60 protein-coding genes (2 of these 60 only partly in view) are annotated in these 56,709 nt (G+C 40.5%); 34 read left to right on the top strand and 26 right to left on the bottom strand.

Annotated elements, in window-relative coordinates; all coding sequences use genetic code 11:
• Together PS1M3_RS15870 and PS1M3_RS15865 are read left to right on the top strand one after the other, a co-directional pair.
• On the top strand, positions 1 to 271 hold the end of the coding sequence (locus PS1M3_RS15870; protein ID WP_006791375.1) for a trimeric intracellular cation channel family protein. 344 nt of this gene lie to the left of the window's left edge; only the last 271 of its 615 coding nucleotides appear in the window; its start codon lies off the left edge, out of view; its stop codon occupies positions 269 to 271.
• A gap of 34 nt (positions 272 to 305) precedes the next feature.
• On the top strand, positions 306 to 1,814 hold the full coding sequence (locus tag PS1M3_RS15865; RefSeq protein ID WP_138740519.1) for a YifB family Mg chelatase-like AAA ATPase: 1,509 nt from the start codon (positions 306 to 308) through the stop codon (positions 1,812 to 1,814).
• A 33-nt stretch (positions 1,815 to 1,847) separates the two neighbouring features.
• Here the strand turns inward: PS1M3_RS15865 and PS1M3_RS15860 are convergent, their stop codons facing one another.
• Positions 1,848 to 2,552 (bottom strand): response regulator transcription factor, encoded by a 705-nt coding sequence (locus tag PS1M3_RS15860; protein WP_006791373.1) that lies wholly within the window; start codon positions 2,550 to 2,552, stop codon positions 1,848 to 1,850.
• 184 nt (positions 2,553 to 2,736) lie between these two features.
• Positions 2,737 to 5,232, bottom strand: coding sequence for a S9 family peptidase (locus PS1M3_RS15855; protein ID WP_138740520.1), 2,496 nt, complete (start codon positions 5,230 to 5,232; stop codon positions 2,737 to 2,739).
• A gap of 84 nt (positions 5,233 to 5,316) precedes the next feature.
• On the opposite strand from PS1M3_RS15855, the gene PS1M3_RS15850 reads away from it, so the two are divergent.
• The 6 genes from PS1M3_RS15850 to PS1M3_RS15825 all read left to right on the top strand — a co-directional run bounded on the left by PS1M3_RS15850 (position 5,317) and on the right by PS1M3_RS15825 (position 11,984).
• The gene (locus PS1M3_RS15850) at positions 5,317 to 6,393 is read left to right on the top strand and encodes a hemolysin family protein (RefSeq protein ID WP_138740521.1); all 1,077 of its coding nucleotides are present in this window, start codon (positions 5,317 to 5,319) and stop codon (positions 6,391 to 6,393) included.
• A 121-nt stretch (positions 6,394 to 6,514) separates the two neighbouring features.
• Entirely contained in the window at positions 6,515 to 7,531 is a 1,017-nt protein-coding gene (locus tag PS1M3_RS15845; protein ID WP_138740522.1) for a metalloprotease, read from the top strand.
• Positions 7,532 to 7,674: 143 nt separating this feature from the next.
• Entirely contained in the window at positions 7,675 to 8,916 is a 1,242-nt protein-coding gene (locus PS1M3_RS15840) for an HlyD family efflux transporter periplasmic adaptor subunit (protein ID WP_203985400.1), read from the top strand.
• A 204-nt stretch (positions 8,917 to 9,120) separates the two neighbouring features.
• Positions 9,121 to 9,381: a class IIb bacteriocin, lactobin A/cerein 7B family gene (locus PS1M3_RS15835; RefSeq protein ID WP_203985398.1), complete on the top strand. Its 261-nt coding sequence runs from the start codon at positions 9,121 to 9,123 to the stop codon at positions 9,379 to 9,381.
• 48 nt (positions 9,382 to 9,429) lie between these two features.
• Positions 9,430 to 9,693: a hypothetical protein gene (locus PS1M3_RS15830; RefSeq protein WP_203985396.1), complete on the top strand. Its 264-nt coding sequence runs from the start codon at positions 9,430 to 9,432 to the stop codon at positions 9,691 to 9,693.
• 152 nt (positions 9,694 to 9,845) lie between these two features.
• Positions 9,846 to 11,984: a peptidase domain-containing ABC transporter gene (locus PS1M3_RS15825; protein ID WP_203985393.1), complete on the top strand. Its 2,139-nt coding sequence runs from the start codon at positions 9,846 to 9,848 to the stop codon at positions 11,982 to 11,984.
• A gap of 48 nt (positions 11,985 to 12,032) precedes the next feature.
• Here the strand turns inward: PS1M3_RS15825 and PS1M3_RS15820 are convergent, their stop codons facing one another.
• Entirely contained in the window at positions 12,033 to 13,343 is a 1,311-nt protein-coding gene (locus PS1M3_RS15820) for a short-chain fatty acid transporter (RefSeq protein WP_138740526.1), read from the bottom strand.
• A gap of 178 nt (positions 13,344 to 13,521) precedes the next feature.
• Here PS1M3_RS15820 and PS1M3_RS15815 point away from each other — a divergent pair, with 178 nt between their 5' ends.
• A complete protein-coding gene (locus tag PS1M3_RS15815) occupies positions 13,522 to 14,589 on the top strand; it encodes a potassium channel family protein (RefSeq protein ID WP_010557641.1) in 1,068 nt (355 codons plus the stop codon).
• Positions 14,589 to 14,792: a PLDc N-terminal domain-containing protein gene (locus tag PS1M3_RS15810; RefSeq protein ID WP_006791365.1), complete on the top strand. Its 204-nt coding sequence runs from the start codon at positions 14,589 to 14,591 to the stop codon at positions 14,790 to 14,792. The genes PS1M3_RS15815 and PS1M3_RS15810 overlap by 1 nt, the downstream gene beginning before the upstream one ends.
• 16 nt (positions 14,793 to 14,808) lie before the next feature.
• Here PS1M3_RS15810 and PS1M3_RS15805 read toward each other — a convergent pair whose 3' ends face one another.
• Entirely contained in the window at positions 14,809 to 15,270 is a 462-nt protein-coding gene (locus tag PS1M3_RS15805; protein ID WP_008129557.1) for an EVE domain-containing protein, read from the bottom strand.
• 77 nt (positions 15,271 to 15,347) lie between these two features.
• Here PS1M3_RS15805 and tesB point away from each other — a divergent pair, with 77 nt between their 5' ends.
• Positions 15,348 to 16,205, top strand: coding sequence for an acyl-CoA thioesterase II (tesB, locus tag PS1M3_RS15800; RefSeq protein ID WP_006791363.1), 858 nt, complete (start codon positions 15,348 to 15,350; stop codon positions 16,203 to 16,205).
• A 19-nt stretch (positions 16,206 to 16,224) separates the two neighbouring features.
• Here tesB and plsB read toward each other — a convergent pair whose 3' ends face one another.
• On the bottom strand, positions 16,225 to 18,663 hold the full coding sequence (gene plsB / locus PS1M3_RS15795; protein WP_138740527.1) for a glycerol-3-phosphate 1-O-acyltransferase PlsB: 2,439 nt from the start codon (positions 18,661 to 18,663) through the stop codon (positions 16,225 to 16,227).
• Positions 18,664 to 19,082: 419 nt separating this feature from the next.
• Here plsB and rpsJ point away from each other — a divergent pair, with 419 nt between their 5' ends.
• From rpsJ to rpsQ, 11 genes are read left to right on the top strand one after another with little or no spacing between them, the layout of a single operon-like run.
• Complete coding sequence (gene rpsJ, locus PS1M3_RS15790) at positions 19,083 to 19,394, top strand: 30S ribosomal protein S10 (protein ID WP_002957900.1); 312 nt, start codon at positions 19,083 to 19,085, stop codon at positions 19,392 to 19,394.
• A gap of 27 nt (positions 19,395 to 19,421) precedes the next feature.
• A complete protein-coding gene (gene rplC / locus PS1M3_RS15785; protein WP_006791361.1) occupies positions 19,422 to 20,057 on the top strand; it encodes a 50S ribosomal protein L3 in 636 nt (211 codons plus the stop codon).
• Between the two features lie 17 nt (positions 20,058 to 20,074).
• Positions 20,075 to 20,680 carry a 50S ribosomal protein L4 gene (rplD, locus tag PS1M3_RS15780; RefSeq protein ID WP_006791360.1) on the top strand — a complete coding sequence of 202 codons (606 nt, stop codon included), beginning with the start codon at positions 20,075 to 20,077 and terminating at the stop codon, positions 20,678 to 20,680.
• Positions 20,677 to 20,979 (top strand): 50S ribosomal protein L23, encoded by a 303-nt coding sequence (gene rplW / locus PS1M3_RS15775; RefSeq protein WP_006791359.1) that lies wholly within the window; start codon positions 20,677 to 20,679, stop codon positions 20,977 to 20,979. Before rplD ends, rplW begins: the two co-directional genes overlap by 4 nt.
• Before the next feature lie 15 nt (positions 20,980 to 20,994).
• Positions 20,995 to 21,819, top strand: coding sequence for a 50S ribosomal protein L2 (rplB, locus tag PS1M3_RS15770; RefSeq protein WP_006791358.1), 825 nt, complete (start codon positions 20,995 to 20,997; stop codon positions 21,817 to 21,819).
• Between the two features lie 15 nt (positions 21,820 to 21,834).
• Entirely contained in the window at positions 21,835 to 22,113 is a 279-nt protein-coding gene (gene rpsS / locus PS1M3_RS15765) for a 30S ribosomal protein S19 (protein WP_004588689.1), read from the top strand.
• Between the two features lie 13 nt (positions 22,114 to 22,126).
• A complete protein-coding gene (rplV, locus tag PS1M3_RS15760) occupies positions 22,127 to 22,459 on the top strand; it encodes a 50S ribosomal protein L22 (protein WP_006791357.1) in 333 nt (110 codons plus the stop codon).
• Between the two features lie 11 nt (positions 22,460 to 22,470).
• Positions 22,471 to 23,172 (top strand): 30S ribosomal protein S3, encoded by a 702-nt coding sequence (rpsC, locus tag PS1M3_RS15755; protein WP_006791356.1) that lies wholly within the window; start codon positions 22,471 to 22,473, stop codon positions 23,170 to 23,172.
• Between the two features lie 12 nt (positions 23,173 to 23,184).
• The gene (gene rplP / locus PS1M3_RS15750; protein WP_002957890.1) at positions 23,185 to 23,598 is read left to right on the top strand and encodes a 50S ribosomal protein L16; all 414 of its coding nucleotides are present in this window, start codon (positions 23,185 to 23,187) and stop codon (positions 23,596 to 23,598) included.
• Entirely contained in the window at positions 23,598 to 23,789 is a 192-nt protein-coding gene (gene rpmC / locus PS1M3_RS15745) for a 50S ribosomal protein L29 (RefSeq protein WP_004588692.1), read from the top strand. Before rplP ends, rpmC begins: the two co-directional genes overlap by 1 nt.
• On the top strand, positions 23,789 to 24,046 hold the full coding sequence (gene rpsQ / locus PS1M3_RS15740) for a 30S ribosomal protein S17 (protein ID WP_006791355.1): 258 nt from the start codon (positions 23,789 to 23,791) through the stop codon (positions 24,044 to 24,046). The genes rpmC and rpsQ overlap by 1 nt, the downstream gene beginning before the upstream one ends.
• A gap of 118 nt (positions 24,047 to 24,164) precedes the next feature.
• Here the strand turns inward: rpsQ and PS1M3_RS15735 are convergent, their stop codons facing one another.
• The 3 genes from PS1M3_RS15735 to PS1M3_RS15725 form a co-directional block, all read right to left on the bottom strand.
• Positions 24,165 to 25,658: an IS66 family transposase gene (locus tag PS1M3_RS15735; protein ID WP_203987272.1), complete on the bottom strand. Its 1,494-nt coding sequence runs from the start codon at positions 25,656 to 25,658 to the stop codon at positions 24,165 to 24,167.
• Between the two features lie 77 nt (positions 25,659 to 25,735).
• Positions 25,736 to 26,086 carry an IS66 family insertion sequence element accessory protein TnpB gene (gene tnpB / locus PS1M3_RS15730; protein ID WP_036956871.1) on the bottom strand — a complete coding sequence of 117 codons (351 nt, stop codon included), beginning with the start codon at positions 26,084 to 26,086 and terminating at the stop codon, positions 25,736 to 25,738.
• Positions 26,083 to 26,385, bottom strand: a complete 303-nt coding sequence (locus PS1M3_RS15725) for an IS66 family insertion sequence element accessory protein TnpB (RefSeq protein WP_138741057.1) — start codon at positions 26,383 to 26,385, stop codon at positions 26,083 to 26,085. Before PS1M3_RS15725 ends, tnpB begins: the two co-directional genes overlap by 4 nt.
• Positions 26,386 to 26,548: 163 nt before the next feature.
• On the opposite strand from PS1M3_RS15725, the gene PS1M3_RS15720 reads away from it, so the two are divergent.
• Entirely contained in the window at positions 26,549 to 27,307 is a 759-nt protein-coding gene (locus PS1M3_RS15720) for a hypothetical protein (RefSeq protein WP_239104466.1), read from the top strand.
• 5 nt (positions 27,308 to 27,312) lie between these two features.
• On the opposite strand, the gene PS1M3_RS15715 is transcribed toward PS1M3_RS15720, so the two are convergent.
• Positions 27,313 to 27,858 carry a helix-turn-helix domain-containing protein gene (locus PS1M3_RS15715; protein ID WP_138740528.1) on the bottom strand — a complete coding sequence of 182 codons (546 nt, stop codon included), beginning with the start codon at positions 27,856 to 27,858 and terminating at the stop codon, positions 27,313 to 27,315.
• A gap of 185 nt (positions 27,859 to 28,043) precedes the next feature.
• Here PS1M3_RS15715 and PS1M3_RS15710 point away from each other — a divergent pair, with 185 nt between their 5' ends.
• Positions 28,044 to 28,508, top strand: coding sequence for a hypothetical protein (locus PS1M3_RS15710; protein ID WP_006791352.1), 465 nt, complete (start codon positions 28,044 to 28,046; stop codon positions 28,506 to 28,508).
• Positions 28,509 to 28,535: 27 nt separating this feature from the next.
• Here the strand turns inward: PS1M3_RS15710 and PS1M3_RS15705 are convergent, their stop codons facing one another.
• Positions 28,536 to 30,152, bottom strand: coding sequence for an endonuclease (locus tag PS1M3_RS15705; protein ID WP_138740529.1), 1,617 nt, complete (start codon positions 30,150 to 30,152; stop codon positions 28,536 to 28,538).
• Positions 30,153 to 30,455: 303 nt separating this feature from the next.
• Here PS1M3_RS15705 and PS1M3_RS15700 point away from each other — a divergent pair, with 303 nt between their 5' ends.
• From PS1M3_RS15700 to PS1M3_RS15685, 4 genes are all read left to right on the top strand, one after another.
• Positions 30,456 to 32,270: an assimilatory sulfite reductase (NADPH) flavoprotein subunit gene (locus PS1M3_RS15700; protein WP_138740530.1), complete on the top strand. Its 1,815-nt coding sequence runs from the start codon at positions 30,456 to 30,458 to the stop codon at positions 32,268 to 32,270.
• A gap of 60 nt (positions 32,271 to 32,330) precedes the next feature.
• Entirely contained in the window at positions 32,331 to 34,028 is a 1,698-nt protein-coding gene (gene cysI / locus PS1M3_RS15695) for an assimilatory sulfite reductase (NADPH) hemoprotein subunit (RefSeq protein WP_024031990.1), read from the top strand.
• A 42-nt stretch (positions 34,029 to 34,070) separates the two neighbouring features.
• Positions 34,071 to 34,811 carry a phosphoadenylyl-sulfate reductase gene (locus PS1M3_RS15690; RefSeq protein WP_006791348.1) on the top strand — a complete coding sequence of 247 codons (741 nt, stop codon included), beginning with the start codon at positions 34,071 to 34,073 and terminating at the stop codon, positions 34,809 to 34,811.
• A 138-nt stretch (positions 34,812 to 34,949) separates the two neighbouring features.
• Positions 34,950 to 35,492, top strand: a complete 543-nt coding sequence (locus PS1M3_RS15685) for a DUF4124 domain-containing protein (protein WP_138740531.1) — start codon at positions 34,950 to 34,952, stop codon at positions 35,490 to 35,492.
• Positions 35,493 to 35,495: 3 nt separating this feature from the next.
• Here PS1M3_RS15685 and PS1M3_RS15680 read toward each other — a convergent pair whose 3' ends face one another.
• The 4 genes from PS1M3_RS15680 to PS1M3_RS15665 all read right to left on the bottom strand — a co-directional run bounded on the left by PS1M3_RS15680 (position 35,496) and on the right by PS1M3_RS15665 (position 39,727).
• Positions 35,496 to 35,741: a hypothetical protein gene (locus PS1M3_RS15680; RefSeq protein WP_138740532.1), complete on the bottom strand. Its 246-nt coding sequence runs from the start codon at positions 35,739 to 35,741 to the stop codon at positions 35,496 to 35,498.
• Positions 35,742 to 35,875: 134 nt separating this feature from the next.
• Positions 35,876 to 38,620: an aconitate hydratase AcnA gene (acnA, locus tag PS1M3_RS15675; protein ID WP_138740533.1), complete on the bottom strand. Its 2,745-nt coding sequence runs from the start codon at positions 38,618 to 38,620 to the stop codon at positions 35,876 to 35,878.
• A gap of 200 nt (positions 38,621 to 38,820) precedes the next feature.
• On the bottom strand, positions 38,821 to 39,249 hold the full coding sequence (locus PS1M3_RS15670) for a hypothetical protein (protein WP_138740534.1): 429 nt from the start codon (positions 39,247 to 39,249) through the stop codon (positions 38,821 to 38,823).
• Positions 39,250 to 39,343: 94 nt separating this feature from the next.
• Positions 39,344 to 39,727 (bottom strand): RNA-binding S4 domain-containing protein, encoded by a 384-nt coding sequence (locus PS1M3_RS15665; RefSeq protein WP_203985391.1) that lies wholly within the window; start codon positions 39,725 to 39,727, stop codon positions 39,344 to 39,346.
• A 227-nt stretch (positions 39,728 to 39,954) separates the two neighbouring features.
• Between PS1M3_RS15665 and PS1M3_RS15660 the strand changes: the two genes are divergently transcribed.
• A complete protein-coding gene (locus tag PS1M3_RS15660; RefSeq protein WP_138740536.1) occupies positions 39,955 to 40,242 on the top strand; it encodes a hypothetical protein in 288 nt (95 codons plus the stop codon).
• 55 nt (positions 40,243 to 40,297) lie between these two features.
• A complete protein-coding gene (locus tag PS1M3_RS15655) occupies positions 40,298 to 40,963 on the top strand; it encodes a hypothetical protein (protein ID WP_138740537.1) in 666 nt (221 codons plus the stop codon).
• A 1-nt stretch (position 40,964) separates the two neighbouring features.
• Here the strand turns inward: PS1M3_RS15655 and PS1M3_RS15650 are convergent, their stop codons facing one another.
• The 5 genes from PS1M3_RS15650 to glnA all read right to left on the bottom strand — a co-directional run bounded on the left by PS1M3_RS15650 (position 40,965) and on the right by glnA (position 46,046).
• Positions 40,965 to 41,423, bottom strand: a complete 459-nt coding sequence (locus PS1M3_RS15650) for a cyclic nucleotide-binding domain-containing protein (protein WP_006791339.1) — start codon at positions 41,421 to 41,423, stop codon at positions 40,965 to 40,967.
• A 26-nt stretch (positions 41,424 to 41,449) separates the two neighbouring features.
• The gene (ntrC, locus tag PS1M3_RS15645) at positions 41,450 to 42,835 is read right to left on the bottom strand and encodes a nitrogen regulation protein NR(I) (protein ID WP_138740538.1); all 1,386 of its coding nucleotides are present in this window, start codon (positions 42,833 to 42,835) and stop codon (positions 41,450 to 41,452) included.
• Between the two features lie 14 nt (positions 42,836 to 42,849).
• The gene (gene glnL / locus PS1M3_RS15640; RefSeq protein ID WP_008127000.1) at positions 42,850 to 43,920 is read right to left on the bottom strand and encodes a nitrogen regulation protein NR(II); all 1,071 of its coding nucleotides are present in this window, start codon (positions 43,918 to 43,920) and stop codon (positions 42,850 to 42,852) included.
• A gap of 83 nt (positions 43,921 to 44,003) precedes the next feature.
• Positions 44,004 to 44,525 (bottom strand): DUF4124 domain-containing protein, encoded by a 522-nt coding sequence (locus PS1M3_RS15635; RefSeq protein WP_279388986.1) that lies wholly within the window; start codon positions 44,523 to 44,525, stop codon positions 44,004 to 44,006.
• A 114-nt stretch (positions 44,526 to 44,639) separates the two neighbouring features.
• On the bottom strand, positions 44,640 to 46,046 hold the full coding sequence (gene glnA / locus PS1M3_RS15630) for a glutamate--ammonia ligase (protein WP_006791335.1): 1,407 nt from the start codon (positions 46,044 to 46,046) through the stop codon (positions 44,640 to 44,642).
• Positions 46,047 to 46,552: 506 nt separating this feature from the next.
• Here glnA and typA point away from each other — a divergent pair.
• Entirely contained in the window at positions 46,553 to 48,373 is a 1,821-nt protein-coding gene (gene typA, locus PS1M3_RS15625; RefSeq protein WP_006791334.1) for a translational GTPase TypA, read from the top strand.
• Positions 48,374 to 48,662: 289 nt separating this feature from the next.
• Here the strand turns inward: typA and PS1M3_RS15620 are convergent, their stop codons facing one another.
• The 4 genes from PS1M3_RS15620 to PS1M3_RS15605 form a co-directional block, all read right to left on the bottom strand.
• A complete protein-coding gene (locus tag PS1M3_RS15620) occupies positions 48,663 to 49,391 on the bottom strand; it encodes a CBM9 family sugar-binding protein (protein WP_033024963.1) in 729 nt (242 codons plus the stop codon).
• A gap of 72 nt (positions 49,392 to 49,463) precedes the next feature.
• Positions 49,464 to 49,889, bottom strand: coding sequence for a BLUF domain-containing protein (locus PS1M3_RS15615; protein WP_008127010.1), 426 nt, complete (start codon positions 49,887 to 49,889; stop codon positions 49,464 to 49,466).
• A gap of 88 nt (positions 49,890 to 49,977) precedes the next feature.
• On the bottom strand, positions 49,978 to 51,066 hold the full coding sequence (locus PS1M3_RS15610) for an MBL fold metallo-hydrolase (RefSeq protein WP_008127012.1): 1,089 nt from the start codon (positions 51,064 to 51,066) through the stop codon (positions 49,978 to 49,980).
• 142 nt (positions 51,067 to 51,208) lie between these two features.
• Complete coding sequence (locus tag PS1M3_RS15605; RefSeq protein ID WP_006791329.1) at positions 51,209 to 51,862, bottom strand: DUF2959 domain-containing protein; 654 nt, start codon at positions 51,860 to 51,862, stop codon at positions 51,209 to 51,211.
• Between the two features lie 85 nt (positions 51,863 to 51,947).
• Between PS1M3_RS15605 and PS1M3_RS15600 the strand changes: the two genes are divergently transcribed.
• The gene (locus PS1M3_RS15600; RefSeq protein ID WP_008127015.1) at positions 51,948 to 52,850 is read left to right on the top strand and encodes a virulence factor BrkB family protein; all 903 of its coding nucleotides are present in this window, start codon (positions 51,948 to 51,950) and stop codon (positions 52,848 to 52,850) included.
• Positions 52,851 to 53,288 carry a D-aminoacyl-tRNA deacylase gene (dtd, locus tag PS1M3_RS15595; RefSeq protein ID WP_008127017.1) on the top strand — a complete coding sequence of 146 codons (438 nt, stop codon included), beginning with the start codon at positions 52,851 to 52,853 and terminating at the stop codon, positions 53,286 to 53,288. It abuts the gene before it with no gap.
• On the opposite strand, the gene PS1M3_RS15590 is transcribed toward dtd, so the two are convergent.
• Complete coding sequence (locus PS1M3_RS15590) at positions 53,272 to 53,997, bottom strand: spermidine synthase (RefSeq protein WP_008127019.1); 726 nt, start codon at positions 53,995 to 53,997, stop codon at positions 53,272 to 53,274. The two genes, dtd and PS1M3_RS15590, sit on opposite strands and share 17 nt — an antisense overlap.
• A 172-nt stretch (positions 53,998 to 54,169) precedes the next feature.
• Between PS1M3_RS15590 and PS1M3_RS15585 the strand changes: the two genes are divergently transcribed.
• Positions 54,170 to 55,063 (top strand): bifunctional GNAT family N-acetyltransferase/hotdog fold thioesterase, encoded by an 894-nt coding sequence (locus PS1M3_RS15585; RefSeq protein ID WP_008127021.1) that lies wholly within the window; start codon positions 54,170 to 54,172, stop codon positions 55,061 to 55,063.
• 69 nt (positions 55,064 to 55,132) lie between these two features.
• On the opposite strand, the gene PS1M3_RS15580 is transcribed toward PS1M3_RS15585, so the two are convergent.
• Together PS1M3_RS15580 and PS1M3_RS15575 are read right to left on the bottom strand one after the other, a co-directional pair.
• The gene (locus PS1M3_RS15580; protein WP_203985389.1) at positions 55,133 to 56,167 is read right to left on the bottom strand and encodes a phospholipase A; all 1,035 of its coding nucleotides are present in this window, start codon (positions 56,165 to 56,167) and stop codon (positions 55,133 to 55,135) included.
• A 203-nt stretch (positions 56,168 to 56,370) separates the two neighbouring features.
• Positions 56,371 to 56,709: the 3' portion of a succinylglutamate desuccinylase/aspartoacylase family protein gene (locus PS1M3_RS15575; RefSeq protein ID WP_203985387.1), read on the bottom strand. Its footprint extends 783 nt past the window's final position; 339 of the gene's 1,122 nt are visible here — the last part of the coding sequence; its start codon lies beyond the right edge, outside the window; it ends in the stop codon at positions 56,371 to 56,373.

Raw genomic sequence — 56,709 nt, 5'->3', positions numbered from 1 at the left:
GCCAGAAATGACAGCAATCATAATGGGAGTCATAACGGCTTGTTTTGGAGGCTTAATACGTGATGTGCTCGCCCGCGAAATCCCTATGCTGTTAAAAGGAGAGCTCTATGCCATTACCTGTATTGCGGGTGGTATTGTTTATACACTTAGTGTGTATTTTTCATTTGTGACTGAGCTGGCGATGGTATTGGCAATGTTGATGACATTATTCTTACGTTTTTCAGCAATAAAATGGAAAATCACATTACACGTTTTTAAATATCCTGACTAAACTTACTTAATCATAGGATTGATTAGGATAAGGAATGTCATTAGCTCGTATATATTCTCGTGCTCAGGTGGGTATTAATGCCCCTGAAGTTATTGTAGAGGTTCACTTAGGAACTGGTTTACCCGCATTCCACATTGTAGGCCTTCCCGAAGCCTCTGTTAAAGAGTCAAAAGACAGAGTGCGCAGCGCGCTTGAAAACTCTCAATTTGGTTTTCCTGATCAACGTATTACTGTTAATTTAGCCCCAGCTGATTTACCCAAAGACGGTGGCCGGTTTGATTTGGCCATTGCCGTAGGCATTTTGGTAGCATCAGGGCAAATAGTGTGCCCTGATATTCATAAATATGAGTTTTACGGTGAGCTTGCACTCAACGGTGAGGTACGCGGAGTAAATGCTATTTTGCCCTCTGTGCTTGCAGCTAAGGAACAAAACCGCTGCTGTTTTTTACCCATAGCTAATGATAGCCTGGCAAGCCTTGTAAATGGCGTAAAGCGTAAAGCGGTAAGCTCTATTCAAGAAGTATGGGGTGATTTACTAAACCAACAGCCGTTGCCGTTAAATATAGAGTATCCAGACTGTACGCAAGCACCTGACTTTTTACTCGATTTGAGCGACGTAAAAGGCCAGCCCGGGGCTAAACGTGTATTAGAAATAGCCGCTGCAGGCGGGCACAACCTGCTATTTTTAGGTCCACCGGGAACCGGTAAATCAATGCTTGCTCAGCGAATGGCCACAATAATGCCGGCTATGTCTGACGATGAGGCACTTTCAACTGCCGCACTTTATTCAATTATTGGTCATTCAATCGATTTAACAAACTGGCGGCAACGCCCTTTTCGTAATCCTCATCATACCTGTTCGGCGGTTGCATTAGTAGGTGGGTCATCAAACCCTAAGCCGGGTGAAATTTCGCTGGCACACAATGGGGTATTATTTTTAGATGAACTACCAGAGTTTGAGCGTAAAGTACTCGACTCCCTTCGTGAGCCAATGGAAACCGGTACGGTAACTATTTCGCGTGCGGCGCGGCAAATGGAGTTTCCTGCACAGTTTCAGCTCATTACAGCGTTAAACCCCAGTCCTACGGGAAGCCATACCGATAAACGAGCAACACCCGATCAGGTTATACGTTATTTATCTCGTGTTTCAGGCCCTTTTGTTGACCGTATTGATTTGCAAATAGAGCTACCACGGTTAACCAGCGTTGAACTGCAAAGCACTAAGCAAGAAGAAACCAGTGCACAAGTACGTGCACGGGTAGAAGCAGCTTATTACATACAGTTAAAACGCCAAGGCAAAGTGAATGCGCGGCTAAATAATAAAGAGATGAGTATTCACTGTGAGCTTGCCCCAGCAGAACTGCAGTTTTTGGCTAAGGCCAGTGAAAAGCTGTCTTTATCACCGCGCTCTTACCATAGAGTTGTTAAGGTAGCGCGTACGATTAGCGATTTAAAAGGGAATGAAAAAATTAGTTTAGACGATTTAAAAGAGGCATTAAATTACAGAGCCTTTGAACGATTAATTGCTCAACTTACTAAGTAGCTAAAATTGAGGCTAAACTGTTTTTACTAGCTGCTATAAAGAGAGCATATAACCTTTACCGCGCACAGTGACAATACGCTTTTGATCTTTTTCATCGTTTAGTTTTTTACGTAATCGACCAATAAGAACATCGACTGTACGATCGTTAGGGCTCCAATCTGGTTGGCCTATTTCTTCAGATATTTTTTCACGTGAAGTGGCTTTACCTGCATTACTTATTAAGCAAATAAGTACTTTGTGCTCTGCTTCAGTTAAACGTGATTCAACACCCGAGGAGGTAATAAGGGTGCGATTATCGGGGTGTAATTTAAAGTCGGCGTATTCAATAAACTCTTCACTTTCGTCGCTATCCATATTAACGGCAACGCGTTTATACAAAGCGCGCATGCGCAGTTCAAGCTCAAGCAAATCAACAGGCTTACAAATATAGTCGTCAGCACCTTGGGCAAGGCCTGCTATTCGATCTGCTTGTGAATCACGACTAGAAAGCACAATAACACCAATATCTGTTAGTGTGTTAAGTTCTTTGGCGAGCTGAAGGCCGTCTATTTTAGGCAGTACAATATCAATAATAGCGAGGGTAAATGCATCACGCAGGTTTACTCGCTGCCTAACGATGCTCAATGCATCAGCGCCAGTTGAGTCTACTTCTATTGTAAATTCGGTCTCTGCAAAGTGATTTTGAATGCGTTTAACGAGTATTTCATCGTCTTCAACCAATAAAACATTAATAGCCATAGTACTTTATTTTAAATGCTTGTAGCTTTGTATGGTAGCACCATTAGGTAAATACTGAGAAGGGGTTACATGCTAGTTTTAAGTAACTTAATATTTCAAAAATATTAAAATAATTATAAAAAAATCAAAAAAGCGCCCCATATTCAAGGGCGCTTTTCATAAAGATATAAAATTCCGGTTTAAATTACTTATTTTCGTACATAGAATCCCACCATTGTGGTTCGTCTTTTAGTTTTTTATCAAAAAATGCCAACATAGTATTCCACCAGTTAAAGCGTTTATCGCGCGCAAAAATTTGATGATCAGCACCTTTGTACTCAATAAGCTCCACGTCTTTATTTAGTAGTTTAAGTGCGGTGTACATTGTTAAGCTCTCGCCTACGGGTACGTTAGTATCACTGTCACCATGAATAAGCAGTAATGGTGTGGTTACTTTGTCTGCATGAAATACCGGACTATGTTGGCTATACAGATTGGCGTTATTCCATGGGAAGCTGTTTTTAGATGCTTCACCAGAGTATAAGTAGCCCCACCACCCTTCGCCCCAATAAGAGGTTAAGTTTGAAATACCCGCGTGGGAAATAGAGGCGCTAAATAAATCGGTTTTTGTTGCCAATAGCATGGTCATAAAGCCACCATAAGAGGCACCTAAATTACCGACCTTAGTGTTATCTACGTAGTCGTATTGTTTCAAAAAAGCCTGTGTTCCTTCGATAATATCGTCGGCGGTGTAATCACCCCATGCATTGACGTGTTGTGCTGAGAACTTTTGTCCAAAACCAGTCGCGCCAGTAGGTTGCACTACATAAACCACATAGCCGTTTTCGGCCCATAAGTTAAATGGGTAACGGCCAGTAAAACCACGGGTAACGGGTGATGTACCACCGTAATAATAAACAAGAGCAGGGTACTTTTTAGTTTTATCTAGGTTACTTGGCACATAAACACGCCCGGTTATTTCAACACCACTTTTATTAGTAAAGTTAAATTCTTCAAGGGTGGGTATTGTTGTATTGGCATAAGCAATTGGTTTTGAATCCCAAATAAGATCGGTTTTGTTTTTACTGATATTAAGGCGTTTGAGCTGTTGCGGTGCTAAAGCACTTGTGCCGGTGATTAACACTTGTGAATTGCGCCCATGTGAAACGCTAAATTTTTCTACAATATCCACATTGGTATTTAACTTTTTAAAGCGCTGCTTACTGAGGTCGAATAGATACAATGGCTGAGTGTCTTTTTCGGTCACTTTAAGTACCGCATCGCCGTTTTCTAATACGCTTAGCTGACTAATCGATGGGTCGAATTGTTTACTGAGCGCAGTGACATTTTTTCCGTTGTTAGTTAACAGGTAAAGCTGTCCGTCGTAGTTATTAGCAAGCATTGACTTTGGCAACGCTCTGCCAGCGCCATTTTTAAAGTCGGGACCTGCAACAACATACACGTCTTTGTTTGCGTATTTTGCTTGGTTAAATGTTTTAAATTTACCAAGTGACAAGAGCTTGTTTGATTTTATATCCAGCTCGACGAGCTCTGTCTCAGGGTGAGTAGACGCTTGCATAGCCATAACCGAACGGCTCATTAATATTTTTCCACGCGTACTATTTAAATCTTCAAAGCTATGAGAAAGCGGGCCTTGGCTAAGTGCTTTTGTTAAGCCACTTTTAGTATCAAGCATATAAAGTTGGCTGGTGGTGCGCGCGTATGACCAACGATCTTGAAGGCCTTTATAATGCTTGGTTAAGTTGTTGCTACTCTCTGGTGATTTTGACCAGCTAAATACTAGGCTGGTGTCGTTAAAAAAGGTGAAGCCACTGGCGCCGGCTAAGTCGTTTGCCAGTGTTTTAATGGCTAAACTTTTTCGATTAAGTTGTTTAAGCTCACCCTTTAATAAATACACTAAGTACTGATTATCTGGGCTCCAAATAATGTTGCTTGGTTGCCCATCTTCAAATCGATATACAGTTGAGTTGTCGGTATTTTTTAACTCGGTAACCAAGTTGGCTTGATTTTGAGTTTTATCGTCGTAAGTGCGCTTAGTGGTTATGTATTGCTCTGCGTTAGGCGCTAAAGATATATTACTCATGGTTGGCGCATCAAACAGTTGCTTTGCTGATAAGCGCTTTGTGTATGATGTATTTAGCGTAATTTTATCAGTGTCACTCTTAGGGGTGAAATCAATAACCACATCATTCCAGTTTGCGACTTGTTGCGCCAAAATAATAACGCTGTGGGTAGAGTTAGTTAATGCAAGCTTATAACTGTTTTTATCCCCTTTTTGGGGTTCGCCATTAATAAATAATTGCCCCTTTTCAATCCCTTTTAATGTTAAGGTGCCTTGTGTAAAACGCTCTGTTTCAATATTAAATTTTAGTGCTTGCAGTCCGCCAAGGGTGAGTGCGCTTACTTTATTGAATGGCTGCCAGCTTTGTTTTTTACCGAAAATAGAAAAACTGTCTGAGTTTGCTTGTAATTGTGGCAAAAGGTTGTTGATAATGGCTGAGCCATGCGGCGTTTGAAAAGGTTTTAATTGCATATCTTCGGCCAAGGGGCCGATAAACTGAATTTTTGATTTGTCCAATGGTTCAGCAATTGCTGCAAAGCTTAAACTGCTAAAGGCTAATAAACCTAAGGCTCGTTTAAATTGCTTGTTGCGGTAAAACCAAGGTGCATTAAATTTCATTATTGTGCCTGTTATTATTGGGTATTTGGTCAAATATAGCATGTATTGTTACCATGCTCACATACCCAATATAAAGGAGAAAAAGTGACTTTACTGATTGTTTATATGGTTGTGGCCATTGTTATTTCGTTTTTGTGCTCTGTGATGGAAGCGGTGCTGCTAAGCATTTCGCCAAGCTATGTTGCATCACTCAGAAAAGAGCAGCCTGTGCTTGCTAAGCAGCTTGAAAAACTAAAAAATAATATAGATCAGCCACTGGCAGCCATTTTGACTTTAAACACCATCGCGCATACAGCGGGTGCAGCGGGTGTAGGAGCGCAAGCGGCCGTGGTTTTTTCTGATGCTGCAGTGGGGATTGCCTCAGCAATTATGACCTTACTGGTATTAATCCTTTCTGAAATTATTCCAAAAACTCTGGGTGCTAATTACTGGCGAGCCTTAACGCCAAGTGTTACCTACTCTTTACGGTTTTTGGTAATTTCGCTAAAGCCCTTTGTATGGTGTGCGCAAAAGTTAACAAACCTAATGGGGCCAAAGCACGACGAGGCTTACTATATTCGCCAAGAAATAGAAGCCATGGCCGATATTGGCACTGAATCGGGCGCTTTGCACGAAGATGAGTCTGAAATTATTCGTAATCTTTTACATTTTAGGCATGCAAAATTGTCTGATTTAATGACGCCGCGCACAGTTATTTTTAAAGTACATAAAGACTTAACAGTAAACCAATATTTAAATGAGCACGGTTCGTCATCGTTTTCCCGCGTATTAATATTTGATAAAGATGCCGACGACATTGTCGGTTTTGTGCATAAAAACGATATTATGTTGGCGTATCATCGTTTAGGCACCGATTATAAAATCAGTAAACTGATCAAACCAATCTATACAGTACCCACATCTCAAAATGTATCGTCATTATTGCAAACGCTACTAACTCAGCGTACGCACATATGTTTAGTCGTGGATGAATACGGAGAAGTGCGCGGCATAGTAACGCTTGAGGATATGATTGAATCACTAATGGGCTTAGAAATAGTCGACGAACGCGATCAGTCAACCAATATGCGTGCAGTGGCAAAGCAACGCTGGCGTAAGCGTTTGGCCAGCAGTGCGCATATTGTAAGTGAAGAAGACGAACATCCTGAAGAAGAAAAGTAGCCTTTCGCTCGCAACGTTAGCTATTGTTAGGTACTTAAATTTAATACAATAGTTAACGTCTGCCCTCGTGTTTTTTTAGCCAAACGGTATACTAGCGCGATTATTTTAAATGGCTTTAATTATGATAAGAATAGACCTCACCTTGGCTGATCAGCCATTTTCATTAATGGTTTCTGGGCAGCAAATAGTACAAGTATTTCATAACCAGCAAGCTATTGCGTTTGATACTCCTCGAGAACATTACTATCAATTTAACTTTAAAGATAAATTAATAGGCATAGATACCAGCACAACTGCCGAGCAAAGTATTTCGTTATTTGTAGATGAGCAATTTGCTACTCAGCTCGCTTTACCAGCCCCAGTTAATGGTGAACCTAAAAGAGGTTTTTTAGGTTTTGCTGCGTTAGGTTTTAAACTATTTAAAAGCGCAAAAGTAGTAAAGGCTGCGTTGGCAGGTGCATCTGTTGCTGGGTATGCCTGGTTATTTAGCATTGAATTTGCGCTTATGCTTATTGCGTGTTTAGTGGTGCATGAGTATGGGCATGTAAGAGCTATGAAGTACTTTGGCATAAAAACCAAAGGTATTTACTTAATCCCATTTGTGGGTGGCTTAGCTGTCAGTGACGATAAAATAACAACCCGCTGGCAAGATGTGGTCATATCGCTCATGGGGCCTGCTTTTGGCTTAATAACCTCTGTGTTGGGTGTTGTTTTATATTACGCCACGGAGATGGACATATTTGCCGGTGTTGCGGTATTAAGCGCACTACTTAACTTATTTAACTTACTGCCTATTTTACCGCTAGATGGTGGGCATGTATTAAAGAGTATCAGCTTTTCTATGCGCTCATGGATTGGACTAAGTGTATGCTTGCTGGGTGTGTTTTTTGGCTTATGGCTTAGTTATACATTTGGCTTAATGTTACTGGTGTTCTTTTTATTTGTTGGCGCATTGGAAATTATATTTGAATGGCGCGGACGACATTACTCGCATTTAATACCACTAGATAAATACGGACAAGGCTTTTCAGCGGTCATGTACGCACTTGTAGTTGCAGGGCATGTAGCAGTGATGATGCATTTTGCAGATTCTGACAACCCAATACTTAGTTTGCCGATGACGATTTTATCTAGTTAACGACAAAAAACAGTATGGTAAGTTTAAAAAATGCGCAGGTTTCGGTTTTTTTGTTCGGTTATTGCTCTTTTTAAAGGTTTTTGTATGTTTGTTGTTTTTTTGTAACTGGAGATGTAGTGTTCTGATATCAGGGTTGTTCAGGGATGTTATTTAGAAAGGAAGCTATCGCTCAGCAAAGTGAGCGTTTAACGGGGGCGATTACCCTCGCCCAACCTTTATCAATAAAATTAACTGTGCTTATTTTGGCTTGTGTGGCTATTGCAGTTATTAGCTTCTTGTTTACTGCTGAATACTCTCGTAAAGAAACCGTGCGCGGGTTTTTAATGCCCAACAAAGGGGTGATCCAGAGCTTTGCTAATCAAGGCGGCATGATTGAGCAGTTATTTGTACAAGAGGGTGATGCTGTTATAAAAGGTCAGCCACTGGCGACTATTATTGTACAACAAAATAACAGCCAAGGGGTTGCATTAAGTACCCAGCTTGTTGAGCAGCTAAGTATGCAAATACAGCTGCTTAATGACGAAATCACACAAAATCATACCTTACAAAAGCAAGAGTCACTAAACTTGCAAGCGCAAAAACGTGCACTGACTAATGAACAAGCTGCATTACAAAGCCAGCTAAAACTTACCGATGAAAAACTAGCACTACTTAACCGCCAGCAGAGCAACCTTAATCAACTTAATAAAAATGGCTTTTTATCAAACATAGAGCGCGAGCAACAACAGCAAGCCCTGCTAGATGCCAAACAAGAAAAACAAAACCTAGCGCGTTTGCTGATGCAGCAAGAAAACCAGTTAAGCCAACTAAGCTTTAATATTGCCAACGTACCACAACAATATACGCTGCGTATAAATAGCCTTAAACGCCAACAAGCGGATATTCAAAATCAACTCACACAAATTAAAAGTAACTATCAATACACCATAACAGCCAGTAACAGCGGTGTTGTTACTGGCATTCAAGTGGTTGAGGGTGAAACACTCACTCAAGCCAAACCGCTACTGCATATTATTCCCGAAGGTTCAGAGCTAGTGGCGGAATTGCTGCTACCAACACGCTCGGCAGGGTTTATTGCGCTTGGTAATGACACTCGCTTACGTTTTGATGCTTTTCCTTATCAACGCTTTGGTTTTATTAATAGCAAAATTAGCCGGATTGATAAGGCGCTTATTACCCCAAATGAAATACGCTTGCCAATCGCTTTGCAAGAGCCAGTATACCGCTTGCGAGCAACACTCAGCCAACAACGAATGCAGGCTTATGGCAAAGCGTTTGAGCTAAAAAGCGGTATGCTGTTTGAGGCAGATATTATGTTAGAACAGCGCACATTAATTGAATGGTTGCTTGAGCCACTGTACAGCCTAAAAGGGCGAGTAAGTTAATTGTAGTGTTTTGCGAAATAAAGAAAAATTTGAAAGTTTTGGTGGTTTGCTAAATGCAAACAACCGAAAAAGACGGCCAGCTTTAGTTAACTTTAGCGAGCAGCTAAAGCCAGCCTATTAACCGCCCACCTAATTATAAAGGCTGGACATATTAACAACCCGATAGCTTAACTAAAAAGCATCGGATTTATGGAGTATAACAAAATGCGTGAATTAAACGTAAAAGAAATTCAAGAAGTGAATGGTGGTTTTGGACCTGCAGGTGCTGGTTTGGGAGCTGTAATTGGTGCTGCTGGTTATTTAGGAAGTGCAGCGACTTCGGGCAATTTTAGTTGGGGTGGTTTCGGTGCTGCTACCGCTGCTGGAGGGTTATCTGGTGCGGTTGGTGGGCCGATTGGTTCAGCTGCAGCAAGGTTCCTTCTACCAAGAATCTCTTTCATGGGTGGCGCTGCTTCAAACCTATAATAAATAATTAGCATAGCTATTCTTATAGCTATGCTAAAAAGGACAGCTATGAAAGTATATAATGTAAGTCTTTTTGCTCTTATCGTATTCTTACCAATAGGAGTAGTTACAGATCACATAGAATTTTTTATTGCCCTGATTATGTCGTTATTACCAGTAAATATAAAATATGGAAATCGTAGCATAACCGATTTACAAAATGATAAAACGGCTTTTTCTGGAGTTAAAATCCTTATTTGGCCGCCTATTATCTTATTTTTCTTGATACTCACACATAACAAATGGGCTGGATATATTGATTTTTATTTGTAAATTATAACTTCAAACAGAACTGTAATTAAATAACGATTAATAAAAGTATAAGCTTTTGAGGATTATTATAACTCATAGGAATTTGAATTTTTATAGTTGTTACTTCAAACCTTACAGCACATGTATAAGTTTCATCAAGGAATACTTGCTTCATGGATAGCTTGAACTTTTCTGTATTAAAATCAGTACCTCTTATCCTCCAATCCGAAATAGCTGAGTGCGGCCTAGCCTCTATTGCTATGGTGGCAAGTTATCACGGTCATAGGCTGGATATGCCGGCTATGCGTAAGCGCTTTTTGGCTAATTTAAAGGGCATGAATTTACAGCAGCTGATTGAGCTGGGTGATGGCTTGGGGCTCGCCAGCCGCGCGTTACAATGTCCGCTTGAGGAGGTGCATAAACTACAAACGCCGTGTATTTTACACTGGGATATGAATCACTTTGTGGTGCTGACCAAAGTATCAGGTAAAGGAGCAGCAGCTAAATTTGCTATAAACGACCCTGCGGTGGGTAAACGCAGTTTAAACGAGCAGGAGTTTAGTAAGCACTTTACCGGCATTTGTTTAGAGCTAACGCCAACCAGTCAGTTTGAAGCCAAACAAGAGCAAGCGCGAATGAAGTTTACTCAGCTTTGGAACACCATGAAGGGCTTAAAGGCAGGGTTGCTAAAACTGATTGCGTTGTCTCTGGTATTGCAATTATTTGCTTTGATGGCTCCTTATTATATGCAGTGGGTGGTGGATGAAGTCTTAATCAGTTTTGATGAATCGTTATTAACGGTGCTTGCTATGGGTTTCGCGCTGATTGCGATTATATCAGTGGTGACTAATGCAGTACGAAGTTGGCTGATTTTACGGCTTTCAAGTTTGCTCAATATGCAAATGGGCGTGAATTTGCTCAGGCACTTATTGCGCTTGCCAATGAACTATTTTGAGTCACGGCATGTGGGCGATATTGTATCGCGCTTTGGCTCCTTGGCGCAAATACGGGAGCGCATAACTACAGGGTTTGTAGAGACTCTGGTCGATGGCGTCATGGCTATTACCGTCCTCATTATGATGCTAATTTACTCGCTAAAACTGACAGCTGTGGTTGTTGGTGCAATAGTGCTGTATACCTTAGTGCGCTTAGCACTGTATCGGCCGCCACACCAAGCCACCGAAGAAATGATTCAAAACTCTGCCAAAGAGCAATCGAACTTTTTAGAAAATATTCGCGGTATGCAAACTATAAAGCTGTTTGGCAATGAATCGCAGCGCCAAGGCATTTGGCAAAACCGTTATGCTGAGGTAATAAACAGTGAAATCCGTTTAGGGCGGTTAAACATTAGCTTTGATTCATTTAATAAGCTGTTATTTGGCCTTGAGAATGTATTGGTGATTTACTTTGCTGCACTAATGGTAATGAGTAATAGCTTGTCAGTGGGTATGGTACTGGCGTTTATTGCCTATAAAAACCAGTTAACCAGCCGCTTTGCTAATTTAATAGAACAAATAATCCAATTTAAAATGATGCGCCTGCACCTTGACCGTATTGCCGATATTGCTCTTACCAAGCAAGAGGCTAATCGTGACGGTGAAATGGCCTATACCGGTGATGACGAAGGTAAAGTGAAAGGTCAGCTTACCCTTGAGAATATTTGCTTTAGTTATAGTGAAGAGCAAGCGCCTATTCTAAATAACGTTAACTTAATCTTGAATGCGGGCGATTCTATTGCGATTACAGGGCCATCTGGTGCAGGTAAAACCACCTTGATGAAAATTATGCTCGGGTTATTACAACCTACCTCAGGTAAAGTGCTGCTTGATGGTAAAGATATTACCCAGCTTGGCCTTAAAAATTACCGCAAACAAATAGCTGCCGTGATGCAAGATGACACGCTATTGGCTGGTTCAATTGCCGATAACATCAGCTTTTTTGACCCACAGCCCAATTACCTAAAAATAGAGCAGTGCGCCCATCATGCGGCAATTCATGATGATGTCACCAAAATGACGATGGGTTACAACTCACTAGTGGGTGATATGGGTTCAAATTTATCCGGTGGGCAAGTACAGCGATTGTTACTGGCGCGAGCGTTATACCAGTCGCCCTGCGTGTTGTTTATGGACGAAGCAACTAGCCATTTAGATAAAGATAACGAGGCGAAAATAAGTGAGCAAATTCAGCACTTACCAATCACACGGATTATGATTGCTCATCGTCAAGAAACTATTAATATGGCTGGCAAAGTCTATCACTTAAATGAAGGTGAATTAGTGGATTTAGACCAGCAAAGTGAGAGTGCTTAAAGCGATGAAGGTGTGCGTATATTGCACGCCTTTTTATTATGTTTACAGTTAGTAAAAGCTCAATACCAGCGATATAAACACCCCAGTAATAATTAGTTGTACCACGCAAAAGCCCATAATATCTCTTGCCTTTAGGCCCGCTATAGCCAATACGGGCAGTGCCCAAAAAGGTTGAATTAAATTGGTCCACGCATCGCCCCATGCCACAGCCATAGCAACACGGGATATATCGGCGCCCAGCTCTTGCGCTGCGGGTATTACAATAGGTGCCTGTACAGCCCATTGTCCGCCACCGGAGGGCACAAACATATTAACGAGTCCTGCACTAATAAAACTATAAAATGGCAAGCTATCGGCATCCGCAATGGCAATAAAGCCTTGTGATATTTGTTGTGCTAATCCTGTATCGACCATGACCGCCATAATACCGGCATAAAAAGGGAACTGAATTACAATTCCCGCACCACTCGGAATTGCTTGTTGTAAGCTATTAAGCACATTGTGAGGAGTTTGATGTAGCGTAATAGCTAAAAATAAAAACAGGGCAATTACACTATTGAGGTTTAAGCCGCCACCAGAGATAAAAAAGTAATAGCTTAAGTAGGCAAGCCCCATTAAGCCAATGCCCATACCTAGCAGTTTGCTTTGTTCTAAATGTTGCGAAGGACGCGTTATTTTACTTGTTGCAGGTGTGCGGGTGTTTAATAGGGTTGGATCGATATAAACGCTGTCGTTGTCATTGGGTAACATGTAGCGATTTACTAATGGGACGATAATAAATAAACCAATCAAAATGGCAATATTAAAACCTGCAAATAAGGTTTGATCTGTACTCACAATACCCATACTTGCCTGTGAAAAGTGTCCTGGTGTTGCAATAGTTAGCGGAATTGAACCTGCAAGGCCGCCATGCCATACAACAAAGCCAGTATAGGCACTAGCTACTAATAATCGATAATCTACACGGGTATGTTTTGCAATAGCTTTGGCAAACAATGCACCAATAACAAGGCCAAATCCCCAGTTTAGCCAGCTAGCTAAAAGTGAGATAAAAGTAACTAATATAATTGCTTTAGGCGCGGTGTTGGCTAAGGTTGCTAGTTTTTCTAATACTTTGCTAATGAGAGGTGTACTTGCCAGCATGTAGCCTGTAATAAGTACAAGCAGCATTTGCATAGCAAAGCTCAATAGGTTCCAAAACCCATTGCCCCACGCGTGCAGTACATTAATACTGCTGGAAGGGGTAAATATACTGGCAGCGGCAAATGTAATAAGTGTAAGCAAAATTACAAATATAAATGGGTCGGGTAGGTAACGCTCAACCAGTTTTGTAAATGGGGTGGCTATTCTATTAAGCATAAAAATACAGTTTAGTGTTTGTTTGTAGATTAATTAATCACGAAATGTGGTTATGTGCAAATCACAATTAGTATTACAGGGGACAGTTTTATACTGTCTATACCTTAAACGTTGATTAAAACTAAGGCATACAGTAACGTACTGTTTATAGATAATTTAATAACAAAGATTTTGTATTATGCCGGTGATATTTAAAAGGTTAGCGTTACTTGTTCGCGCTCATATTGATCAATTGAGCTGGCAAGCAGTGACCTTTGCAATTTTAACTCATATGCTCGTAACCTGGTTGCTACTGTATGCTGCTAATGAACAGGCGTTAACCTCTATAACCACTTTTTTTTACTATTACACAGTGACAACGTCAACAGTAGGATATGGTGATTTTAGCCCGACAACAGAGCTTGGTCGATGGGTGGTTGCTTTAATACAAATTCCGTTTGGTTTAGCTTTATTTGGTGTTTTGCTTGGAAAAGCAGGGCAAACTGTTACTTATTTAATTAGGCACGCTATGACTGGTGATAAAGATTTTGCTCACAGTAATAACCACATCATTATTTTTGGTTGGCACGATACCAGAACTAAAAAAATGATTGATTACATTTTGGCGGATACAAAGCGCACTGAACGTCGTATTTTACTCGCGGTAACAGAGCAGATGGATCATCCGTTTTTAGCAAATGAGCAGGTTGATTTTGCGCGTCTTTCTAGCTTTACTGATTTAGCAGAGTTAGAGCGTGTAGCAATAAGTCACGCCGATAAAGTAATTATTGATGGGCAAGACGACGACCAAACATTTACTACTGCGCTGCGTATTAGCCGCTTAGTAAAAGATGAGTGTCATATTAGTGCTCACTTTTTAGATGAAACCAAGGTCGATATGCTACTGGAGCATTGTCAAAATATAGAATGTAGCAGTGCTAAGTCGGCTGAAATATTAGTTCGTTCAATGCAAGACCCCGGCTCTAGTCGAGTACAAGAAGAACTGCTTTCTACATTACATGGTGATACACAATTTAGCTTAAAAGTACCCAGTGGCTGTAAGGAAATGGAATTTGGCACCTTGTTTCATCATTTTAAAAGGCAGCACGACGCTATTTTGTTGGGTGTTGCACATAACTTGAGTGCTCAAAATATGGACTTAAATCCACCTTTGGATTATAAAGTGAGTGAAGGTGATATTCTCCACTATATTTCTGTTGAGCGTGTATTGAGCGGCGAAGTTGATTGGTCAAGCTTGGAAAAATAATGAATGAAGTTATATTTTTAATTGTTATTTTAAGTGCGTACATTTTACCTGTAGTCATTGTACTAAACAGTAAACGTACGCAAGGCCACGAAAAAAACGGTTGGCTCATCGGTATCATCTTTTTTTCGTGGTTAGGGCTCATTATGTATTTTGCCATTGTGCCCAAGCACGGGCACAAAAAGAAAAAAGCAGTAAAAAAATAAGTACGGCGTTACAACTTTACTCTTTAGCCATATTCATAATTTCATTCCAATCATGCTCTGTTACGGGCATAACCGATAATCTTCCTGCTTTTTTTAGTGCCAACTCTGTAATACTGTCGTTTGCTTTTATAGATTTTAAGCTAACCATTTTATTCAAATGTTGGTGGTAGGTTACGTCAACGACTACCCAACGCGGTGAATCGCTGGTGGCTTTAGGGTCATAATAATCGCTATTTAGGTCAAATTGAGTAGGATCTGGATAGGCTGCGCTTGTTATCTTTGCTATACCCGCTACACCTACGTTTTTGCAGCTTGAGTGATAAATCATCACTAAATCGCCTTCTTTAACATCATCACGCAAAAAGTTTCGGGCTTGGTAATTTCGTACACCTTCCCATAATGTTGTTTGATTAGGTGCGTGTTTTAGGTCGTCAATTGAAAAAGCATCGGGTTCGGTTTTAAACAGCCAGTAAGCCATAGTTGTATTCCTAACAAAGATTTACATAGTTGTAGTCTATAGTATCATTAAGTTATTAGGGAATTGAGGAACATATAATGAGCCAAGTTTTAGATGATTTATTATCGTTATTAACACTTGAAGAAATAGAGCAAGGGTTATATCGAGGGCAAAGCCAAGATTTGGGTTTTAGAGCTGTTTTTGGTGGTCAGGTTATGGGGCAAGCGCTATCAGCAGCGAAGGAAACCCTTCCGGCTGGACGTATTGTTCACTCTTTACATTCTTACTTTTTACGCCCAGGGGATGCTGCTAAACCTATCGTTTACGATGTTGAAACTATTCGCGATGGCAAAAGCTTTAGTACCCGTCGTGTAAGTGCAATTCAATACGGCAAGCCTATTTTTTATATGACTGCATCTTTTCAGGCGGTTGAAGACGGACTTTCGCATCAGGCAACGATGCCAGATGTACCGCAACCGGAAGAGCTACGTTCGTCGCTTGAGTTTTATCAAGAAAATGCTGAGCATATACCCGAGGTGATTCGTAATAAATTTATTCGCGAAATGCCTATCGAAATGCGCCCTGTGACATTTCATAACCCCTTTAAACCAGAAGCGATTGAGCCAGTTAAACATATTTGGTTTAGAGCAAATGGTGATATGCCCGATGATCAGCGTATTCATAATTACCTATTGGCTTATGCGTCTGACTTTGAGTTTTTACCAACGGCATTACAGCCGCATGGCGTGTCGTTTATGCAGCCAAATATGCAGGTTGCAACAATTGACCATGCAATGTGGTTTCATCGCTCGTTTAGATTAGACGACTGGATTTTATACACCATAGACAGCCCGAGTGCGAGCTCAGGCAGAGGGCTGGTAAGAGGGCAATTTTTTGATCGCCAAGGCAACTTGGTTGCCTCAACAATTCAAGAAGGGGTTATGCGTCAGCGCTAACCCTATCTATGTATAGCGGCTAGTTACACTGGTCTTGAACAATGTCGCTAATCGATTGCCATATACGGGCAGGTAGCAATGTTTTAAGTTGTGAATAGGTTTCGCACAATTGCGTACTGCCCACCAAGCCATTGTCGCCTTCTGTAACAAGCCCTTCACCACGTAAGTTATCGATAAAACCAACCAGTACTTTTTTATCAAAAAACTCCGGTGTTTTAATGCCGTGTAACGTGCCTAAGCGATCTGCTAATACTTGGCTTTCTCGCTCAAGCTCAGCCTTTTCAATGCCATTACTCGTTTGTATAAAACCAATCACAATGGCGTAGCGTTGCAGAGTGAAGCTCAATGCTCGCCCTAGCATTTCTAATTTTGCTAAGCAGTCGTTGGTATTAGTAATGTGTATATTGTCGCCATCAAATTCAATTAAGTTTTGATCAGCAAAATTGGCCAAGATACGCGTAATGTAGTTTTCATCAAGGGGCTGTAAATACCATTCTTTGGCAAATAGCGGATAAAACGAATGTACTAATTGTTCACATTGCTTAATTGTTGTTGTGTGCTGCTTAAATAAGTGCAATGCCAACAAGCTAGGCACCGCAAATAGATGCAAAATATTGTTACGGTAATAATTAAAGAGTGTTTTTTCTTTATCGCTAATGGCAATAATTTCGCCAAACTCATCACTTATCACATCAAATTTGTTAAGTTTTAAGGCATGTGTAAGAAGTTGCTCAGGCGTTTCGTCAGGCGCAGTTACTTTATCGCTATAACTTGCATCACGCTGCAGGCGTAAGTAAAAATCGAGCTGAGCTAATAGCTTTGGTTTACTTAAAGCGTGCTTGTCGTTTACTAGCAATACCATTGCTAATAAGTTAACAGCATTTAATGCAGCTGCATTATTAATTTTAACCATAACTTGGTCTGCTAAGGCTGCAACTTGTGGGCCTAACCACTGAGGTTTTTGTACGTTAGTTGGGTGAACCGCGTCGCGCCAGTCGGGTTGGTTATCATTTAAATATTGGTTAACCGAAATAGGATCGCCAAAATTTAGGTAACCACGTCCGTAGTTTTTAAGGTTTTTTATCGCTTTAAAAATACCAAATACCGACTCGCCTTTCTTATCTTTTCCAGCAAGCTCTTTAAGGTACGTATTTATTTCCATGACATGTTCGTAGCCAATATACACAGGGACTATTGATACTGGTCGATCGATACCGCGTAGCATGGCTTGAAAGGTCATTGCAAGCATACCTGTTTTGGGCGGTAACAAACGCCCAGTACGGCTACGCCCGCCTTCTGTGTAAAACTTAACTGAGTAACCTTTAATAAATAACTGACTCAAATATTCTTTAAAAATAGCTGAGTACAGTTTATTGCCTGCAAACGAGCGGCGAATAAAAAACGCACCCGAGCGGCGAAATATGCCACCGGCAGGAAAAAAGTTAAGGTTAACACCTGCGGCTATATGCGGTGGCACCAAACCTAAATGGTAAATAGAGTAAGTAAGAAGCAAGTAGTCCATATGGCTACGATGACAAGGCATGTAAATAATTTCATGGCCTTTATTAGTTAGTTCATGCAATTGCTCTGTGTGTTTTATGTGTATGCCGTTGTATAGCTTATTCCAAAGCCATGTTAAAAAGCGATCAGCAACGCGTATCATTGCTTCAGAATAGTTTGCGGCTATTTCATCAAGTAGCTTAAGCGCATTTTGACGAGCTTCGGTTTGGCTAATATTTTTAGCTTTTGCTTCATCTTGAATGGCTTTTTTTATTGTTGGTGAAGCAAGAAGAGAGTTAAACAATTGCTCGCGCGATGGCATTTTTGGGCCTGTGGCTGCCAGTTTTTGACGCTTAAAGTGAACCCGGGCAACACGTAGTAATTTTTGTGGTAGCTCATTTACATCAGCTTTTTCATTTACAATAAGTGATAAGTCGAGTGGTTGGCTAAAGCGAATAAAGTTGTCGCGACCAGAAAACAACACAACAAAAAACTTTCTAAACCAGCTTGGTGTAACCGAATGCGTTATTAAAGTACGTAATCCTGGTTTTTCTTTACCTGGATCGCGTCCCCATAAAATAGTTGCAGGTATCACTTGTACATTTTTTTGGCCACTATTTATAAGGTGATCAATTATTTGTTTGCCTTGTGCCAGTGCATTGGTTGGTTTTGCTGTATCGCCAAATAAAGGTGGTGGATTTTTAATACCAATAAATCGCTCTAAATGTTCATCACCTAATATTTGCTCTTCAGTAGGACTAGGTAAGCCGTGTTTTTTACAAGCATGAGCCAGCGCCGCAAGATCAAAACGAGAGTTTAAGCGCACTATATAAAATGTAGGGTAATCAGGATTTAAATCGTACTGTTTAATAGGGTTTTCTGGAAGGACTTTGCTTTTAACAAATAAGCGACTGAATCCAGCAGATAAAACGTTTAAACAATAATTAAAAATACGCATCGACTCACCATATTGAGGGTGTTAAAAAGCAAAATTAGCGTGATAGGATACCATATTATCTAAAAAATCGCTTCTTTACGAAATGAGATTAGTTAATGCAGCTATTGACCCGCATTGAAAAATTTAGTTCCAGTATAGTCACACAATATAAGCTGGCACTTATTTAGACGAATTAATCATTGATACTTTGTTTTGAATTAGTTGTTGCATTTATCACCAATACCTCTATAATACGCAGGCTTTCAAAATTCCCCCGGGAACTTGGAAGGATAAATTAAGCTTGGATTTCAAGCTAATAAACAGGAGTTCCGATTTGGAACTCAACGTAGATATAATCAAACAGCCGACATCTTAATAATTAAGATTGTTTCGGTCGTTTTTTTATGCTCTTTTAAATGCTCTTTATATTGAGGTTAAGAATGTCAAATCAACGCATTCGTATTCGCCTAAAAGCTTTTGACCACCGTTTGATTGACCAATCAACGGCAGAAATCGTGGAAACTGCGAAACGCACTGGCGCACAAGTACGTGGTCCAATCCCACTACCTACACGCTTTGAACGTTTTACTGTACTTACTTCACCGCACGTAAACAAAGATGCGCGTGATCAGTACGAAATCCGCACCCATAAACGTCTGATAGACATCGTAGAACCAACTGACAAGACTGTTGACGCGCTTATGCGTTTAGATCTTGCTGCTGGTGTTGATGTTCAAATCAGCCTGGGTTAATCGGAAGATTAGAGAGGTTTTAGGAAAATGGCATTAGGTCTAGTCGGTCGTAAAGTGGGTATGACACGAATCTTCACTGAAGATGGTGTATCTATCCCTGTGACAGTTATTGAAGCGACACCTAACCGCATTGCTCAGATCAAATCTGACGCAACAGACGGTTATAACGCGCTTCAAGTAACCGCAGGCACTAAAAAAGCAAGTCGTGTAAACAAAGCTTCAGCGGGTCACTTCGCTAAAGCTGGCGTTGAAGCGGGTCGCGGTCTGTGGGAATTCCGCCTTAACGGTGGTGAAGGCGATTTTGAAGTAGGCGCAGAGCTTACTGTTGAGTTATTCAACGAAATCAACAAGGTTGACGTAACCGGTACTTCTAAAGGTAAAGGTTTCCAAGGTGGTGTTAAGCGCTGGAATTTCAGCATGCAAGACGCTACACATGGTAACTCTCTATCTCACCGTGCTCCTGGTTCAATCGGTCAAAACCAATCACCTGGTAAGGTGTTTAAAGGTAAGAAAATGGCCGGTCATATGGGTGCTGAGCGTGTAACGACTCAAAACTTAGAACTAGTTCGCGTTGACGCTGAGCGTAACTTGCTTTTAGTGAAAGGTGCAGTACCTGGATCTATCGGCGGTGACGTTATCGTTAAACCAGCTGTTAAAGCATAAGTCCTGGAGATTTAGTGATGGAATTAGCAATCAAAGACGCTTCTGGCGCTCTTGAAGTTTCTGAAGCTACTTTTGGACGTGAGTTTAACGAAGCATTAGTACACCAAGTAGTTGTTGCTTACGCAGCAGGTGCTCGTCAAGGTACTCGTGCTCAGAAGACACGTTCTGAAGTAAGCGGTGGTGGTAAAAAACCATGGGCTCAAAAAGGTACTGGCCGTGCACGTGCTGGTACAATCCGTAGTCCAATTTGGCGTTCAGGTGGCGTTAGCTTCGCAGCTAAACCACAAGACCACAGCCAAAAAGTAAACCGTAAAATGTACCGTGGTGCGATCAAAAGCATCCTATCTGAACTAGTTCGTCAAGAGCGTTTAATCGTTGTTGAAAGTTTTGGTCTTGAAGCACCAAAAACTAAAGATCTAGTAGCTAAGCTAAAAGAGCTTGAGCTTAAAGATGTACTTATCGTGACTGAAGAAGTAGATGAAAATCTTTTCTTATCAGCACGTAACCTTTATAAGGTTGACACGCGTGATGTAGCTGGTATCGATCCTGTAAGCTTAATTGCTTTCGACAAGGTACTTATTACAGCCGCTGCTGTTAAGCAACTTGAGGAGGCGCTAGCATGATCCGTGAAGAACGTCTTTTAAAAGTGATCCTTGCTCCACACATCTCTGAAAAAAGCACAATTGCTGCTGAAGAAAACAACACAATTGTTTTCAAAGTAGTAAATGACGCAACTAAAGCTGAAATTAAAGCAGCAGTTGAGAAGCTTTTTGAAGTAGAAGTAACGGGTGTTCGCACACTTAACGTTAAGGGTAAAACAAAACGTACTGGCATGCGTTTCGGTCGTCGTAGCGACTGGAAGAAAGCTTACGTTACTCTTAAAGAAGGCAGCGAGCTAGACTTTGTCGGCGGCGCCGAGTAATAAGGGGATAGAATTATGGCACTTCAAAAGTGTAAGCCTACTTCTGCGGGTCGTCGTCACCTAGTTAAAGTGGTTAACTCTGATTTACATAAGGGTAAGCCATACGCACCACTTTTAGAGAAAAACTCTAAATCAGGTGGTCGTAATAACAATGGTCGTATTACGGTTCGTCATATCGGTGGTGGTCATAAACATCATTACCGTTTAATCGATTTTAAACGTACTAAAGATGGTATTCCAGCTACTGTTGAACGTTTAGAATACGATCCAAATCGTAGCGCAAACATCGCTCTTGTATTATATGCAGACGGTGAGCGTCGTTACATTATCGCACCTAAAGGCTTAAAAGCTGGTGATGCAATCCAGTCTGGTGTTGATGCACCAATCAAAGCTGGTAATGCACTACCAATGCGTAATATGCCTGTAGGTTCGACTGTTCACAACGTAGAATTAAAACCAGGTAAAGGTGCACAAATCGCACGTTCTGCTGGTGCTTACGTTCAAATTCTTGCACGTGATGGTCAGTATGTAACATTACGTCTTCGTTCAGGCGAAGTACGTAAAGTTGAAGCTGATTGTCGTGCTACACTTGGTGAAGTTGGCAATGCTGAGCATATGCTTCGTTCACTTGGTAAAGCAGGTGCAAACCGCTGGCGTGGTATTCGTCCGACAGTTCGTGGTGTTGCCATGAACCCGGTTGATCACCCACACGGTGGTGGTGAAGGTCGTACTTCTGGTGGTCGTCATCCTGTGTCTCCATGGGGTAAGCCGACTAAGGGTGCGAAGACGCGTAAGAACAAGCGTACGGATAAATTTATAGTACGTCGTCGTACTAAGTAATATTGAGGAATAGCCATGCCACGCTCTCTCAAGAAGGGTCCTTTTATAGACCTACACTTGCTGAAGAAGGTAGAGAAAGCTTTGGAAAGCGGTGAGAAAAAGCCAATTAAAACTTGGAGCCGTCGTTCAATGATCATACCTAACATGATCGGATTGACCATTGCTGTCCATAATGGTCGCCAGCACGTACCAGTTTTCGTTTCTGACGAAATGATCGGTCACAAACTAGGTGAATTTGCACCAACTCGCACTTACCGTGGCCATGCTGCGGATAAGAAAGCGAAGAAACGTTAAGAGGGGAAGATAAATGCAAGCATTAGCTAAACATAAATTCGCCTCTGGTTCGGCGCAAAAAGCACGTCTAGTTGCAGATCAGATCCGCGGGTTACCTGTCGATCGCGCACTAGAAATCCTGGCGTACAGCCCGAAAAAAGCGGCTGTATTAGTTAAGAAAGTACTTGAGTCTGCTATTGCTAACGCAGAGCATAACGAAGGTGCTGACATTGATGAGCTTCGTGTAACTACGATCTTTGTGGACGATGGTCCTACAATGAAACGTATTATGCCTCGTGCTAAAGGACGCGCAGACCGCATCCTTAAGCGTACAAGCCATATCACTGTTATGGTTTCAGATAGCTAGGAGTATAAGTAATGGGACAAAAAGTTCATCCTACTGGTATTCGCCTAGGTATATCTAAACCTTGGGTTTCTACCTGGTACGCGAGTTCTAAAGATTTCTCTGATCAGCTTTTTGGCGATCACAAAGTTCGTGCATTCCTTACAAAGGAATTAAAAACAGCTTCTGTGTCTAAAATCGTTATTGAGCGTCCAGCAAAATCAATCCGCGTAACAATCCACACGGCTCGTCCGGGTGTTGTTATCGGTAAAAAAGGCGAAGACGTAGAAAAATTACGTCAAGCAGTAACTAAAATCGCTGGTGTACCTGCTCAGATTAATATCTCTGAAGTACGTAAGCCAGAACTTGATGCACAACTAGTAGCAGACGGCATTGCCTCTCAACTAGAGCGTCGTGTTATGTTCCGTCGCGCTATGAAGCGTTCGGTACAAAATGCAATGCGCATCGGTTCAAAAGGGATTAAAGTTGAAGTTAGCGGTCGTCTTGGCGGCGCAGAAATCGCACGTTCAGAATGGTATCGTGAAGGTCGTGTACCTCTACATACTCTTCGTGCTGATATCGACTACGCAACTTCTGAAGCCTTAACCACTTATGGTATCATTGGTGTTAAAGTTTGGATCTTCAAAGGCGAAGTTATTGGTGGTTTACCACTAGTACAAGAGCAAGAGAAGCCAGCTAAACGCGCACCAAAGAAAGCCAAGAAAAGTGCTAAGTAGAGGTAGCGAGTAATGTTACAGCCAAAACGTACAAAATTCCGTAAAATGCACAAAGGCCGCAACCGCGGTTTAGCGCAAAACGGTAACAAAGTAAGCTTCGGTACTTTCGGATTGAAAGCTACTGGCCGTGGCCGCATGACTGCTCGTCAAATCGAAGCAGCTCGTCGTGCTATGACGCGTCACGTGAAACGTCAAGGTAAAATCTGGATCCGTGTCTTCCCTGACAAACCGATTACAGAAAAACCTCTTGAAGTTCGTATGGGTAAAGGTAAAGGTTCTGTTGAATATTGGGTTGCTGAAATTCAGCCTGGTAAAGTACTTTACGAAATGGAAGGTGTTTCTGAAGAGCTTGCTCGTGAAGCATTCGACCTTGCAGCTCGTAAACTGCCATTCAAAACAACTTTCGTAACTCGGACGGTAATGTGATGAAAGCAAGCGAACTAAAAGACAAAAGCGTAGAAGAGCTTAATGCTGAACTTCTAGGACTTCTTCGTGAGCAGTTTAACCTGCGCATGCAAGCAAGCACTGGTCAGTTAGCTCAGACACACACGCTAAGAACAGTACGTCGCGATATCGCGCGTGTAAAAACAATTATTAACCAGAAGGCAGGTCAATAATGAGCGATAAAATTCGTACTCTTCAAGGCCGTGTAGTTAGCGACAAGATGGAAAAATCTTTCACTATCGCAATCGCACGTTACGTGAAGCACCCAATCTATGGGAAATTCATTAAACGTACAACTAAGCTACACGTACATGACGAAAACAACACAGCAAAAGCGGGTGACGTAGTTACTATCCGTGAATGTGCACCAATTTCTAAGAATAAATCTTGGACTTTAGTAGACGTTGTTTCTAGTCCAAAACAAGCTTAATTTTTAATTAAGTTAGTTTTGTAAAAAAGCCCCGGCATTAGCTGGGGCTTTTTGTATTTAGTACCGCAGTAAAGTAACTTATTGATAATTTTTAGAGTAAGCGTCCGGCAATCTACACCTAGCTTTTGATATTCCAAGGCAGTAAATCATCGATTTGGCAACCCGGTTTGCAGATTTGGGTTAAATAATAGCTAATATAATCGTAAGGTATTAGTCCGTTGGCCTTTGCCGTTTCCACTATGCTGTAGAGCATTGCACTGGCGTTGGCCCCATTAGCTGTTTGGCTAAACAGCCAATTTTTGCGGCCAATGACAAAGGGTTTAATCGCCCGCTCAGCGCGATTATTGTCGATAGACAAATGACCATCTTCAACATATTGAACCAACTTATCCCATTGATTCAGGCTGTAGTTGAGCGCTTCCCCTAATTTGGATTTAGGTAAGGTATTGAGCAAAGATTTTTCCAACCAAGCTTTATATTGGTTAAGTAATGGCTCCGACTCTTTTTTCCGGATGGCTTGTTTTTCAGGCGCTGTTTTATCTTTGATTCTGGTTTCAATTCGATACAGTTTTTGAATATGATTCAACGCCCAATTTGCTTTGCCCGTTTTTCCTTTGGGTTGCGCTTTTTCAGCTTCATCAAACTTACGCCGTGCATGTGCCCAGCAGCCAGCAAGCTTAGCTTTAGTTTGGTCATACCCTTGGTAACCATCCACTTGAAGGTAACCTGTATAATTAAGTAAAAAATTCGCAGGATAACAACCTGAACGACCCGGCTGATATTCATACAGTACGATATTTTTAAATGGGTTATTTGCTACAGGCGTGTCAGTACCTGTGCAATATAACCACATATAGGATTTTGTTTTGTCATCACTCACCACATTGACTGTGGTCTCGTCCGCTTGAATGACATGTTGCTCTAATAAGATTTGATGCAATTTGTCATACAGTGGTTTAAATAAACTGGCACATTTGATTATCCAGTCACTCATGGTTTGTCGACTGATTTCAATGCCGTGTTGTTTAAACATGGTTTCTTGCCGATAAAGCGGCAGAGCGTATTGATATTTACTGGTGATGATTTGGCTGAGTAAGCTTGGTGTTGCAATGCCTTTAGGAATTGGACTCGCTGGCATCGGGGCTTGTTTGATTTGAACTTGTGTTTCGTTTTGCTCACAGGCTCGGCAGCTGTATTTAGGTCTAACATGTTCAATCACTTTGATTTGAGCTGGAATAAATTCAAGTTTTTCAGATTTATCTTCACCCATTTTATGCATTTCACCACCGCAGCAGTCACAGCTTTTATTTTCGATGTCGTGCACAATCACTTCGCGTGGTAAATCAGCCGGTAACGCAGTGCGTTTAGCTTTTTTACGGGTGTAAGTAACGGTTTCGTTTTCAGCTTCAACTTCACGTTCTAACTCAGCGATGTCTTCCGCTTCGTTAAATAAATCACCTTGTGCAGGGTGGCCTTCGGTTGATTTACCGAATTGTTTTTGTTGGGCTAATTTGAATTGTTCTTCTAAATACGCGATTCTGGAATCTTTATCCGTTACTTGTTTTTCAAGTTCGGCAATGCGTTTGAGAAGTTGCTGCTCTAGTTCAGTCATAGGGGGTATTTTACCCTGTAACTCGCTGATTATCTGCATGTTATTCAGATTAAAAGCTGATCAGGTATGAGCTAAAGTTATAAGCTCAAGTTTGATAAAATCAGCGGTTTATGACCAACAATATCAAAGCCATCGAGCAGCCAGTGCAGTTGTTGCTCAGATAAAACAAGCTGGTTTTCATGCTCGGCATTCGGCCATTTAAACTTATTGTTTTCTAATCGCTTATGCCACAAAGCAAACCCCGTTTTATCCCAGTAAAGGATTTTGAGTTTATCTTTGCTTTTGTTGCAGAAGATAAATAAAGCACCGGACATCACATTTAAATTCATTTCAGCGACAACAATATTAGCTAAACCATTAATCGATTTTCGAAAGTCCACCACTGGGCGGTGCAGGTAAATGTCACTTGGCTCAACAAACATTTTCATTTAACTAAACCTCTAATCAAATCAGACAAATACTGTGCAGAGGTTGAACCTGGCAATTTTAATTCTCCAACCTGCAAAGTCAGTGTGATATGGGCAGGCTCAACGATTTCTTGCAAACGGGTTTGTTCAGTTTGAATGGTCACTTTGCTGAAACTAGATTGGGCGGTTAATTGTTTGCGGTACTTATAAAAAGTGGACGTTGCTAAGTTATTTTGCTGGCAAAAATCTTGTATGTTTAAACCAGAGCCTGGTTGTCGGTGAATTAAATCTAGCCATTGTTGTGTTCGATTGGTTTGCATAACTCACTCCTGTTATTAAAAAGAAATGAGCTTAGCGAATATAAAATAAATGTTTAGGTGTGGTTTAGCCGACGGTTACTTTTTAGACCGACAATACGCCTTTTTAAATGAACTAAACCTGCCCAGTTATACTCATAAAGTAAGCTGTTCACAGGGAGTTGATGTGTTGAAAGGTAACTATAAAGCGTGGGGTATATCAATTGGTTTACATATTGTTGTTATTTATTTGGTTTCGAGGCAAACGGTTGAGATAGCACAACCATACGCAGGCAAAGTGATAAAAGCGTATGTAATGGTGGACCTTACAACATTACCCAGTAATACAAAAAGTAAACAGCCGAATGCTTCACTCCCTGAAAATGATACCGAGCTTGATGCAAGTGAGTTAACACCTAAGCCGCTTAAAGGGCGTGACTTTGAGAACGCTCAGCAATTAAAATTAAACTTACCAGAGAATGCCACTGAGACAAGTAAAAGCATTGCCATAAGTACTGATAGAAAAAAGCATAATGTAAATAAAGCCGCGATTGAGCCTATAAAAAATAAGGTTAATTCAAAAGCTCAGCAGCCATTTAAAAAAATTGATCCGTACGCATCAATAACTCCGTTTTCAATTTCCAGTAATGCTATTGTATCCTTTGATTTCCCGCAGATAGCAACTTTGCCAAAGAGCAAAAATCACCAGCACATAACGGTTCCAATTGAGCATTCTAGTGATTTAAAATCAGCGGTTTTGTGGCAAAGCGCAGATGGTAGTCAGCGGGTGGAAATGTACAAAGGTATGTGCTACAAGATTGATTTTAATGGTGTTATGGGTAAAGTAGGCTTACCAACGGGATCGCCAAGGCCATGCAAAGATAACGATCGTATTTTATATAATAAAATAATGGATAAGTGGAACGCTAAAAAGCCCATTAAGTAGTGTGTTTAAACTTTATTTAGAGGCTTAATTAATAAATGCTTTTTAGAAAAAGCGGCAACGACAACAGATAGCAAAATACAAAGTGTGGAGCCTACAATTAAAAAGCGGTTTTCAATCCGGCTAACTTGTCTCTCACCTAAAATTTGGTAAATAACATCACCTTCAATAAATCGCTCGCCTTGGTAGTGCTGACTGACGTTGAACGCTACAAAGTCGCCTAATTTGGCCTGATAAGTAAAGTAAGTCTCTGGGTAGAAAATTTCATAGGTTGCGCATAACCACATTACGAGACCATTAATAAGCATAATTAAACTTACAAACAGCCTTTTTTTAATCTGTGTGCTTTGTAATGTTTTTGATGGTAAATACTTATCTAAACACGTTTTGCCATAGCAAAGTTCGAGCTTTTCAATTACCTCAGCGGACGGAATAAATTGTCCATTTTCAAGCTTAGATAAGTAAGATTGTTGAATACCAATCTCGCGTGCAGCAAATGCTTGCGTCCATTTTTTATTTGCTCTTAATTGCTTTAGTTCAATTCCTAGCGACAAGTTTCTTCCTTACCTTGTTTAATGCTCATCTATTTATTATCGCTAAAAATGGTGTGTTTAAATAGCCCAATAAGCAATATTCATTACTGTGAATTAAAAGAATATTATGAATATTAATAAGTTAAGTTTTAATAGGTGATAAATTGGTTATGCTAGGCAGACTAAATAATAAAGGAGTATAACGAATGAAAATGTACTTTTATAAAGCGGTAATGGGGATTACTTTTGGGTTTTTATCCTCAGCGTGTATTGCAGAGCCAGTATTTGCGATTAAAGCCACTATATACAAGCTAGAGAGTAAAATAACAATAGATAGCAAAATAGATGAAACATTAAAAAATTTACAACCGATTCACCAACCTCAGTTATTAGCTAACTTAAATAAAAGCGCATTAATAGAAATAGGCGATGGTGAACAGCTAACAGCACTTGAGGTAAAAACAAATGAACAAGGAAGTTTTTATAATGCGAGCATGAAGCTCAAAGAAAAAGTAGATAGCGATTGGCAGTCTATTACGTCTTTCATGCCTAATATTCCCAATGGGCAAACTGTATATTTTAGCCGCACATTTACAGACAGCGTATGGGTGATTAAATTAACGGGAAAGCGCTATGAGTCTATTGCACTTGGTCAGGCGAGTTTTAAATAGCCTCAGCCTTGGCTGAGGCTATATTTTCTACCAAATCATTTCTACAAATTCAGGGTAGTCGATAAACGGATTACGGTTACCTTGAAATTCAAATGCTGCTTGGTTTCGATCTATTTCCATTTGGCTAACAGGGTCTGCGTTATGCCAGTTGATTAACATAGCAACAACCCAGCTTTCAAATACCTGCGAACTGGTGCCGTTAAGAACCGCATTACTTGCAGTGGTATTATTTTGCCACGTCCCAATCACATTTTCATAGCGTGTAGCCATGTAAAAATAGGCACGGGCAAAGTCACCTTTAAACTCATCAATGGGTTCAAACACTGTGCCCGTGTAATTAATGGCACTACTTGCAGAGCCTAACTTACTGCCATTAGTTGATGTAAACGTGGCGCTTGCCACTTCACCAAACGGAAAGTTGCTGCGTTTAGAGTTTACATAGCCATCGGTTGCATAAATATGATGAACATCTGAGTTCATAGGCTCATTAGTACCGCCAAACCAACTTTTAGGGAACGAATGCTCGCGGTTGTAACAACCACCTTCGCCACTGTAATTGCCACATTGATCGCTAACGGCTGTGTATGTGTAGCTATCGTTGCCATTTGGCTTTTCACTGTACATATCTAAAATACTATTATCGTTTTCAAAGTATGTATCGCGAGCCGATGAATCATAAAAGTTCCATATTGCAGAGTACCCCTGCGAACTATGATTATTAATGATGTTATAAAGCTCAGTTTTTAATGCGTAACCGGTTAGGCCTTGTGTTGTAACATAATAACCTGTTGGTGTTGTGGGGGTACCACCAGAGCCACCGCCAAGCGAAAATGAAGTACTTTCAGCTTTGCTGAAGCCTGCGCCACTTGCCAGGGTTGAACCACCACTAGTGAGTGCATAATTACCACTACCAAAACTACAACAGATACCATCACCGTAGCTGTCGTTAATAGTAAAGGTATAGGCGCCATCAGCTAAACACAGTGCTTCGTTATATTGTGTATTAGACGCATAGCCACTACCGCTTGCAACTGTATTACCTTGGTTATTATTAATAGCCCAGCTTGTTTCGCTACCATAATTATCTGTCGTCAAACTAAAAGAGAGGCTATTGCCCGAGCAACTCCCAGAGCTACTGTCGTTACTTGTAGGTAAAAAGTTATCTACATAGACAAGTTCATTGCCATCAAAGCCACTGACATCATAAAAGCGTAGGCCAACATTAATGGTTTTATTGCTACTTGCTGTATAGCTATGGCTAATTGTTTGCCATTGATTAGTTTGCGTATTATTGGAGTAGCCTTGGTAACCATCTACGAATAAACGGGCTTTAACTTTTCCTTCTGTGTGGTAAACATCAGTTGAAAACGCATAGGTTTTTCCTGCTTCTACCGTTATTTGTTGTAATAAATCGGTGTTAGCCTGAGAGCCTGTGGTTACATTAACTGCTGCTGCACTATTACCTGTTTTAACAATGTTTGTTGAGCGCGATAGGCTAATACCGCTATCTATTGTGCTCCACGCGTCAGGTGTATTGCCTGACCATTGCTCAAAACTGCCATTTTCTACATTTGCCATTACCGGAAGTGTGCCAAGTAATAAGGCTGTTCCGAATAGTTTATTTTTATATGTCCCGTGTGACATGATTGTTCCTATTTTTATAATGAGTGAATAATATACATTACTTTGTTTAGGTTACAAAATTGTTAATTTAAAATTTAATAAAAAGCAATAATCGCTCTTTAATCTGTTTTTTTAGGTGTTTTTTAAAATTAATAACTAAATGGAATATCAAAGCAGATTCTATTCTTTTTTGATAAGTCGATAGCCCGTTATCCTGCACAGTAAGAAAACCTCAGCAAACTTATATCGGCTGAGGAAAAACTCATTTTTAACAATACACGGTGTGTGTTGTGTTTAATTTTCAGGGTTATGGGGAATCGATTCATGTTGTTAGGTCAACTAAATGCTGCGGCAAGCCCGCTATCGCAAGAGCAAGTTCAAAAGCTGCAAGGTTTAGTGGCTGAGCTTAATCCAATACAACAAGCGTGGGTAAGTGGTTACTTAGCAGCTAATGCAAATGCTTCAGCACTTGGTATGCCTACGGCTGGCACATCAGTAACGGGCGATGCAGCAGAATTAACTATTTTATATGGCTCACAAACGGGTAATGCAAAAGGTGTTGCAACCCAAATGAAAGAGCAAGCTGAATCGCGTGGTTTATCAGCCAAATTAGTGAGTATGTCTGATTACAAACCAACGGCCCTGAAAAAAGAAAAGTTTTTAACCGTTGTTGTATCGACTTACGGTGAAGGTGAACCGCCTGAAGATGGCGAAACGTTGCACGCATTTTTAGCCACTAAAAAGGCCCCTAAACTCGACGGTGTTAAAATAGCTGTCATTGGTCTAGGCGATTCTAGTTATGAGTTTTTCTGTCAAACAGCAAAAGATTTTGAAGAGCGTTTAAATAAGTTAGGCGCTGAGTCAGTTTACCAACGCGCTGATTTAGATGTTGACTACGAAGAAGAAGCTGCAACATGGATTCAAGGCGCACTGGATGCATTTGAACCAGATTTAAAAGCGCAACAGGGTAACGCAGGTGCACAAGCCGCGGTTATGCCTTTTGGTGCACCAACGCCTGCAGCTAGCCAGTACACAAAGCAAAATCCATTTGAAGCCGAATTATTAGCCGTTCAAAAAATTACCGGGCGTGATTCAACAAAAGATGTACGCCATGTAGAAATTTCGCTCGAAGGCTCTGATATCACTTACACACCGGGTGATTCACTGGGTGTATATTTTTTAAATGATGAGGCGTTAGTTGATGAAGTGCTAGAACTTACCCAAATTGATGGTTCTAGTCGCGTTAAAGTTGCGAATGAAGAATTGAGCGTGCGCGATGCGCTTATCGAAAAATTAGAGCTAACGCAGTCATATCCGGGTTTTGTTGAAAAATACGCAACAGCAACAGGCACGCCTGAGCTCTTAAAGCTTGTAGAAGATAAAGCTGCAATGCGTGCTTACATTGAGCCACGCCAAATATTTGATGTTATTCGTCAAAATCCAGCAAAACTAGATGCACAAACATTAGTTGATTGCTTACGTAAGCTTCAGGCTCGTTTATATTCTATAGCGTCTAGCCAAAGCGAAGTTGAAGACGAAGTGCATTTAACTGTTGGACTTGTTGAGTTTGATACTTTTGACAGCGAGCACTTAGGTGGTTGTTCTGGTTATTTAGCGCGTCGTGCTGAAGAGGGCTGCAAAGTAAAAGTATTTAGCGAACATAATGACAACTTCCGTTTACCGGCTAACGATGAAACACCTATTATCATGGTGGGTCCGGGTACTGGTATTGCGCCATTCCGTGCATTTTTACAAGAGCGTGACTCGCGAGAAGCACAAGGTAAAAACTGGTTGTTTTTTGGTAATCCTCATTTTACACAAGATTTTTTATACCAAGTTGAAATTCAGGGGTATTTAAAATCGGGCTTATTGAGCAAAGTCGATGTGGCATTTAGCCGTGACCAAGCCGAAAAAATCTATGTACAAGATAAGCTTCGCAAAAACTCAAAAGACATTTTTGAGTGGTTAGAAGCTGGCGCTCACTTTTATGTATGTGGAGACGCAAACCGCATGGCAAAAGATGTACATCAAGCATTGGTTGATATCATTAAAGAAAATACGGGTAAAAATGATGAAGACGCAGAGCAATATTTAAAAGACCTGCGTAGCGCAAACCGCTATCAGAAAGACGTGTATTAATCACGTTTCTTATTTTATTAACAGCTAACAGCCGTCACTGTAACAAATTTAGGATTTAAAATGAGCGAACAAGATAAAAACGTAAAGCTTTCTGATAACGAGCGTTTGAAAAGAGAAAGTAACTTTTTACGAGGCACTATAGAGCAAGACTTAAAAGATGAAATTACCGGTGGTTTTACAGCCGATAACTTCCAACTTATACGTTTTCACGGTATGTATCAGCAAGATGATCGCGATATACGTCCTGAGCGCGCAAAGCAAAAGCTAGAGCCGCTGCACAACGTAATGCTACGTGCACGTATGCCTGGCGGTATTATCAAGCCTGAGCAATGGCTAGCAATTGATAAATTTGCCGATGAAAAAACAAGCTACGGCAGTATTCGTTTAACAACACGTCAAACGTTTCAATTTCATGGTGTATTAAAGCCAAATATTAAAGGCATGCACCAAATGCTTAATAGCGTTGGCATTGACTCTATTGCCACCGCAGGCGATGTAAACCGTAACGTACTATGTACGACTAACCCTGTTGAGTCAGAGTTACATCAAGAAGCGTATGAGTGGGCTGCAAAAATTTCTGAGCATTTACTTCCAAAAACGAAAGCATACGCTGAAATTTGGTTAAATGGCGAAAAGGCAGAAACCACAGAAGAGCCAATTTTAGGTTCTAACTACTTACCGCGTAAGTTTAAAACCACGGTTACTATTCCGCCTAACAACGAAGTTGATGTGCATGCGAATGACTTAAACTTTGTTGCTATTGCTGAAGATGGCAAGCTTGTTGGCTTTAACGTACTTGTAGGTGGTGGCCTAGCTATGACCCACGGTGATACGGCTACGTATCCGCGTAAAGCTGACGACTTTGGTTTTATTGCTCTAGAAGACACCTTAAAAATTGCTGAGCACGTTGTATCAGTGCAGCGCGATTGGGGTAACCGTTCTAACCGTAAAAATGCAAAAACTAAATACACACTAGACCGTGTTGGGTCTGACGTATTTAAAGCGGAAGTAGAAAAACGTGCCGGTGTAAGCTTTGCACCAAGCCGCCCTTATGAGTTTACTCACCGTGGCGATCGTATCGGTTGGGTAGAAGGCATTGATGGCAAGCACCACCTTACGCTATTTATACAAAGTGGCCGTATTTTAGACTACCCAGGTAAGCCATTAAAAACAGGCTGTCGTAAAATTGCAGAAGTGCACCAAGGCGATATGCGCATGACGGCTAACCAAAACTTAATTATTGCTGGTGTGCCTGCCGATCAAAAAGCAGTCATTGAAGAAATTGCCCGTAACCACGGCCTAATTGATGACAAAGACACTGAGCAACGTAAAAACTCAATGGCGTGTGTAGCATTGCCAACGTGTCCGCTTGCTATGGCCGAAGCTGAGCGTTACTTACCAAGCTTAATTGAAAAAACCGAAGCACTACTTGCTAAGCATGGCATACCTGATGACAGCATTATTATGCGTGTTGTAGGTTGTCCTAACGGTTGTGGCCGCGCAATGCTTGCAGAAGCTGGTTTAGTAGGTAAAGGCCCTGGTAAATACAACGTTTACTTAGGCGGTAATTTAGAAGGTACACGCATTCCTAAACTGTACCTAGAAAACGTAGGTGAAGATGTTTACCTAGACGCGTTTGATAAGCTAATTGGCCAGTGGGCAAGTGAGCGAAACGACGGTGAATGTTTTGGTGACTTTGTAATTCGCAAAGGCATTGTTGCTGAAGTAAAAGTATCAGTAACCGATTTTCACGCATAATTAGATACCAGCGCTTGGCGCTGGTGAGGCTTGGAATTTTCCATGAGTGAATTTAAAAATATATTACAGCTAGATAAACAAAGCCAAGCGGCTATGTTAGCTGATGCTAATGGTGTATTAGCAAATATGAGCGCAGAGCAACGTGTTGCGTGGGCGCTTGAAAATTTACCCGATACCGCGTTTCTATCGTCAAGCTTTGGGATTCAAGCTGCGGTGATGTTGCATTTAATGACAACCCAACGCCCAGACATTCCTGTTGTATTAACAGACACTGGTTATTTGTTCCCTGAGACGTACCAGTTTATTGAGCAAATGAGCGAGCGTTTGTCACTTAATTTAAAAGTGTACAAGGCGCAGCTGAGCCCAGCATGGCAAGAAGCTAAGTTTGGAAAGTTATGGGAGCAAGGTGAGGACGGTATTAAGCAATATAATCAGCTTAATAAAGTTGAGCCAATGACTCGCGCTTTAAAAGAAATTGAAGCGGGTACCTGGTTTAGTGGTTTACGTCGCGATCAATCTTCTACTCGTGCAGATAAGCAGTTTGTAGAAATAAGCCGTGGCACGGTAAAAGTGTACCCGATTATTGAATGGTCAAACCGCGATGTATATCAATACCTAACTAAGCATGACTTACCTTATCACCCATTATGGGAGCAAGGGTATGTATCAATGGGCGATGTACACACTACGCGCAAACTAGAGCCGGGCATGACTGAAGAAGAAACCCGCTTTTTTGGTTTAAACCGTGAATGCGGTCTTCATATGGATGGTGATGGTATTTAGTACCTTAACGCTTTATTTAACCGCAATTAAACGCAGCTTAGGCTGCGTTTTTTATTATCTAAATTTAGATAATAAAATTGCCAGTGAGTGCTTTATTCACTAATATTATATTAAAGGAACAAACAAAGCAGGAACGCTATGAAATACTTTACCTATTTAGCAATATCAGTGATGGTAATTGCTGTCATATCATTATTTTATTTAAAAAAGCCAGACGGCCAAACTTGGCTTTCAGGTTCAACTATCAGCAAAGAAACCCAGCAAATTAAAGAGCAAATGGTTGCGTTATCAACCAATACGCTAAATCAAGCTGTAAAAGGCATTCACGAGGCTGGCGATAAAGTGACGAGTAGTATTTCAAGCGATAGCTCAACGATTACGTCTTCAAGTACTATTTATAAGTGGCAAGATGAAACAGGCCAATGGCATTATTCAGATAGCCCTAACCCTCATGGTAAAAGCATAGAGTTAACCCTCAACCCTGAGGATATAACCGTGATTGGTGCAGAAGATACTTCTATTTTAAACTTAGAGTCTAGTACTAGTGAGATGTCAGCTAATACGCAAACCCCTTCAATATTAAATCCTGAATCGATTAAAAAGCTGTTTGAAGATGCAGAAAACATCGAAAAAAAATTAGAAAAACGTAATAAAGAAATTAATAACTTAAGTGTACTTTAAGCGCTATTCATTAGTATGAGAGCGGATATAACGTTTTTCAGCTTCCATTAGTAAAATGGTTAAATATATTTTGGTGGGTAGTGACAATAGTATACCTACAGCGATGCAGGCTGCGGATGCAATAATGCCGTTAATACCAAATTTCTCATTAAACCCATTAGATATGATAAGTGTATGGCCTGTAATTATAAGGCATATGCCAAGTACAATAGATGTTTTAAGTACTCTAATAATCGTTACATGCGACATAATGCCTCCACTGGTTATGGTGCCAGTGTAATAGGCTATGTGTTTTGTATATTGATGCAGCGCAATAATAAGGCAGTTATAAAAAAGGCCTCATGGTTGTAACCATAAGGCCTATGAGTCATTCACTACGCAGCTTAGTTAAGCATGTTACGCAGTACATATTGTAAAATACCGCCATGCTTGTAGTAATCCCACTCCTTAGGAGTATCAATACGTACATCGGCTTTTACGCTTGTTTTTTTGCCTTCGGCATCGGTTGCTATCAGTGTAACCTCGTCGGTTTTATCGTACAGACCTTGAATATCAAACTCTTCTTGGCCAGTTAAACCATGCGACTCATAGCTTTCACCCTCTTTAAATTGTAATGGCAGTACACCCATTCCAATTAAGTTAGAGCGGTGAATACGTTCATAGCTTTGTGCAAAAACAGCTTTCACGCCTAGCAACAATGAACCTTTTGCAGCCCAATCGCGTGACGAGCCAGTACCATATTCTTTTCCGGCTAAAATAATAAGCGGTGTATCATTTTTTTGATATGCCATGGCCGCATCGTAAATACTTTCTAAGCTATTGTCTGGTTGCGTGCGTGTTACACCGCCTTCTGTGCCCGGTGCTAACAAGTTTTTTAGTCGCACGTTAGCAAAGGTGCCACGCATCATTACTTCATGGTTACCTCGGCGAGAGCCGTAAGAATTAAACTGTGCTTTTTCTACATTGTGCTCTTGTAGATAAAGACCAGCAGGTGCATCCGCTTTAATCGCGCCAGCAGGAGAGATGTGATCGGTTGTTACTGAGTCTCCTAGCTTGGCTAAACAGCGAGCCCTTTCAATAGTAGGAATACCCGGTGGCTCTACGGTCATGCCATCAAAAAATGGTGCTTTTTTAATATAGGTAGATGCGTCGTTCCAATCATACAACTTACCATCAGGTATTTGAATTTGTTGCCAGCGGCTATCGCCTTCATAAACATTGGCGTAGCTTGTTGCAAACATCTCTTTGGTAACCGTTTCTTTTACTAAGTCGCTAACCTCTTTCACACTTGGCCAAATGTTTTTAAGGTAAATATCGTTACCGTTTTCATCTTGTGCAAGGGGCTCGTTATAAACATCTATGTCTGTTCTACCTGCAATTGCGTAGGCAACAACCAAAGGAGGAGAAGCTAAAAAGTTCATTTTAACATCTTGGTGTATACGCCCTTCAAAATTTCGATTGCCCGATAAGATAGAGCTGACTACCAGCTTGTGTTTTTGAATAGCTTGTGAGATTTCATCAGCCAGCGGTCCTGAGTTGCCTATACATGTAGTACAACCGTAACCTACTAAATTAAAACCTAGGCTTTCTAAGTCGTCCATTAACCCCGCTTTCTCTAAGTAGTCGGTAACTACTTTTGAGCCAGGTGCCAGTGATGTTTTAACCCAAGGTTTAACGTTAATACCTAGTTGTTTTGCTTTTTTAGCCACAAGGCCTGCTGCTAAAATAACACTTGGATTAGACGTGTTGGTACAGCTTGTTATAGCTGCAATAACGCATGCACCGTCGTTAAGTTCAAACTCTTGGCCTTTATAGTTAACTTTTGCCGCCCCCATAAATTGTGCTTCGTTTACAGGTTCATCAGGGTTGGTTGTGGGGCCTTCGCTTTCGATACGCGATTGCTCGTCATCACTTTTATCGCGATGTGCTATACGCTCTTCTTGAAAACCTTTTAGGTGCTGAGAGATTTCCTCGCCGGCTTTGTTAAGCGCTATTCTATCTTGTGGGCGTTTTGGGCCTGCAAGGCTTGGTACAACATCATCGAGCTTTAGTTCCAGGGTATCGGTATAGCGAGCTTCGTCGCCATCGTTACGCCACAAGCCTTGGTGTTTTGCATAATCTTCAATAAGCTTTAGTTGGTCTTCATCACGGTTGGTAAGACGTAAATAATTAATCGTTTCGTCATCAATTGGAAAAATACCACATGTAGCACCATATTCAGGTGCCATGTTAGCAATGGTTGCTCTATCTGCAAGGGGGAGATCTGCAAGGCCATCGCCATAAAATTCTACAAATTTACCCACCACGCCGTGGTTACGCAAAATTTCAGTTACCGTGAGCACTAAATCAGTTGCTGTTGTGCCTTCTGGTAATCGGCCATTAAGTTTCATGCCAACTACCTGTGGAATCAGTAAGCTAATTGGCTGGCCAAGCATTGCAGCTTCAGCCTCAATGCCGCCTACACCCCAGCCAAGTACGCCTAAGCCATTAATCATGGTTGTGTGCGAGTCAGTACCAACCAGTGTATCGGGGTAGGCAAACTTTTTACCATTGCTATCTTCGTTAAAAATAACGCGAGCAAGGTATTCTAAATTAACTTGGTGAACAATGCCGGTTGCGGGTGGTACCACTTTTAAGTTATCAAATGCCGTTTGGCCCCAACGTAAAAATTCGTAGCGTTCTTTATTTCGGTCGTATTCAAGTTTCGCATTTAAATCAAAGGCACCATCATTTCCATAGCCGTCAACTTGTACTGAATGGTCTATTACGAGTTCGGCCGGTGACAGTGGGTTTATTTTTGCAGGATCTCCGCCGAGCTTTTCCATTGCATCTCGCATTGCAGCTAAATCGACAATGGCAGGTACGCCAGTAAAGTCTTGCATTACCACTCGTGCAGGGGTAAATGCAACTTCAGATGATGGTTTTGCTTTTGGGTCCCAATTTAATAGCGCATTAATGTCTTGTTCTTTGATGTTTTCGCCGTCTTCGTTGCGCAGCAAATTTTCTAGCAAGACTTTTAAGGAGAAGGGGAGTCGTTTTGCTTTGTCGCCAAGCCCTTTCAGAGAATGAATATTATATTGCTCACCATTAATTGTGAGCTCATGTTGGGTATCGAAACTATTTTTCATTATTTTGCCCCTTCTTAACTAATTAAATTTTTTGAAAAGTAACCTCTGTAATTTGGCAGTTGCAAAGTGCATACCATGATAAATGAGTATTAAATAGCTGCATTTATGTGCAGCTATAATAGGAAGTAAGGTGTTAAATTATGAGTTCAATAAACCATCTATGACAACGAAAAAGCACGTTGTTCAGCTGGCCTATTCAGTTAGTTTAGCCAGCCTTGTTGTTTCCCTTTTATACTTAAATAAATAAGCGCTAAGGCAATAAAAACCACCATAAGTGGCATTACAACCGAGCTTATTCCTAGCAAGGCAACGCTATCAATTATAAAAAAGTTGTAGTATTGCTGCATGATTATCGCGCCGAGCGATAAAGCAAAAGTAGGTGTTGCCAGCGATTTTTTAGCAAGTAAAAAAATGCAGCCTAAAGCACCACCAAAAACGGCAACGGCGAAAGCAATGGTGGCCCATAGTGGGGTATTTGAATATGCAGCTTGTTGATCTAATGGTAGTTTACTGATCATATCTGGGCTTGTCATTATGTGCATAATGAATGCTATAACGCCCAATAAATTCCATATAAGAGCAGCCCAAGCGGCAGGTCTAAACCAGTTTTTAGGTGTGTGAGATGACATGTGTAACCTTATTTTTTATTATTATTAACAAGGTTATTAAAGAGCAAAAAAGCCAACTATACAAGTTGGCTTTTTTATAATGCGATTTGTAAGATTACCCAAATGAAATAGGACGACGCCCTGTTTTTTCATCTACCTTTGGCTTTTTAGTGCGCTTACGTTTACTTTTTGCTGGTTGGCTTTCAGGTGGTGTAATGTTTTGTTTAGGTTCAACCGGTGTTTGTTCACTTGCTCTTTGCGCTGGGGTTGCATCTTCACTCAGGGTGAGTTGAAAAAGCTCGCCATCAAATTCCAGTACATCACCACTGTATAATTTTTTCCGCTTTATTGTACAAATTTCATGGTTAACACCCACATAGCCTTCGGCGATTAGGTTTTTAGCTTGGCCGCCACCTTCAACTAAATTAAGTACTTTTAATAATTTACAGAGCTCTATCGGCTCTTCTTCTAGTTCAATTTCTATGTATTCTTCGTTCATTGTTACTCTCGGTGGAGGCTTGCATAGGCTGTAGTATAAAGGCATAGGGCCAATTATGCACCAAACCAAATCATTCAAATTTACGTATTAGTTATTTTTTAAAAAATGACTCATTTTAAAAAAACTGAAGTATTTATTAGTTAAGCTCCGGCGAGTCATGTTTTAAGTGGCTTACTAATTGCTAAAGCAGTGTCGAATTTAGAATACATAGAATCATGGAGTAAAAAATGGGCGTAAGATTAGCAATGAGAAAAGAGCTAATGGGCTTAAATCATTCAGACATGTTAACTGCCGATGACGTTAGGGAACACCTTAGTAGATCAATAAAAAAGCACGACCAAAAACCCGAACGCGGGTTTTCGGTTATTTCAAAATTTAACGATACACACAGCCAGTTACTCAGTGGCAACACTAACAAAAAAAGCGTTTTGGAATTTGAACGTCACCGCTTATTCAAAGAAGTGTTATATACGCGTAAAAGTGTAGATGCTTGGTTAGATAACCAAATAAATTAAGTTGCGATAAAGCAATACCTCTAATAGACTACAAGCGTAATCAACTGAGGTGACTATGAAAAAAGGATTTTTAATTTGTGTATTGGCATGTATGTTAGTTGCATGCCAGCAACCCACCGTTTATGTTTTTAGTGAAAACTTGCAAGATGAACAACGTAACCAGCTTGATGCGGCGTTAAAGGCACAAACTCTTCCCTATGAATATGTAACGTTAGAAATCCCATCAGATTTTGGTGAAGCTACATTGCTTTTATCAAGCGATAAAATTTATTCCAAAGAGACAGAGCAGCTTGCGTCCATAATGCAAGCGCTCGGGTATGAGCCACAAGTTAATTATACAAGTCGCTCAAACCATTTTTATGGTGATGGCAATATAGGTTTTTATTTAAAAAATACGGCTGCAAATGCTGCTTTTGTAATGCCTAAACAGTTACGAGCAACTCAATGCAGTGAAGATAAGTACAATGATTTAATCGTTACCTTTACCAAAGAATACGCTGATTTCACGTTACCCAGTGGCGCAGTTGTGAGGTTGGGTTGGGAGTTTTTATATGGTTACGTTGTCATTTATTACAAAAATTATTCGCAAACTTATCGTCACTCGCAGCCACTTATAAATACGCCCTTTGGCGATAAGCCATCAGATACTTACACGTTTACAGCCCATGTTAATAATCCTAGCTGGCTCGATTGCTCATTGCAGGTTGTTTATATGGACTGAGCTAACCGTGATTTTCTATATAGTCACTGAGCTTAGTTATTCGTTCACTCATACCTTCAATAATACGGTCTTTAATTTTTTCTCGAATGACATTGGGTAACTGAGTGAGTGCTTCGGGAGTGATGGCAAGGACTATGGTGTCGGTTTTAGCGCGAGCACTTGTACTGCGCTCTCTGTTATTTATAAATGCGCCTTCACCTATAAATTCGCCAGGCTCTATTGTGCCCAGTTCAAGTAAGTGATTATGCTTAAATACTAAAAGTGCGCCGCTAAGTACAATATACAATCGTTTATCGTTATCGAACTGTTTAAACAAAAATTGGTGCTGGCCAACTAAATACAATAGGCCATATGATTCTAATAAAATTTGACGCTCGTTAAGCGTAAATTCCTTAAAAAAATGTAGCCTGTTAATTATTTCCATTTGTTTGAACAATGGAATGTGTTCGATTAATTTCATTCGATATCAAAATTTAATGCACATTGTTAGCTAATATTGCGCTCTTTTAATTTTCGGGTCAATGTATTGCGACCCCAGCCTATTTTTATGGCGGCATCTTGTTTGTGACCCGAACAATTAGCAAGTGCTGTTTTAATTAAGCGTGTTTCTAGTTGTGCCTGTATGTCTGGCCAAATATTTTCTTTACCTTGTTTTAGTTCATTATTAAGCCATTGCTGAAAAGCATCCAGCCAATCACCTTCCTCTTGTATTGGTGTTACTTCAATAATTTCAGGGGGCAAATCTTGCTCTGTAACAAGCTCGCCTGGTGCCATAACCGTTAACCAACGACAAGTGTTTTCAAGCTGGCGAACATTGCCTGGCCAGTTAAATAAACGAAGTTGCTCGGTTGCTTTAGGGCTCAATACTTTGCTTTCTACTTGCAGATCTTTAGCGCTTTTATGTAAAAAGTGTTGCGCTAAGCGTTCAATATCTTCGGTGCGTTCACGTAAAGCAGGTAAATGAAGGCGTACTACATTTAAGCGATGGAATAAATCGTCCCTAAACTTACCTTGTTTAACTAAGTCTTCTAAGTTTTGATGTGTTGCGGCAATAATGCGTACATCAACTTTTATACTTTGATGACCACCAACACGGTAAAACTCTCCGTCGGCAAGTACGCGAAGTAAGCGTGTTTGCACATCTAAAGGCATATCGCCAATTTCATCTAAAAATAAAGTGCCGCCATTGGCTTGTTCAAATCGACCTTTTCGCACGGTATCTGCACCGGTGAACGCGCCTTTTTCATGGCCAAACAGCTCAGACTCGACTAATTCTTTAGGTATAGCAGCCATATTAAGGGCAATAAATTGGTTTTCTTTACGCGGGCTGTGATTGTGAAGTGCACTTGCAACGAGCTCTTTACCTGTGCCCGACTCACCATTAATCAAAACACTCATGCTAGATGCTGAAAGTTTACCTATTGCTCTAAAGACCTCTTGCATAGCGGGTGCTTCACCAATGATATGAGCACTTTTAGGGGGCGTTTGCTTACGTTTGGTTTTTTTTGTGGAATTTGCTCTAAATGCGCTTTCAACAAGTGCAACGGCTTCATTTAAATCGAATGGTTTAGCTAAGTACTCAAATGCCCCTTTTTGAAAGGCGTTCACTGCTGAATCTAGGTCTGAGTGCGCAGTCATTATTATTACTGGCAAGCCAGGGTTTTGTTCTGCGATGAGTTCAAGTAGGGCCATGCCATCCATACCGGGCATTTTCACATCCGATACTAAAACAGTAGGTTGACTAAACTTCAATGCATTAAGTACATCTTGCGCGTTGGCAAAGCTTTCTACATTAAAACCAGAGCGTTCAAGTGCTTTTTCAAGTACAAAACGAATTGATGCATCATCATCTACAAGCCAAACTGTTTTCATGGCAACTCCAAACATTAATCTGCAAAGGGCAGATAGATATTAAATTCAGTATGTCCAGGCCAGCTATCACATTCAATATAGCCATCGTGCTGATCAATGAGCGTCTGTGCAATCGAGAGTCCAAGCCCTGAGCCACCTTCTTTGTTGGTGATCATAGGGTAGAACAAGGTTTCACGTATGCTGTGATCTATGCCTGGTCCGTTATCAGATATTTGGATCAACAAGGCTTTTTTAGGTGCCTTACCTGGACGACGGTGTTGATGATTAATACGCGTTTTTATTTTTATCTCACCACCCTCAGTAAGCGCCTGCTGAGCATTACGAACAATATTTAAAACCACTTGTTGTATTTTACTCTGATCAATAAACACATTAGGGATACTAGGATCGTAATCTTTTTTTAATTCGATATTTGAACAATTATCGAGTGTGCTTAACTTCACTACCGACTCTAACGCTTGGTGTATATTAACGTAAGATTTTTGTGGCAGTTGGTTAGGCCCTAAAAGTCTATCTACTAGTTCACGTAATCTGTCTGCTTGCTCAATGATGAGCTCAGCGCATTGATTTCTTTCTTGCTGATCAACCTCATATTGCAATAATTGCGCCGCTCCGCGAATTCCACCTAAAGGATTTTTAATTTCGTGTGCCAAGCCTCTTATTAAGTTACGTGCTGCTTGGTATTGATGCATTTGATTTGAAGCTTGATCGTGCTTTATTTCATCGTCTGTTTGACGACATTCTAATAAAATATACGCAGTACCTTTAAAGTTAATTCGCCTTGAATTAACACTTACTTTGGCATGGCGAGAATCGCTAAAGACTACGTCAGCTCTGTGTTGTTGGCAATCAACGCCATCAATTAATGAAAACTGCGCGATGCGTTTTAAGTCAATTGAATGGTAATTAAAAAGGGTATCAAAGGGCTGTTCGAGTAAGCGTTTAGTGGCAAGCCCAAGTAACTCACTGGTACTGGTATTGGCATAAAAAACGGTAAAATTTTTATCGAGAAGCATAACTGCCGTTGTTTGATTTTGCCATATGGCATCAAGCAGTTCGGGGCTAAAATTTTTGTTATTAATCATGTTTGCACCATTTTAGTGCGCAGGTGTTTACAGGCCAGGTTTTATCTTAAATGAGCTGCTGCGCCTAAGTATTAAGTTTCGCTTTAATTGCTATGGATTTTGCCTTTTCTGCGCATATTAAATATACGTGGCTCGCTCACAGCGATAATTTGGTTTTTCTCGTTAAACAGTCTTACTTGAAGCATATGTTCACCGGCTTCAACATCAGCAATTGCAAATACTGAGTTATTTATTGCAGGGCCGTTTGCTTCTCCATTAACAAGCAATTGAATGGTATAGCCTGCTTTAAAGCTCGGCATTACGCGGCTGGTGACGTATATTGTGCCGGTATTTTCATGAATGGTTTGATTGTGCTCAGGTGACGTAATGGCAATACCAAACCCTGTTTTTTTAGTATGGGATTGGCTGCTGAGAGTCGCTATCTCTTTAGCGGGCATAGTTAAGCTCTGGCTAGAGAGTTTTACCTCTGTAGCACCTTTACGCGGTGTATCTGAAAACACTAAAACGCCGTTTTGATCTTTCCAAGCGTAAATTCTTTTTTCACCCGCATAACCATAATTACTTAATCCTAAAGTAATCATTAGCAATAAAATCTTACTATTCACACTGCTACCCTGCAATTTTTATGATTGCTTAACTTTAGTGGAGTTTGATTTAATTTACCATTAAAAAAGCCCGCTAAGCGGGCTTGAGAACACACATTCTTTTACAGTGTCACATTAACAGCTGTAGTACATTTCGAACTCAACTGGGTGAGTTGTCATGTTAAGTTTTTCAACTTCTTGGCCTTTAAGTGCAATGTAAGCATCGATTAGGTCGTCAGTGAAAACACCACCTTGAGTTAAGAACTCGCGGTCAGCACTTAATGCATCTAGTGCTTCACCAAGTGAAGATGCAACTTGTGGAATTTCTGCTGCTTCTTCTGCTGGTAAGTCGTATAAATCTTTATCCATTGCATCGCCAGGGTGGATCTTGTTTTTGATACCGTCAAGACCAGCCATAAGCATTGCTGAGAAAGCAAGGTATGGGTTAGCTGTTGGATCTGGGAAGCGTACTTCGATACGACGACCTTTCGCAGATGGTACCACTGGAATACGGATTGAAGCAGAACGGTTACGTGCAGAGTATGCAAGCATTACTGGCGCTTCAAAGCCTGGTACTAAACGTTTGTACGAGTTAGTTGATGCGTTAGCAAATGCGTTAATAGCTTTAGCATGCTTGATAATACCGCCAATGTAGTAAAGCGCTTCTTCAGAAAGACCACCGTACTTATCACCAGCAAAAAGGTTAACACCGTCTTTTGCTAAAGATTGGTGACAGTGCATACCAGAACCGTTATCACCAACAATTGGCTTAGGCATGAATGTAGCTGTTTTTCCGTACAAATGAGCCATGTTATGAATAACATATTTCATTTCTTGGATTTCATCTGCTTTTAAAACCATGCTGTTAAAACGCGTAGCAATTTCGTTTTGGCCTGCTGTTGCTACTTCGTGGTGATGTGCTTCTACTACTTGACCTAGCTCTTCAAGTACTAAACACGTAGCTGAACGCCAATCTTGTGAAGAATCTACAGGTGAACAAGGGAAGTAACCGCCTTTAACACCTGGACGGTGACCAGTGTTACCGCCTTCATAATCTTTATCTGAGTTCCATGCCGCTTCTACAGCGTCAACTTTGTACATTGAACCAGACATGTCTGATTTGTATTTAACATCGTCAAAAAGGAAGAACTCTGGCTCTGGGCCAAATAATACGGTATCAGCAATACCTGTAGAGCGCATGTAATCTTCAGCACGTTTTGCAACAGAACGCGGGTCACGCTCGTAGCCTTGAAGTGTAGAAGGCTCTACAACGTCACAACGTACGATTAATGTTGTTTCTTCAGTGAAAGGGTCAAGTTTTACTGATTCAGCAACAGGCATTAAAACCATATCTGATTCGTTTATGCCTTTCCAACCAGCAATTGAAGAACCGTCGAACATTTTACCGTCTTCGAAAAAATCTTCATCAACTTGGTGATGAGGAATAGATACATGTTGCTCTTTACCCTTTGTATCAGTAAAGCGTAAATCAATGAACTTAACGTCATTTTCTTTAATAAAATCTAAAACCGATTGTGACATGTGTCCTCCAACTATTGGGTTTTATTATTGCTGCATAATTGCTTTGGGATTTATTAAGCTGATTTTGTGCCATTTTTATAACTCTATGTTTATAGGTTAAAAAAACTTAGTTGCTACAATGTGGGGCATAAAATAGCACCACTATGGTGCGGTTAAAGTCCACTTTGGTGCAGGTTATGTGCACTATAATTTGTTGTTAATTTAATCGCTCGAAATCAGCATAACCTAAATGCAAAAGAGTGCCAAAAATATCGTATAAATAGTGTAAACTGCATTTTTGAAAAAATAATGACAATTTATTTCATATAATTGTCATATATAAAACAGATACTTAGTAAAAGTATTGAGAAAGTTTTGAAATTTGTATTGGATAAACTTTCATCCATGTCATTAATGAGGGATAATATGCGCCCTTTTAAATCCTATGCTTGGACATCTCGTGAAAACGCAGATGAGTGCGTAGATCTTGCAGGATCATTGAGAATTTAATTTCTCTGAGTAAATATATGAGCATCGAACAGTTAAGAAATATAGCGATTATCGCGCACGTTGACCACGGTAAAACAACTCTGGTTGACAAACTACTTGAGCAATCAGGTACATTAGAAACACGCGGCGGTAACGAAGAGCGCGTGATGGACTCAAACGACATTGAGAAAGAACGTGGTATTACCATTTTAGCTAAAAACACAGCTATCTCTTGGAATGATTACCATATCAATATCGTAGATACCCCGGGACACGCCGATTTCGGTGGTGAAGTTGAACGCGTACTTTCGATGGCTGACTCAGTATTATTACTTGTTGATGCTCAAGAAGGTCCAATGCCACAAACGCGTTTCGTAACGCAAAAGGCATTCGCGCAAGGCTTAAAGCCAATCGTCGTTATCAATAAAATTGATAAGCCAGGTGCACGCCCAGATTGGGTTATGGATCAAATCTTTGATTTATTCGATAACCTTGGTGCAACTGATGAACAGTTAGACTTTAAAGTAATCTACGCATCAGCTATCAACGGCTGGGCAACATTAGATTTAGACGAGCCATCAGACAACATGGAACCTATGTTCAAGATGATCGTTGACGAAGTATCACCACCGGATGCAGATCCTGAAGGTGACTTCCAAATGCAAATCTCTCAGCTTGATTACAACTCGTATAAAGGTGTAATCGGTATTGGTCGTATTAAACGTGGTTCTGTTGCGACTAACCAACAAGTTACAGTTATTGGCGCTGACGGCACGACTCGTAACGGTAAAATTGGTTCAGTACAAAGCTACTTAGGCCTTGAGCGTATCGACACTGATAAAGCTTATGCTGGTAACATCGTTACTGTAACAGGTTTAGGTGAGCTTAAGATTTCTGATACGCTTTGTTGTCCTAACAACGTTGAAGCATTACCACCACTAAGTGTTGATGAGCCAACAGTTACAATGACGTTCTCTGTAAACAACTCACCGTTCTGTGGTAAAGAAGGTAAGTTTGTAACATCACGTAATATTCGTGAGCGTTTAGACAAAGAATTAGTACACAACGTAGCACTTCGTGTTGCAGATACTGACAACCCAGATAGCTTCCGCGTATCAGGTCGTGGTGAATTACACCTAGGTATCTTAATCGAGAACATGCGTCGTGAAGGTTATGAGCTTGCTGTATCTCGTCCAGAAGTAATCCTGCGAACTGTTGATGGCGTGTTAGAAGAACCGTATGAAACACTAACGATTGACTGTGAAGAAGAGCACCAAGGTTCTATCATGGAGCAAATTGGTCTTCGTAAGGGTGAACTTACTGACATGGCACCAGATGGTAAAGGCCGTATGCGTATGGACTTTATGATCCCAAGCCGTGGCTTAATCGGTTTCCAAACTGAGTTCATGACACTTACTTCGGGTTCTGGTTTACTTTACCATACGTTCGATCACTACGGTCCGCACAAAGGTGGCGAGCTAGGTGTTCGTAAGAACGGCGTAATGATTGCAAACGCAACAGGTAAAGCACTTACTAACGCATTATTTAACTTACAAGAGCGCGGCCGTTTATTCATCGGTCACGGTGTTGAAGTTTATGAAGGTATGGTTATTGGTATTCATAGCCGTGATAACGACCTAACAGTTAACGCGCTTAAAGGTAAGCAACTTACTAACGTTCGTGCATCTGGTACAGATGAAGCACAAACATTGACACCACATCTGAACTATTCACTTGAGCAAGCGCTTGAGTTTATTGCTGATGATGAGTTAGTAGAAGTTACACCTGAGAACATTCGTATTCGTAAGCGTCATTTAACTGAAAATGAGCGTAAACGTGCGGGTCGTGCTCCTAAGTAATAGCCTATTAATTTAGAAAAATGATTTCAAAAGCCGCTGTATTGCAAAATACAGCGGCTTTTTTGTTTTTAAAGCAAGAGAAGCTTTCAGTTTTTAGTTATCAATATTGAGCTCTAAAAGCGCAGCGCCTTTTGTCCTCTTTGTGAAAAATTCACTTAAAAATTTTTGTAGAAAGAAAAGAGAACGAGAAGTAAAAGAGCAAGCGCTAAAACAACTGATAGTTCAAAGCCTCTATTTTGTTGGTTTTTTTGTTGTGTTTCGCTGCGCCCAACCTATACGCTAACTTACATCACTTTTTTGGTAGTAAGGTGATTTTGCCAAATACATCTGCGTCTATAAATCCTCGGTTTCTGTCACCGTTCACTGGCTGTACTTCGTGTGACCCCATAAAGTGCTCGCGTGTTTCACTGCCATCGTTATCGCAATACGCGAGCATAAAGCCAATAACTTGTTTTTCTGTTAATTTAAGCGGTGTATTTTTTGCGCCTTGTTGATAATCATTCGGGTAGAGTTTTATCGCAACTTCCCAAGTAATGTTATAGGGTGCAGTGGTATTGCGTTTCCAGTTGCTAACTAAGTGGTCGGTATACAAGTGCGCTTTTTTATCAGGGCCGTAATCGGCAGCTTGGTTATCAAGGCCAATGTGGTACGCTAAAGCAGTGTGGTTAAATTGGTGAATCCCGCCCGATGCATCGCTATCTATAAATATTTCAAGGGCATCGTCATCCCAATATTTATAGGTAGGGTTTGGGTGTGTATCTATTAAAACGTCATCTACAATATCGGCTTGTAAGTATAAGAATTTTTCATCCCACAATAAGCGATAGCGGCCTTTAAAATCGGCTTCGTTTGAAGGCAATGTACCATCCATTAAATGTGGCATATCGTGCCAAGCAGCCTCATCCCATGCGCTTTCAGATACGCCATCAATGCTAATAGGGGTTGATGTGTATTTAACGTCTGCTGCCATTATTTGGCTGCTGATCACTATGCTCGTGGCTAAGAGTACTTTTTTCATTAATTGTTCCATTAATTAAAGTTGGCTTAGCTTGGCTTAAGTTAACATTAAAAACAATAATACATGCGCATTTTAACTAATAGCACCTGTAATGCAGCCTTTTAACGCTAGCATTAATAAGTGGGCACTTTCGCCAGACATTTTAAATGGATTAAAATCAACAGAGCCTGAAAATTTCAGATTCAGTGATTCGGTTACTCTAGATTGTGGAACATAACCCATAGACCACTTTTCAAATTCTCTTTCTGGAATTTGGGTATAGTTAAGCATAATTACATTGTGGTGACGTTTGTCGTTTAATATTTGTTGATAGGTATTATTTACTGCGGTTCTGGAGCCTTCAAGGCACTGTAAAAAGTATTCGTTACTAAAGCAAAGCATGCCGGTAACATGTGTTTTTACATTATAGGTACGAGCACTTTGTAAAATACTTTCTATATCTTTTGGGCCAAAGCCGTCTGAAATTTTGCTTGCGTAAATGAGTCGTACTAGAAACATAATAACCCCACATTGCTTAGTTAATTAAAGATAGTTCAGCTAGAGGGTTATTACGAATTATGTTGATGTATTTCAGCTGGTGGGCAATTTAAAATTTAATACTTTCACCTTCATTTAAAATATAAAGCGGCACGGGTGATTTCATTGTTTCATGCATGTGTAATAAACGTAGTAAAGCCGAATGACTACTTCGGTCGCCCATTTTCCATGATGAGTTACCGTACCCCCACGGTATCATGACTTTACAGTTAAGCTCGTGTGCGGCCTTAAGAGCATCTTCTGGGGTTGTATGGACATAACGATACCACTTGGGATTATCTTCGCTGTAGTAAGAGGCTATCGGCATTAAGCACACATCAATATCGCCATACTTTTGCTGAATATCGCTAAAGTGTTTGGAGTAGCCAGTGTCGCCTGCAAAAAATAAGGTACTGCCATTTTGTTCAAGTAGCCAGCCATTCCATAAGTCTTTATCGTTGTCTTCGTAAATAAAGGGTACTAATACACGGCTGCTAAAGTGATGCGCTGGTAGTGCATGAATGGTTAAATCATCAATTTTAGTTTTTGCATACCACGCCATTTCGCTAATATTAAGTCCTGCGTTTGGAAAGTTATCTGCCATGCCTAATGGTGCTAAGTAGCGAGGTTGATTACCTATTTCTTCTATGTCTGATTTATTAAAATGATCGTAATGAATGTGCGAATATATAACGGCATCTAGGTTTTTAAGTTCGCTTTGAGTAAGCCAATCACCAGGTTGTCTATAAAACCCAGAGGCAAGCTTAAATGCTAAATCAACGGGTGAGTCAAACTGCTCTTTTACGGGGTCGAACACTACATGCTGTCCATTTGGTGTTTGGATCATAAAGCCAGCATGGCCTAACCAGCGTATATTAAAGCCAAGGTTTAGCTGTGGCTTTAATTGCTCAGCGTTAAATGTGCAATTTTCAGCAGTGGTTTCGCATATTACATTCGGGTGTTGTGGGTAGCAGTCAGCTTCACAAGTAACCGGATAGGTTTTATCGCTCACATAAAGGTTGTGATAACGCCCTTCACGCTCACCTGATTCATGAATTGGCGTTATGCTGTCTTGCCCAGCAATTACATTTACAGTGTTTGCGCTGCAGGCGGCTAAGAAGCTTGAGGTAATAAGTAAGCACAGAGTATGTAATTTCATTTCGACTGTTGCTATTGTTTTAAAGAAGTTTAAGCTTATCAAAAGCTATTTATTAAACAATGTGTTAATCGTAACAAAAAATAATCACAAAAAAGCCCGTTAAAATTAACAGGCTTTTAGAGCTGTTATAAAAATAGCATTATTAGGCTTTGTTCATTTGCTCAATAAACTTATTTGAATCGGCGATTGACTTGTTCATGTCGTTCATCAGTATCTGAATGTCGCGTTTAAGGTTAGTAAATTCACCTTTTATAGCAGCAACTGCCTGTGCATTTAAATTATGCTTTAAGTACAAAACGTTATCTTTTAGTGATGATAGTACTGGTTCCATTTTACTTTCAGCACTGCGCATTGAACGAAGAAGCTGATCAAATTGGCGCTTAGTGGCATTAAGTTTTTTACTGCTTTCGCGTTTTAACGAAGCGCTTTTGTACTGTTCTAATTCATCGCTCCACTCGTCAAACAAGGCTTCAGCAACATCTTCTACTTTATTGATATTGGTAGTAACGTCGTCTGCGGCTTTAAGGCTTGATTCGTAATCGTCATTTAGTTGATTGTAAGCATCTTGGAGCTCACCGCCATCAAAATTAATTAGTGTAGTTAAACGCTCAAGCGCTGACTGAAACTCTTCTTGAGATTCTTCTTGTGACTCTTTGGTTTCTTCTACGCGGTCAATAAGAATGTCACGTTTGTGAACACCTACTTTTTCCATTGCAGAATAGTAAGCTGATTGACACCCAGATAATGCTAACGTTAGGGCAAGTATTGATGCGCTTAACAGTGTTTGTTTTTTCATTTGATTCCCTATTTACGTGTAAGTGCTGTAAATTCCGGTGCTGATTGTTATGATAATCAAAACTCGATAAGCACAAGTCAATTGTATGAATGATAAGCTCTCCCATTACAAACAGCAAGTTAAGTCCTTTATGCGCCAGCAACCCGGTTGGTGGATGCAATATATTAATCGTTGTATAGACGATCAAATTACAGTCAATGCTGGTTACCTTGCTTACGTAACTCTGCTTTCATTAATACCGCTTATCGCTGTAGGGGTTGCAATATTTTCAGCGTTTCCGGGGTTTGAATCGACTCGTATGGAAATAGAAAGTTTTTTGTTTACTAACTTTGTGCCGACCTCTACGGATGTGATCAGAGAGCATATTAGCTCCTTTGCAGGCAATGCCAATCAAATGACTGCAGTGGGTATAGGTTTTTTAGCCGCTGTTGCATTACTTTTAATACGCAATGTAGATGCAACACTTAATCGCATTTGGCGTATTAAGAAAAAGCGCCCAATGATGATTTCATTTGCAGTGTATTGGATGGTCTTGAGTTTAGGCCCTGTATTACTGGGCGCAAGTATTGGTGTAACTTCATACATTGTGTCGTTAGTATCGTTTGCTGATCAAGGTATTCCGGGGTTTAGTGGATTTTTATTAAAATTACTTCCCTATGGAATTTCGATGATGGGCTTCATCATGCTTTATACCTTAGTGCCAAATACACGCGTATCGTTTAGAGCCGCTGTGCCAGGGGCATTGTTTGCTGCACTTTTATTTGAGCTAACAAAAAAAGGGTTTGCACTTTATATTAGCCACTTTCCTTCATATGAGGTTATTTACGGTGCGGTAGCAACAATTCCTATTTTATTTGTGTGGGTGTATTTAGCGTGGGTAGTTGTACTTTTGGGCGCCGAATTTACGGCGTGTATTAGCCCAAATGATATTGAGGATACCCCAGAAATAGAACTGGAAGAAGAACCTAAATCAAAGGATATAAGTTAAATGCAAGGGCTAATACAGCGCGTAAAACACGCAAAGGTAGAAGTTGACAACCAGGTAATTGGGCAAATAGAGCAAGGTATTTTACTTTTGTTAGGTGTTGAAAAGGCAGACGATAATGAGGCAGCTGATAAGCTTCTACATAAAGTAAGTAATTACCGAATTTTTACCGACGAAAACGATAAAATGAATTTAAGTTTAAAAGACATGGGTGGTGAATTATTAGTTGTTTCGCAATTTACGTTAGCCGCAAATACTAAAAAAGGAATGCGTCCGAGCTTTTCATCTGCAGCGACCCCAAGCCAAGCTAACGCGCTTTACGAGTACTTTGTTGATCAAGCTAAAGCGCAAGGTATTAGTGTTGCAACCGGTGAGTTTGGTGCTGATATGCAAGTGAGTTTATGTAACGATGGACCGGTTACGTTTAACTTATCTGTTTAGGGTGTTGTTTACTAATGATCACTATATGGTTAACGTAACCTGAAATTTTATGAGGGTATACTGTATAACCAAATACATCGAATAATAGCTTTTGGAGCTGTTTTAACTGTGAGTTATGTTGCGATAAAAAGTTAATAAATAGTTTGCCGGTAGTGTTAAGTGCAGCGTGAATTTTTTCATAAAATGCGTGCTCAAATAAAAATCGGGGCGCATCTATCTGGCAGAATAAATCTAATATAACCCAATCTATATTACGCGCTGAAGTAAGTACCACCTGTGCATCATCGCATAGTAAATTTTCGTTACTGCTTAATGCAAAAAACTGCGAATAACATGCCAATATGCCTGCATTTTTTTCAACTGACGTTATATTTACTTGAGGGTGTTGCTTAAGTAAATAGTTACGAATAGCCCCACCGCCCAATCCAAGTTCAAGCACGTTATTAGGTGGTGGCAGTGTTTGCCATTGCGCTGCTAAATATTGCAAGTGAGGAAACAACAGTGTTTGTGGATTATTGACGTCGATAATGGATTGCAATGTGTTGTTTATTAATAGCCAGCGTAAATTACCATGCTCGCGAACTTGAATGTGATCGCCATTTACGTTTTGCCAATAAAGTAGCGTTCCTTCATTTTGGCTGTTTTCAATAAAATGACTGTTAATTAGGCCTGTTGAGGCATCAATGTATGTGGTCATGTTATTTAGCATAAACCAGCTTTAGTAAAGCGCAATGGGATCTGTCATTAATTTTTTACGTATTTTAAAAGCTTCACCAAAGTCGTATTTGCAGTTTTGTTAAGATGGAGTATGGTATTTGCCATCAATAGGTTGAGGCCTTTTTAAATTTTTACATGCGGCTTTTACAGCAACAGGAGTAAGTATGTTTCAGGTAAGTACCCCACAAAGTAGCGAAGATTGGCAAGCTTATTATCAATTACGCTGGCAGGTTTTACGCGCTCCTTGGGGGGAACCAAGAGGTTCTGAACAAGATGATTTAGAACAAGACGCTGAACACCGCTTTATAAAAAATAAAGAGGGTGATGTATTAGGTGTGGCTCGATTACATTTTAATAACCACGAGCAAGCTCAGGTTCGTTATATGGCTGTGGCTGAAGGTAACCGAAATCAGCATATTGGTAGTCGCCTGTTACACGATTTAGAAAAAATAGCGTGGACACAAAATGCCGATGAGCTGGTGTTATTTGCACGTGAGCGAGCGCTTGAATTTTATAAGCGTCATGGGTACGAATTAAAAGAAAAAGCGCACTTGGCATATGGTGACGTACAGCATTATAAAATGGTTAAGCAAAAACCGAGTGAGCCGGGTTGGTTCCGCCATCCAAATTGGACTCAGGTACTGCAAAATATCTGGCGAGAATCAATTCCTATTAGTGATGCAATGGGCATTAAAGTAGAAAGTTACACCGATTGGCAATTTACAACCAGCGCTGATTTAGACGCTAATTTAAATTTACATAACACCATGTTTGCTGGTTCTATTTATAGTTTAGCGACATTAACTGGCTGGGGTGCAACGTATTTGGCGCTCAAAGAAGCGGGACTTGAAGGTAGCATAGTTTTAGCCGATGCGAGTATTAAGTACCTGAAACCACTCAATACAGATCCGCGCGGTTGTGTAGATTTACAAGCGTGTAAAGGCAAATTAAGCGATTTAGAAGCCGATGGTAAAACAAGTTATGTGGTACCGGTAATCATTTATGATGGTGACAACGTAGTTGCTGAGTTTGAAGGTGTTTTTGCCGTAAAAAAATAACGAGTAATTTTTAATTGAAAAAAAGCCAAGCACTTAATAATTAATGCTTGGCTTTTTTATAAGCTGATATTACAACAAATCAGTTAATAATATACCCACACCAATACGCTCAACGTCGGCGTTATAATCTATTAGGCTTTCACCGTAGCCGTTAAAGTATTGCGCGTAGCCACGAACGCGGCCCCACAAAGGAAATGACCAATCAAGCTGAAGTGCACCACGATTGTCTGAATTTAAATTATTGCGAGTCATAAAGCTAAATTCATGGTCGTGATAACGATAAGCACCGCTAAATTCAAAGTACCCCATGTATTTGTAAATATCAGGGTTATCATCACCTTTTGCATCTAGCAGGTTTTCTTTTTCGTCTTCAGCTATGCGATACCAAGGTTTAAAGCTAAAAACAAAGCCTCGGTTTTCCCATATGAAGTCGGCGTAAATACGGTTCCACGAACGTGAGTTTGGTTGGCTTCGACCATTTGACTGGTGTGAAATACCTAACACAATAGCCATTTCATCGCCCCAAAGTACGTTTTTTGGATCCAGATAATTTATCCAAAAAATTTCAGGTTCGTAGTTGGTTTCACGAAATGGCGATGAAATTTCTGAGTTATAAATTTGCCAATACGATTGCAGCGTAAAACCAAAATACAAGGCTTGGTCTTCGTCAGAAAATTCGTCAAACAAGGGAACCTTGATTGAAAGTTGATATTTTGCTTCTAAGTTATCGAGCGTATCACCATCTTGTTCATCGGTGAGCTCATCAAAACGGTCAAAAGGGCGATCGTTAGGATGCGATACGTATGATAATGGCAATATGTAATTACGTTTGTGGGGGGTGATTACATTACGATTTTTTTTACCAACCTCTTCACGTGCTTGGCGTTTATCGAGTGCGGTCAGTTGTTTGTTTTCTTCCAGTGCAGAGCATTTTTTACGAAGCTCATCGAGTGTTTGCTTGCCATCGCCCCCAATCACTTCATTCAAAATACATTGCTTGACGAGTTCTATACTGCTGTCTTGCTCGTTTGTTTGTAATTCGTCTTGCGCAAATGCTGCGGTACTTAGTAAAGCTGAAAGGGTGATCCAGTGGCGCCAGCTCATTGTAATTCCTTGTGAGTATTGGGTAGGTTGTGATTTATTTTATTATAACGCTTTTTACATTAGGTACAGTGAACTTTTACTGAACTGTTTACATTACGTTAAAAGCGGTACTAACAGATCAAAAGAAAAGCGGCCAAAGCCGCTTTATCTAATGTACATTAACTTAGGAGATTAATGTACTCTCACGCAATGAGAAGGGTGAGCTATAGCTCAAATACGTTTGTAAAAAATTTATACAACTCAGTGCCTTGATTTACGCTTGCTGAGGCAAAGTGCAAAATAGCGATAGCATCGCAATCAAGAGTCAGCGTTTGTAATGGTTGTTCACTTAGGTAGCGTTCCATACGTAAAATATGTGCGATGGGCTCGCCTGCTTTAATATGACTACCAAGTGGTGCTATATATTCAACCATGCCGCCAATAGGGGCGTAATAGGCAAAGTAGTCATCTAGGTTACACGCATAGCGAGTTATATTAGCTGGTTTATGCGGTGCATCTACTAATACGTTCTTATGATTTAGGTAGCATAATATGCTCTTTGC

The sequence above is a fragment of the Pseudoalteromonas sp. PS1M3 genome (genome assembly GCF_016865405.1).
GTDB classification, from domain to species: Bacteria; Pseudomonadota; Gammaproteobacteria; order Enterobacterales; family Alteromonadaceae; genus Pseudoalteromonas; species Pseudoalteromonas marina.
The sequence above is the reverse complement of the archived record's forward strand: the minus strand, read 5'-3'. Positions and strand labels throughout refer to the sequence as shown.

Coding starts and splice junctions, on each gene's coding strand:
- cysI (WP_024031990.1), top strand. CDS start 32,331: ATGAGCGAACAAGATAAAAACGTAAAGCTTTCTGATAACGAGCGTTTG.
- rplW (WP_006791359.1), top strand. CDS start 20,677: ATGATCCGTGAAGAACGTCTTTTAAAAGTGATCCTTGCTCCACACATC.
- rpsC (WP_006791356.1), top strand. CDS start 22,471: ATGGGACAAAAAGTTCATCCTACTGGTATTCGCCTAGGTATATCTAAA.
- plsB (WP_138740527.1), bottom strand. CDS start 18,663: ATGCGTATTTTTAATTATTGTTTAAACGTTTTATCTGCTGGATTCAGT.
- typA (WP_006791334.1), top strand. CDS start 46,553: ATGAGCATCGAACAGTTAAGAAATATAGCGATTATCGCGCACGTTGAC.
- PS1M3_RS15660 (WP_138740536.1), top strand. CDS start 39,955: ATGGGCGTAAGATTAGCAATGAGAAAAGAGCTAATGGGCTTAAATCAT.
- PS1M3_RS15620 (WP_033024963.1), bottom strand. CDS start 49,391: ATGAAAAAAGTACTCTTAGCCACGAGCATAGTGATCAGCAGCCAAATA.
- PS1M3_RS15680 (WP_138740532.1), bottom strand. CDS start 35,741: ATGTCGCATGTAACGATTATTAGAGTACTTAAAACATCTATTGTACTT.
- PS1M3_RS15700 (WP_138740530.1), top strand. CDS start 30,456: ATGTTGTTAGGTCAACTAAATGCTGCGGCAAGCCCGCTATCGCAAGAG.
- PS1M3_RS15670 (WP_138740534.1), bottom strand. CDS start 39,249: ATGTCATCTCACACACCTAAAAACTGGTTTAGACCTGCCGCTTGGGCT.
- PS1M3_RS15845 (WP_138740522.1), top strand. CDS start 6,515: ATGATAAGAATAGACCTCACCTTGGCTGATCAGCCATTTTCATTAATG.
- PS1M3_RS15600 (WP_008127015.1), top strand. CDS start 51,948: ATGAATGATAAGCTCTCCCATTACAAACAGCAAGTTAAGTCCTTTATG.
- PS1M3_RS15820 (WP_138740526.1), bottom strand. CDS start 13,343: ATGCTTAATAGAATAGCCACCCCATTTACAAAACTGGTTGAGCGTTAC.
- tnpB (WP_036956871.1), bottom strand. CDS start 26,086: ATGAAAATGTTTGTTGAGCCAAGTGACATTTACCTGCACCGCCCAGTG.
- PS1M3_RS15665 (WP_203985391.1), bottom strand. CDS start 39,727: ATGAACGAAGAATACATAGAAATTGAACTAGAAGAAGAGCCGATAGAG.
- PS1M3_RS15825 (WP_203985393.1), top strand. CDS start 9,846: ATGGATAGCTTGAACTTTTCTGTATTAAAATCAGTACCTCTTATCCTC.
- PS1M3_RS15725 (WP_138741057.1), bottom strand. CDS start 26,385: ATGCAAACCAATCGAACACAACAATGGCTAGATTTAATTCACCGACAA.
- rplP (WP_002957890.1), top strand. CDS start 23,185: ATGTTACAGCCAAAACGTACAAAATTCCGTAAAATGCACAAAGGCCGC.
- PS1M3_RS15605 (WP_006791329.1), bottom strand. CDS start 51,862: ATGAAAAAACAAACACTGTTAAGCGCATCAATACTTGCCCTAACGTTA.
- PS1M3_RS15810 (WP_006791365.1), top strand. CDS start 14,589: ATGAATGAAGTTATATTTTTAATTGTTATTTTAAGTGCGTACATTTTA.
- acnA (WP_138740533.1), bottom strand. CDS start 38,620: ATGAAAAATAGTTTCGATACCCAACATGAGCTCACAATTAATGGTGAG.
- PS1M3_RS15685 (WP_138740531.1), top strand. CDS start 34,950: ATGAAATACTTTACCTATTTAGCAATATCAGTGATGGTAATTGCTGTC.
- rpsJ (WP_002957900.1), top strand. CDS start 19,083: ATGTCAAATCAACGCATTCGTATTCGCCTAAAAGCTTTTGACCACCGT.
- PS1M3_RS15585 (WP_008127021.1), top strand. CDS start 54,170: ATGTTTCAGGTAAGTACCCCACAAAGTAGCGAAGATTGGCAAGCTTAT.
- PS1M3_RS15840 (WP_203985400.1), top strand. CDS start 7,675: ATGTTATTTAGAAAGGAAGCTATCGCTCAGCAAAGTGAGCGTTTAACG.
- PS1M3_RS15805 (WP_008129557.1), bottom strand. CDS start 15,270: ATGGCTTACTGGCTGTTTAAAACCGAACCCGATGCTTTTTCAATTGAC.
- PS1M3_RS15865 (WP_138740519.1), top strand. CDS start 306: ATGTCATTAGCTCGTATATATTCTCGTGCTCAGGTGGGTATTAATGCC.
- rpsQ (WP_006791355.1), top strand. CDS start 23,789: ATGAGCGATAAAATTCGTACTCTTCAAGGCCGTGTAGTTAGCGACAAG.
- rplV (WP_006791357.1), top strand. CDS start 22,127: ATGCAAGCATTAGCTAAACATAAATTCGCCTCTGGTTCGGCGCAAAAA.
- dtd (WP_008127017.1), top strand. CDS start 52,851: ATGCAAGGGCTAATACAGCGCGTAAAACACGCAAAGGTAGAAGTTGAC.
- rpmC (WP_004588692.1), top strand. CDS start 23,598: ATGAAAGCAAGCGAACTAAAAGACAAAAGCGTAGAAGAGCTTAATGCT.
- PS1M3_RS15610 (WP_008127012.1), bottom strand. CDS start 51,066: ATGAAATTACATACTCTGTGCTTACTTATTACCTCAAGCTTCTTAGCC.
- glnA (WP_006791335.1), bottom strand. CDS start 46,046: ATGTCACAATCGGTTTTAGATTTTATTAAAGAAAATGACGTTAAGTTC.
- PS1M3_RS15860 (WP_006791373.1), bottom strand. CDS start 2,552: ATGGCTATTAATGTTTTATTGGTTGAAGACGATGAAATACTCGTTAAA.
- PS1M3_RS15830 (WP_203985396.1), top strand. CDS start 9,430: ATGAAAGTATATAATGTAAGTCTTTTTGCTCTTATCGTATTCTTACCA.
- rplD (WP_006791360.1), top strand. CDS start 20,075: ATGGAATTAGCAATCAAAGACGCTTCTGGCGCTCTTGAAGTTTCTGAA.
- PS1M3_RS15650 (WP_006791339.1), bottom strand. CDS start 41,423: ATGAAATTAATCGAACACATTCCATTGTTCAAACAAATGGAAATAATT.
- PS1M3_RS15815 (WP_010557641.1), top strand. CDS start 13,522: ATGCCGGTGATATTTAAAAGGTTAGCGTTACTTGTTCGCGCTCATATT.
- PS1M3_RS15710 (WP_006791352.1), top strand. CDS start 28,044: ATGAAAATGTACTTTTATAAAGCGGTAATGGGGATTACTTTTGGGTTT.
- rplC (WP_006791361.1), top strand. CDS start 19,422: ATGGCATTAGGTCTAGTCGGTCGTAAAGTGGGTATGACACGAATCTTC.
- PS1M3_RS15855 (WP_138740520.1), bottom strand. CDS start 5,232: ATGAAATTTAATGCACCTTGGTTTTACCGCAACAAGCAATTTAAACGA.
- PS1M3_RS15705 (WP_138740529.1), bottom strand. CDS start 30,152: ATGTCACACGGGACATATAAAAATAAACTATTCGGAACAGCCTTATTA.
- PS1M3_RS15690 (WP_006791348.1), top strand. CDS start 34,071: ATGAGTGAATTTAAAAATATATTACAGCTAGATAAACAAAGCCAAGCG.
- PS1M3_RS15655 (WP_138740537.1), top strand. CDS start 40,298: ATGAAAAAAGGATTTTTAATTTGTGTATTGGCATGTATGTTAGTTGCA.
- rplB (WP_006791358.1), top strand. CDS start 20,995: ATGGCACTTCAAAAGTGTAAGCCTACTTCTGCGGGTCGTCGTCACCTA.
- tesB (WP_006791363.1), top strand. CDS start 15,348: ATGAGCCAAGTTTTAGATGATTTATTATCGTTATTAACACTTGAAGAA.
- rpsS (WP_004588689.1), top strand. CDS start 21,835: ATGCCACGCTCTCTCAAGAAGGGTCCTTTTATAGACCTACACTTGCTG.
- PS1M3_RS15735 (WP_203987272.1), bottom strand. CDS start 25,658: ATGACTGAACTAGAGCAGCAACTTCTCAAACGCATTGCCGAACTTGAA.
- glnL (WP_008127000.1), bottom strand. CDS start 43,920: ATGATTAATAACAAAAATTTTAGCCCCGAACTGCTTGATGCCATATGG.
- PS1M3_RS15835 (WP_203985398.1), top strand. CDS start 9,121: ATGCGTGAATTAAACGTAAAAGAAATTCAAGAAGTGAATGGTGGTTTT.
- PS1M3_RS15615 (WP_008127010.1), bottom strand. CDS start 49,889: ATGTTTCTAGTACGACTCATTTACGCAAGCAAAATTTCAGACGGCTTT.
- ntrC (WP_138740538.1), bottom strand. CDS start 42,835: ATGAAAACAGTTTGGCTTGTAGATGATGATGCATCAATTCGTTTTGTA.
- PS1M3_RS15590 (WP_008127019.1), bottom strand. CDS start 53,997: ATGCTAAATAACATGACCACATACATTGATGCCTCAACAGGCCTAATT.
- PS1M3_RS15580 (WP_203985389.1), bottom strand. CDS start 56,167: ATGAGCTGGCGCCACTGGATCACCCTTTCAGCTTTACTAAGTACCGCA.